59 protein-coding genes (2 of these 59 running past the window's edge) are annotated in these 55170 nt (G+C 63.0%); 28 read left to right on the forward strand and 31 right to left on the reverse strand.

Annotated elements, in window-relative coordinates; genetic code table 11:
- The 11 genes from JAB6_RS16025 to JAB6_RS16075 all read left to right on the forward strand — a co-directional run.
- Window positions 1–58: the final stretch of a pseudouridine synthase gene (locus tag JAB6_RS16025; protein ID WP_034754110.1), read on the forward strand. It extends 653 nt beyond the left edge of the window; the window shows 58 of its 711 coding nt (coding positions 654–711); its start codon lies beyond the left edge, outside the window; the stop codon is at window positions 56–58.
- An 88-nt stretch (window positions 59–146) separates the two neighbouring features.
- Window positions 147–1145: a fumarylacetoacetate hydrolase family protein gene (locus JAB6_RS16030; protein WP_070303616.1), complete on the forward strand. Its 999-nt coding sequence runs from the start codon at window positions 147–149 to the stop codon at window positions 1143–1145.
- Between the two features lie 139 nt (window positions 1146–1284).
- A complete protein-coding gene (gene flhB / locus JAB6_RS16035) occupies window positions 1285–2478 on the forward strand; it encodes a flagellar biosynthesis protein FlhB (protein WP_034754106.1) in 1194 nt (397 codons plus the stop codon).
- A complete protein-coding gene (flhA, locus tag JAB6_RS16040; RefSeq protein ID WP_070303618.1) occupies window positions 2475–4571 on the forward strand; it encodes a flagellar biosynthesis protein FlhA in 2097 nt (698 codons plus the stop codon). The genes flhB and flhA overlap by 4 nt, the downstream gene beginning before the upstream one ends.
- A 266-nt stretch (window positions 4572–4837) precedes the next feature.
- On the forward strand, window positions 4838–6166 hold the full coding sequence (gene flhF, locus JAB6_RS16045) for a flagellar biosynthesis protein FlhF (protein ID WP_034754102.1): 1329 nt from the start codon (window positions 4838–4840) through the stop codon (window positions 6164–6166).
- A complete protein-coding gene (locus JAB6_RS16050; protein ID WP_034754231.1) occupies window positions 6159–7022 on the forward strand; it encodes an antiactivator of flagellar biosynthesis FleN protein in 864 nt (287 codons plus the stop codon). Before flhF ends, JAB6_RS16050 begins: the two co-directional genes overlap by 8 nt.
- A gap of 45 nt (window positions 7023–7067) precedes the next feature.
- A complete protein-coding gene (locus JAB6_RS16055; protein ID WP_010400804.1) occupies window positions 7068–7799 on the forward strand; it encodes an RNA polymerase sigma factor FliA in 732 nt (243 codons plus the stop codon).
- A complete protein-coding gene (locus tag JAB6_RS16060; RefSeq protein ID WP_034754098.1) occupies window positions 7781–8527 on the forward strand; it encodes a flagellar motor protein in 747 nt (248 codons plus the stop codon). Before JAB6_RS16055 ends, JAB6_RS16060 begins: the two co-directional genes overlap by 19 nt.
- 5 nt (window positions 8528–8532) lie before the next feature.
- Window positions 8533–9327 (forward strand): flagellar motor protein MotD, encoded by a 795-nt coding sequence (gene motD, locus JAB6_RS16065; protein ID WP_034754229.1) that lies wholly within the window; start codon window positions 8533–8535, stop codon window positions 9325–9327.
- Window positions 9328–9391: 64 nt separating this feature from the next.
- Window positions 9392–9754: a translation initiation factor Sui1 gene (locus JAB6_RS16070; protein WP_034754096.1), complete on the forward strand. Its 363-nt coding sequence runs from the start codon at window positions 9392–9394 to the stop codon at window positions 9752–9754.
- A gap of 82 nt (window positions 9755–9836) precedes the next feature.
- Window positions 9837–10694: a hypothetical protein gene (locus tag JAB6_RS16075; RefSeq protein ID WP_034754094.1), complete on the forward strand. Its 858-nt coding sequence runs from the start codon at window positions 9837–9839 to the stop codon at window positions 10692–10694.
- A gap of 118 nt (window positions 10695–10812) precedes the next feature.
- Here the strand turns inward: JAB6_RS16075 and JAB6_RS16080 are convergent, their stop codons facing one another.
- The 4 genes from JAB6_RS16080 to flgA all read right to left on the reverse strand — a co-directional run bounded on the left by JAB6_RS16080 (window position 10813) and on the right by flgA (window position 13367).
- Entirely contained in the window at window positions 10813–11376 is a 564-nt protein-coding gene (locus JAB6_RS16080) for an FxDxF family PEP-CTERM protein (RefSeq protein WP_051991490.1), read from the reverse strand.
- A gap of 399 nt (window positions 11377–11775) precedes the next feature.
- Window positions 11776–12243, reverse strand: a complete 468-nt coding sequence (locus tag JAB6_RS16085) for a flagella synthesis protein FlgN (protein ID WP_070303619.1) — start codon at window positions 12241–12243, stop codon at window positions 11776–11778.
- Window positions 12244–12251: 8 nt separating this feature from the next.
- Entirely contained in the window at window positions 12252–12560 is a 309-nt protein-coding gene (gene flgM / locus JAB6_RS16090; RefSeq protein ID WP_034787161.1) for a flagellar biosynthesis anti-sigma factor FlgM, read from the reverse strand.
- 111 nt (window positions 12561–12671) lie between these two features.
- Window positions 12672–13367, reverse strand: a complete 696-nt coding sequence (flgA, locus tag JAB6_RS16095; protein WP_034754087.1) for a flagellar basal body P-ring formation chaperone FlgA — start codon at window positions 13365–13367, stop codon at window positions 12672–12674.
- A 191-nt stretch (window positions 13368–13558) separates the two neighbouring features.
- Between flgA and flgB the strand changes: the two genes are divergently transcribed.
- From flgB to JAB6_RS16160, 13 genes are all read left to right on the forward strand, one after another.
- The gene (gene flgB, locus JAB6_RS16100; protein ID WP_070303620.1) at window positions 13559–14011 is read left to right on the forward strand and encodes a flagellar basal body rod protein FlgB; all 453 of its coding nucleotides are present in this window, start codon (window positions 13559–13561) and stop codon (window positions 14009–14011) included.
- A gap of 2 nt (window positions 14012–14013) precedes the next feature.
- Window positions 14014–14415, forward strand: a complete 402-nt coding sequence (flgC, locus tag JAB6_RS16105; RefSeq protein ID WP_034754081.1) for a flagellar basal body rod protein FlgC — start codon at window positions 14014–14016, stop codon at window positions 14413–14415.
- A 15-nt stretch (window positions 14416–14430) separates the two neighbouring features.
- Window positions 14431–15129 carry a flagellar hook assembly protein FlgD gene (locus tag JAB6_RS16110; RefSeq protein WP_070303621.1) on the forward strand — a complete coding sequence of 233 codons (699 nt, stop codon included), beginning with the start codon at window positions 14431–14433 and terminating at the stop codon, window positions 15127–15129.
- Between the two features lie 58 nt (window positions 15130–15187).
- Entirely contained in the window at window positions 15188–16735 is a 1548-nt protein-coding gene (locus JAB6_RS16115; RefSeq protein ID WP_034754076.1) for a flagellar hook protein FlgE, read from the forward strand.
- A 58-nt stretch (window positions 16736–16793) separates the two neighbouring features.
- Window positions 16794–17537: a flagellar basal body rod protein FlgF gene (locus JAB6_RS16120; RefSeq protein WP_034787153.1), complete on the forward strand. Its 744-nt coding sequence runs from the start codon at window positions 16794–16796 to the stop codon at window positions 17535–17537.
- 72 nt (window positions 17538–17609) lie between these two features.
- Window positions 17610–18392, forward strand: coding sequence for a flagellar basal-body rod protein FlgG (gene flgG, locus JAB6_RS16125; protein WP_034754070.1), 783 nt, complete (start codon window positions 17610–17612; stop codon window positions 18390–18392).
- 50 nt (window positions 18393–18442) lie between these two features.
- On the forward strand, window positions 18443–19093 hold the full coding sequence (locus JAB6_RS16130) for a flagellar basal body L-ring protein FlgH (RefSeq protein WP_070303622.1): 651 nt from the start codon (window positions 18443–18445) through the stop codon (window positions 19091–19093).
- A 2-nt stretch (window positions 19094–19095) separates the two neighbouring features.
- Complete coding sequence (locus JAB6_RS16135) at window positions 19096–20211, forward strand: flagellar basal body P-ring protein FlgI (RefSeq protein WP_034754065.1); 1116 nt, start codon at window positions 19096–19098, stop codon at window positions 20209–20211.
- Between the two features lie 10 nt (window positions 20212–20221).
- Window positions 20222–21148 carry a flagellar assembly peptidoglycan hydrolase FlgJ gene (gene flgJ / locus JAB6_RS16140; RefSeq protein WP_070303623.1) on the forward strand — a complete coding sequence of 309 codons (927 nt, stop codon included), beginning with the start codon at window positions 20222–20224 and terminating at the stop codon, window positions 21146–21148.
- Window positions 21149–21236: 88 nt separating this feature from the next.
- Window positions 21237–23204 carry a flagellar hook-associated protein FlgK gene (gene flgK, locus JAB6_RS16145; RefSeq protein WP_070303624.1) on the forward strand — a complete coding sequence of 656 codons (1968 nt, stop codon included), beginning with the start codon at window positions 21237–21239 and terminating at the stop codon, window positions 23202–23204.
- Window positions 23205–23255: 51 nt separating this feature from the next.
- On the forward strand, window positions 23256–24497 hold the full coding sequence (flgL, locus tag JAB6_RS16150; protein ID WP_034754058.1) for a flagellar hook-associated protein FlgL: 1242 nt from the start codon (window positions 23256–23258) through the stop codon (window positions 24495–24497).
- Window positions 24498–24662: 165 nt separating this feature from the next.
- Complete coding sequence (locus JAB6_RS16155; protein WP_070303625.1) at window positions 24663–25106, forward strand: MarR family winged helix-turn-helix transcriptional regulator; 444 nt, start codon at window positions 24663–24665, stop codon at window positions 25104–25106.
- 45 nt (window positions 25107–25151) lie between these two features.
- Complete coding sequence (locus tag JAB6_RS16160; RefSeq protein ID WP_070303626.1) at window positions 25152–26411, forward strand: MFS transporter; 1260 nt, start codon at window positions 25152–25154, stop codon at window positions 26409–26411.
- Window positions 26412–26420: 9 nt separating this feature from the next.
- Here JAB6_RS16160 and JAB6_RS16165 read toward each other — a convergent pair whose 3' ends face one another.
- On the reverse strand, window positions 26421–27317 hold the full coding sequence (locus JAB6_RS16165; RefSeq protein WP_070303627.1) for a LysR family transcriptional regulator ArgP: 897 nt from the start codon (window positions 27315–27317) through the stop codon (window positions 26421–26423).
- Between the two features lie 73 nt (window positions 27318–27390).
- Between JAB6_RS16165 and JAB6_RS16170 the strand changes: the two genes are divergently transcribed.
- Window positions 27391–28035 (forward strand): LysE/ArgO family amino acid transporter, encoded by a 645-nt coding sequence (locus JAB6_RS16170; protein ID WP_070303628.1) that lies wholly within the window; start codon window positions 27391–27393, stop codon window positions 28033–28035.
- 9 nt (window positions 28036–28044) lie between these two features.
- Here the strand turns inward: JAB6_RS16170 and fliR are convergent, their stop codons facing one another.
- The 13 genes from fliR to fliF form a co-directional block, all read right to left on the reverse strand.
- Complete coding sequence (gene fliR / locus JAB6_RS16175; RefSeq protein WP_070303629.1) at window positions 28045–28911, reverse strand: flagellar biosynthetic protein FliR; 867 nt, start codon at window positions 28909–28911, stop codon at window positions 28045–28047.
- A gap of 16 nt (window positions 28912–28927) precedes the next feature.
- Window positions 28928–29197: a flagellar biosynthesis protein FliQ gene (fliQ, locus tag JAB6_RS16180; RefSeq protein ID WP_034754044.1), complete on the reverse strand. Its 270-nt coding sequence runs from the start codon at window positions 29195–29197 to the stop codon at window positions 28928–28930.
- A 9-nt stretch (window positions 29198–29206) separates the two neighbouring features.
- The gene (gene fliP, locus JAB6_RS16185; RefSeq protein WP_223279098.1) at window positions 29207–29890 is read right to left on the reverse strand and encodes a flagellar type III secretion system pore protein FliP; all 684 of its coding nucleotides are present in this window, start codon (window positions 29888–29890) and stop codon (window positions 29207–29209) included.
- An 82-nt stretch (window positions 29891–29972) separates the two neighbouring features.
- Window positions 29973–30551, reverse strand: a complete 579-nt coding sequence (gene fliO / locus JAB6_RS16190) for a flagellar biosynthetic protein FliO (RefSeq protein ID WP_070303630.1) — start codon at window positions 30549–30551, stop codon at window positions 29973–29975.
- Window positions 30548–30982 (reverse strand): flagellar motor switch protein FliN, encoded by a 435-nt coding sequence (gene fliN / locus JAB6_RS16195; protein WP_034754038.1) that lies wholly within the window; start codon window positions 30980–30982, stop codon window positions 30548–30550. Before fliN ends, fliO begins: the two co-directional genes overlap by 4 nt.
- A gap of 176 nt (window positions 30983–31158) precedes the next feature.
- The gene (fliM, locus tag JAB6_RS16200) at window positions 31159–32145 is read right to left on the reverse strand and encodes a flagellar motor switch protein FliM (protein ID WP_034754035.1); all 987 of its coding nucleotides are present in this window, start codon (window positions 32143–32145) and stop codon (window positions 31159–31161) included.
- 6 nt (window positions 32146–32151) lie between these two features.
- The gene (gene fliL, locus JAB6_RS16205; RefSeq protein ID WP_034754032.1) at window positions 32152–32664 is read right to left on the reverse strand and encodes a flagellar basal body-associated protein FliL; all 513 of its coding nucleotides are present in this window, start codon (window positions 32662–32664) and stop codon (window positions 32152–32154) included.
- 186 nt (window positions 32665–32850) lie between these two features.
- On the reverse strand, window positions 32851–34101 hold the full coding sequence (locus tag JAB6_RS16210; RefSeq protein ID WP_070303631.1) for a flagellar hook-length control protein FliK: 1251 nt from the start codon (window positions 34099–34101) through the stop codon (window positions 32851–32853).
- 19 nt (window positions 34102–34120) lie between these two features.
- Complete coding sequence (fliJ, locus tag JAB6_RS16215; protein ID WP_070303632.1) at window positions 34121–34561, reverse strand: flagellar export protein FliJ; 441 nt, start codon at window positions 34559–34561, stop codon at window positions 34121–34123.
- Between the two features lie 32 nt (window positions 34562–34593).
- Window positions 34594–35910 carry a flagellar protein export ATPase FliI gene (fliI, locus tag JAB6_RS16220; protein WP_235194273.1) on the reverse strand — a complete coding sequence of 439 codons (1317 nt, stop codon included), beginning with the start codon at window positions 35908–35910 and terminating at the stop codon, window positions 34594–34596.
- An 89-nt stretch (window positions 35911–35999) separates the two neighbouring features.
- Window positions 36000–36752 carry a flagellar assembly protein FliH gene (gene fliH, locus JAB6_RS16225; protein WP_302622674.1) on the reverse strand — a complete coding sequence of 251 codons (753 nt, stop codon included), beginning with the start codon at window positions 36750–36752 and terminating at the stop codon, window positions 36000–36002.
- A complete protein-coding gene (gene fliG / locus JAB6_RS16230; RefSeq protein WP_034754023.1) occupies window positions 36745–37743 on the reverse strand; it encodes a flagellar motor switch protein FliG in 999 nt (332 codons plus the stop codon). Before fliG ends, fliH begins: the two co-directional genes overlap by 8 nt.
- Window positions 37736–39451 (reverse strand): flagellar basal-body MS-ring/collar protein FliF, encoded by a 1716-nt coding sequence (gene fliF, locus JAB6_RS16235; RefSeq protein ID WP_070303633.1) that lies wholly within the window; start codon window positions 39449–39451, stop codon window positions 37736–37738. The genes fliG and fliF overlap by 8 nt, the downstream gene beginning before the upstream one ends.
- Window positions 39452–39779: 328 nt before the next feature.
- Between fliF and fliE the strand changes: the two genes are divergently transcribed.
- Window positions 39780–40082: a flagellar hook-basal body complex protein FliE gene (fliE, locus tag JAB6_RS16240; RefSeq protein ID WP_230517249.1), complete on the forward strand. Its 303-nt coding sequence runs from the start codon at window positions 39780–39782 to the stop codon at window positions 40080–40082.
- A 71-nt stretch (window positions 40083–40153) separates the two neighbouring features.
- Here the strand turns inward: fliE and JAB6_RS16245 are convergent, their stop codons facing one another.
- The 13 genes from JAB6_RS16245 to JAB6_RS16300 form a co-directional block, all read right to left on the reverse strand.
- Window positions 40154–40900 carry a flagellar brake protein gene (locus JAB6_RS16245; RefSeq protein WP_083292750.1) on the reverse strand — a complete coding sequence of 249 codons (747 nt, stop codon included), beginning with the start codon at window positions 40898–40900 and terminating at the stop codon, window positions 40154–40156.
- Between the two features lie 25 nt (window positions 40901–40925).
- A complete protein-coding gene (locus JAB6_RS16250) occupies window positions 40926–41252 on the reverse strand; it encodes an EscU/YscU/HrcU family type III secretion system export apparatus switch protein (RefSeq protein WP_034754014.1) in 327 nt (108 codons plus the stop codon).
- The gene (locus JAB6_RS16255) at window positions 41245–42426 is read right to left on the reverse strand and encodes a flagellar hook-length control protein FliK (protein WP_070303635.1); all 1182 of its coding nucleotides are present in this window, start codon (window positions 42424–42426) and stop codon (window positions 41245–41247) included. Before JAB6_RS16255 ends, JAB6_RS16250 begins: the two co-directional genes overlap by 8 nt.
- 26 nt (window positions 42427–42452) lie before the next feature.
- Window positions 42453–42779, reverse strand: a complete 327-nt coding sequence (locus JAB6_RS16260) for a flagellar protein FliT (RefSeq protein ID WP_070303636.1) — start codon at window positions 42777–42779, stop codon at window positions 42453–42455.
- A gap of 3 nt (window positions 42780–42782) precedes the next feature.
- Window positions 42783–43229 carry a flagellar export chaperone FliS gene (gene fliS, locus JAB6_RS16265; protein ID WP_034754008.1) on the reverse strand — a complete coding sequence of 149 codons (447 nt, stop codon included), beginning with the start codon at window positions 43227–43229 and terminating at the stop codon, window positions 42783–42785.
- Between the two features lie 22 nt (window positions 43230–43251).
- Complete coding sequence (gene fliD / locus JAB6_RS16270; protein WP_252867337.1) at window positions 43252–45930, reverse strand: flagellar filament capping protein FliD; 2679 nt, start codon at window positions 45928–45930, stop codon at window positions 43252–43254.
- Window positions 45931–46163: 233 nt separating this feature from the next.
- Window positions 46164–46529, reverse strand: a complete 366-nt coding sequence (locus tag JAB6_RS16275) for a flagellar protein FlaG (protein ID WP_070303638.1) — start codon at window positions 46527–46529, stop codon at window positions 46164–46166.
- A gap of 84 nt (window positions 46530–46613) precedes the next feature.
- The gene (locus tag JAB6_RS16280; RefSeq protein WP_070303639.1) at window positions 46614–48098 is read right to left on the reverse strand and encodes a flagellin; all 1485 of its coding nucleotides are present in this window, start codon (window positions 48096–48098) and stop codon (window positions 46614–46616) included.
- Between the two features lie 482 nt (window positions 48099–48580).
- Window positions 48581–49174, reverse strand: coding sequence for a PEP-CTERM sorting domain-containing protein (locus JAB6_RS29370; protein ID WP_083292751.1), 594 nt, complete (start codon window positions 49172–49174; stop codon window positions 48581–48583).
- 285 nt (window positions 49175–49459) lie between these two features.
- A complete protein-coding gene (locus JAB6_RS16285) occupies window positions 49460–51031 on the reverse strand; it encodes a diguanylate cyclase (RefSeq protein ID WP_070303640.1) in 1572 nt (523 codons plus the stop codon).
- Between the two features lie 198 nt (window positions 51032–51229).
- Window positions 51230–51877, reverse strand: coding sequence for a response regulator transcription factor (locus JAB6_RS16290; protein ID WP_034753998.1), 648 nt, complete (start codon window positions 51875–51877; stop codon window positions 51230–51232).
- A 30-nt stretch (window positions 51878–51907) separates the two neighbouring features.
- Entirely contained in the window at window positions 51908–53410 is a 1503-nt protein-coding gene (locus tag JAB6_RS16295; protein WP_254671649.1) for a histidine kinase, read from the reverse strand.
- Window positions 53411–53427: 17 nt separating this feature from the next.
- Window positions 53428–54015: a membrane protein gene (locus JAB6_RS16300; protein WP_034753995.1), complete on the reverse strand. Its 588-nt coding sequence runs from the start codon at window positions 54013–54015 to the stop codon at window positions 53428–53430.
- A gap of 115 nt (window positions 54016–54130) precedes the next feature.
- Between JAB6_RS16300 and greB the strand changes: the two genes are divergently transcribed.
- The gene (gene greB / locus JAB6_RS16305) at window positions 54131–54697 is read left to right on the forward strand and encodes a transcription elongation factor GreB (protein WP_034753993.1); all 567 of its coding nucleotides are present in this window, start codon (window positions 54131–54133) and stop codon (window positions 54695–54697) included.
- 71 nt (window positions 54698–54768) lie between these two features.
- On the forward strand, window positions 54769–55170 hold the 5' portion of the coding sequence (locus tag JAB6_RS28510) for a transposase (protein ID WP_083292752.1). It continues 255 nt past the right edge of the window; 402 of the gene's 657 nt are visible here — the first part of the coding sequence; it begins with the start codon at window positions 54769–54771; its stop codon lies off the right edge, out of view.

Here is a 55170-nt window from a genome sequence, read left to right on the forward strand (position 1 = left end):
CATTGCTGAAGGCGAGTGGTGCTATCTCACGCCTGAGCAAATAGCGCTGCTGGCGTAATTTCTTCCTGATCGCCAAAGCCGGGGATGTCCCGGCTTTTTGGCGTCTTTAGCCCCCTATTGCCTGCATTTGACGAAATTTCCCGCACATGAAATTAGCTACCCTGAACGATGGCACGCGCGATGGCCAGCTCGCTGTCGTCTCGCGCGACCTGAAAACGGCCCACCTGGCCGATGGCATCGCCTCGACCATGCAAGCGGCGCTCGACGACTGGAGTTTCATCGCGCCCCAGCTCGACTTGCTGTACCAGACCATCAATAGCGGCCGCGGCCATCGCGCCTTCGAGTTCGACCCGGCCAACTGCATGGCGCCCTTGCCGCGCAGCAGCCTGCGCGTGGCGGGCGCGTCCTACCTGCAGCAGATCGAGCGCGCCTGCAAGGCGGCGGGAATTGAGGCACCCGCCAATCTGCGCGATGCGCCAAGGATGTACCAGGGCGCCAGCGACGATTTCCTCGGCGCCCACGATGCCATCACCCTGGCGCACGAGCAGTGGGGCATCGATTACGAGGCCGGCATCGCCGCCATCACGGACGACGTGGCCATGGGCTCGACGCCGGACCAGGCCCACCTGAACATCAAGCTGTTGATGCTGGTCAACGACATCACCCTGCGCAATCTGGCACCCGACGAACAGGCCAGCGGCTACGGCTTCCTGCAGGCGAAGCCGGCCATGGCTTGCTCGCCTGTCGCCATCACGCCCGACGAACTCGGTGACGCCTGGCGCGGCGGCAAGGTGCATTACGCCCTGCGCTGCAGCCTGAACGGCAAGTTGACGGGCCAGCCCCACGCGGGTGCCGACATGGCGTTCAATTACCCGCAATTGCTGGCCCATCTGTGCCAGACGCGCAATGCGCGCGCCGGCAGCGTGGTCAGTGCGGGCGGCGTCGCCAACAAGGAAGTCAAGAAGGGATTTTCCAGTATCGTTGAGCGACGTAACCAGGAGATGATCGCCGATGGCGTCGCCAGCACGCCGTATCTGCTGTTTGGTGATATTGTTCGCCTGGAAATGCTGGGTGACGACGGCAAGTCCCTGTTTGGCGCGATCGAACAGACCGTGAAGCAGGCGGAAGCCAGGAAGTCCCGCTAAGGTTTCTGAAGAGCAAAGGAAATGCAGGGGATTTGCCCCCCTGTTCCTCCGATGGCAACAAGGTACTTGACTCGATAATGCTCCATGCCCAGTCCGTATTGCGCCTAGCCAGGCCGCAGGACTTCACCGGAGTTGATTGATGTCGGAAGACAGCGACGCAGAAAAGACCGAAGCCGCGTCACCGAAGCGCCTCGAGCAGGCGCGTGAGGAAGGCGACGTTCCGCGATCGCGTGAAGTGGCCACGTTTACGGTGTTGATGGCGTCCGGCTGCTGCCTGTGGTTTGCCGGCGACGCCATCGTGCGGCGGCTGACGGCTGTCATGGTTTCCGGGCTGACGCTGGACCGGGAGCAGATACTCAATCCCGACGCGATGATGTTGCGCATCGGCTATGACGTGGGCTCGGTCTTGCTGACCTGCCTGCCGTACGCCGCGGCCATCATGCTCGTCGCCCTGGCCTCGCCCGTGCTGGTGGGCGGCTGGCTGTTCAGCTCCAAGGCGTTCACCCCCAATTTTGGCAAGCTCAACCCGATTCGTGGCCTGGGCAATATGTTTTCGAAGAATGCGCTGGTGGAGCTGCTCAAGGCCATTGCCAAGACCCTCGTCGTCGGCGTCGTCGCCTGGATGGTGATGCAGCATCAAAAGGATGCCGTGCTGGGCCTGTCGGTGGAATCCTTGCGCGCCGGTTCGGCCCATTTGATCAGCCTGCTGATCACGGCCTTTTTGCTGATCGTCGGCGCCCTGGGCCTGATCGCCGCCATCGACGGTCCGTACCAGATGTGGCACTACGCCAACAAGATGAAAATGACCTTGCAGGAAGTCAAGCAAGAGTCGAAGGAGTCGGACGGCAATCCGCAGATCAAGGCGAAGATACGCCAGATGCAACATGAAATGTCGCGCCGCCGCATGATGGCCGACGTGCCGACGGCCGACGTGGTGGTAACCAATCCTACGCACTACGCCGTGGCCTTGAAGTATGGCGAGAATTCGCGCGGCGCACCGCAGGTGGTGGCCAAGGGCATCGACGAAGTGGCGGCGAAGATCCGCGAACTGGCCGGCGAACACAAGGTCGCCATCCTCGAAGCGCCGGCCCTGGCGCGCGCGCTGTACAAGCACACGGACATCGGCGACGAGATTCCCGAGGCGCTGTACGGCGCCGTGGCCGAAGTGCTGGCCTACGTGTTCCAGCTGCGCAGCTACGGCAGCGGCCACGGCGAGCGCCCCGACAAGCCGAAAAAACTCGATGTCCCGCCCGAGCTCGACCCGCTCGACCCCGCATCGCAGACCAAACCCGCAGCAGACGCGGCAGACAAGAATAAAGGAAGCACACCATGAACGGCCTGACCATGCCAGCCTGGCTCAGCGGATTGAAAGGCAACGCCAGCAAGGGCCTCGCCGCGCCGATCATCATCATCATGCTGCTGGCGATGATGGTGCTGCCGCTGCCCGCCTTCATCCTCGACATCTTCTTCAGCTTCAATATCGCACTGTCCATCATCGTGCTGCTGACGGCGCTGTACACGGTCAAGCCGCTCGACTTCATGGCGTTCCCGACCATTTTGCTCGTGTCGACCATGCTGCGCCTGTCGCTGAACGTGGCGTCCACGCGCGTGGTGCTGACGGAAGGCCATACGGGTGCCGACGCGGCCGGTAAAGTGATTGAAGCGTTCGGTCACTTCCTGATCGGCGGCAACTTCACGGTCGGTATCGTGGTCTTCATTATTTTGACGATCATTAACTTTACTGTCGTGACCAAGGGTGCGGGCCGTATCGCCGAGGTGGGCGCCCGCTTCGCGCTGGACGCCATGCCTGGTAAACAGATGGCCATCGATGCTGACCTGAACGCCGGCCTGATCGGCGAAGACGAAGCGCGCCGCCGCCGCACGGAAGTGGCGCAGGAAGCGGAATTCTATGGCGCCATGGACGGTGCCAGCAAATACGTGCGCGGCGACGCCATCGCCGGCATCATGGTGACCGTCATCAATATCGTCGGCGGCTTGCTGGTGGGCTTGCTGCAGCATGACATGGGCTTTGCCGACGCACTCAAGAACTACACCTTGCTGGCCATCGGTGACGGCCTGGTGGCGCAGATTCCTTCGCTGATCATTTCCACGGCGGCCGGTATCGTTGTCTCACGCGTGGCCAGCGAACAGGACATCGGCACCCAGCTGGTGGGCCAGCTGTTTGCGAAACCGCAAGTGCTGTATATTACCGCCGGCATCATCGGCGGCATGGGCTTGATCCCCGGCATGCCGAACATGGTCTTCATCCTGCTGGCCTCGCTGCTGGCCGGCTCCGCCTATTTGATCAGCAAGAAGCGCACGCAGGAAAAAGAAGCGGCCGAGAAACCGGCCGAAGCGCCGCAGGCGACCGTGGCGCCCGAGCAGGAAGAAGCTAGCTGGCAAGACATCATGCCCGTCGACACCCTGGGCCTGGAAGTCGGCTACCGCTTGATTCCCCTGGTCGACAAGACGCAGGGCGGCGAATTGCTCAAGCGTATCAAGGGCATCCGCAAGAAATTCGCCCAGGAAGTGGGCTTCCTGGCGCCGCCCGTGCATATCCGCGACAACCTGGAATTGAAGCCGTCCGCCTACCGCATCACCTTGAAAGGCGTGGAAGTGGGCGTGGGCGAAGCGTTCAACGGCCAGTTCCTGGCGATTAACCCCGGCATGGCCAGCGGCACCTTGCCGGGCCTGGCCACGAGCGACCCCGCTTTCGGCTTGCCGGCTACCTGGATCGACGCCAGCCTGCGCGACCAGGCCCAATCGATGGGCTACACGGTCGTCGATGCGGGCACCGTGGTGGCCACGCACTTGAACCATTTGATCACCTCGCATGCGTCCGAGTTGCTGGGCCGCGCGGAAGTACAGTCGCTGCTCGACCACCTGGGCAAGGACGCGCCGCGCCTGGTGGAAGATCTGGTGCCGAAGATGCTGTCGCTGTCGGCTCTGCAAAAAGTGCTGCAGAACCTGCTGGCCGAAGGCGTGCACATCCGCGACATGCGCACCATCATCGAAACCCTGGCCGAGTACACGGTCAGCACGCAAGACCCGAACGAGCTGACGGCGCTGGTGCGCGTGTCCCTGGGCCGCGCCATTGTGCAGCAACTGTTCCCCGGTGCGGCCGAGCTGTCCGTGATGACGCTCGACAGCCGCTTGGAACGCCTGCTGATGCAAGCGATGGGCAATGGCGGCGACGGCGCCGGCATCGAGCCCGGCCTGGCCGACACCATCGCCCACCAGGCGGGCCTGGCTGCCCAGCAGCAGGAAGCGCTGGGCCTGACACCGGTGCTGCTGGTGCCGGCGCCGCTGCGCGCCCTGCTGTCGCGCTTCCTGCGCCGCGCCTTGCCTCAACTCAAAGTGCTGTCGCATGCGGAAGTGCCGGAAACCAAGACGATCCGCGTCACGGCGCTGGTGGGTGCGCAGTAGTTGACAGAGTTAATGCCGGGGTCAGACCCGCCGGGTCTGACCCCAGCCTTCGTTTGGGTCAAAAAAACATCAATTTCCTCCCGGCAAACTGAATAACGGGTACTTTCCCGTCCTGTTCCTTCGATCGTTTCCTGCAAGCATCGCTAATAATGGAAACTGTCCGAGTGATCTGTGTCCATGTGGAAGACAGCACTCAAGCAACAGGAGTCGATGATGGTCACACAGTTCAGCCAATATTGCGCCACCCCCGCCTTGGGAGGCCGGTCATGAATGTGAAGAAATTTACGGGCGCCTCGTCGCGCGATGCGCTGCGCAAGGTGCGCGAAGCGCTGGGCCCCGATGCCGTGATCCTGTCGAACCGCCAGGCCGATGGCGTGGTGGAAATCCTCGCGCTGGCCAATGACGATGCCGCTTCGCTCGCTTCGCCGCCGGCCGCGTCCGAAATGGCCCAGCCCCGTCCCCAGTTGCAGACCCAGTTCGCCACGCCGCAGCGTCCGGCCGCCCCGGCCCAGCGCCCGGCTGCGCCCCGTCCTGCCGCACCGCGCCAGGCTGCCTCCGAGCCAGTGGACATGGCCCGCATGCAGCAGATGATGGCCAGCGCGCTGGCGCACGTCAAAGAGAACGCCGCCGCCGAGATGAGCGGCATGATGAATGAAATCCGCGCCATGCGCGGCATGATGGAAACCCAGCTGGCGGAAATTTCGTGGGGTTCGACGCAGCAGCGCGAGCCGCAAAAAGCCGTCGTGCTGCGCGAAATGCTGGCCGCCGGCTTTTCCGCCAGCCTGGCGCGCTACCTGATCGACAAGCTGCCCGCCGGCCTCGACGGTGCGCAAAGCATGCGCTGGATCAAGACCGTCCTCAGCCGCAACCTGAACACGGTGGCCAATGAAGACGCCATGCTGGAGCAGGGCGGCGTATTTGCCCTGGTGGGCCCGACCGGTGTCGGCAAGACCACCAGCACGGCCAAGCTGGCGGCCCGCTGCGTGATGCGCCACGGCCCGGAAAAGCTGGCCCTGATCACCACCGATGCCTATCGTATCGGCGCGCATGAGCAGCTGCGCATCTACGGCAAGATCCTCGGCGTGATGGTGCATTCCGTGAAAGATGAAGCGGACTTGCGCATCGCCTTGAAAGAATTGAAGAACAAGCACACGGTGCTGATCGATACGGTGGGCGTGAGCCAGCGCGACCAGATGGTGACGGAACAGGTGGCCATGCTGTCGGGCGCCGGCGCCGACGTGAAGCGTTTGCTGTGCCTGAACTCCACGGCGACCCAGGAAACCCTCAACGAAGTGGTGCGCGCCTATCAGGGCAGCGGCCTGGCTGGCTGCATCATGACCAAGCTCGATGAAGCGGCGTCGATCGGCAACGTGCTCGACGTGGTGATCCGCCAGAAGCTGAACCTGTTCTATGTGTCGAACGGCCAGCGCGTGCCGGAAGACCTGTACCTGGCCGACCGTGGCTACCTGATCGACCGTGCCTTCAAGCTCAAGCGCGACTCGGCGGCCACGCAGTTTTCCGATGCCGAACTGCCGCTCCTGATGGCGCAGGCGGCCGCCCGCAACAATGAAGCGCGCGGGGTGCATCTTGGCTAATTTTGATTTCGACCAGGCTGAAGGCTTGCGCCGCATGCTGGCCGGCCCGCAGCCGCGCGTCATGACGTTCCTCTCGGCCACGCCGCAGGACGACAAGGGCGCCATGCTGGTTAACCTGGGTGCTTCGCTCGTCTATGGCGGCAATGACGTGCTGCTGCTCGACGCCAGCGGCGGCAGCGATGGTGTGGCCGCGCGCCTGGGACTGGCGCACGGCGCCAGCCTGCGCGACGTGGCGCGCCAGCAGTGCGGCTTGAACCAGGTCATCCACCAGGTGCCGCAAGGCTTTGGCGTGGCCAGCCTGGGCGCGCGCAACCACCTGATGGACAGCATGGACTATGCGGGCGAGGAGGAGCTGCGCCGCCTGGGCAAGACTTTCGACGTGCTGGCGCGCCGGAGCGGCATCGTGCTGGTCGACGGCGTCGTGGCAGACGAGGGCGCCTGTTTCCCCGTGCCCTTGATGGCGTCGTCCGATATCGTCGTGCAAGTGTCGACCAGCGCCACCTCGATCAAGGCGGCGTACTGCCTGATCAAGCGCCTGAGCCAGGAACTGGGACGCCGTCCGTTCGGTATTCTCGTCACCGGCGCTTCCGAATCCGAAGCAAAAGTGGTATACGATAATATGGCACAGGCGGCGAGCCGTTACCTGGCCGTGAAGCTGACGTCGATGGGTTCGGTGCCTGCCGATGAGTATCTGCACCGCGCGGCGCGCCTGGGCCGCAGCGTGGTCGATGCGTTTCCGCTGGCCGGCGCCTCGGTGGCGTTTCGCGGACTGGCCGAGCGGCTGGCCCGTTCGGCGGCGCCCGTGCTCGGCGGCACCTTGTACCAGACGGGGAGCCCGCACCAGTTCAGCGCCTGAAGCCAACCGTAGCACCAGATAAGATGAGAAAACAATAAGCAGCCTATGTACACGGTCAAAGGGAAATCGAACAAGGACTATTTGCTGACGGAGCACATTCCGCTGGTGAAGCGTCTGGCGCACCATATGAAGGCGAAATTGCCGCCTTCGGTCGAGGTCGATGACCTGATCCAGGCCGGCATGATCGGCCTGCTCGATGCCATCAGCCGCTATGAAGAGACGCATGGCGCGCAGTTCGAGACGTATGCCGTGCTGCGCATCCGCGGCGCCATGCTCGACGAATTGCGCACCAGCGACTGGTTGCCGCGCAGCATGCGCCAGAACATGCGCAAGATCGAAGAGGCGATGAGCACCTTGCAGCAGCGCCTCGGCCATCCACCGACAGAGTCGGAAGTGGCGAAACTGCTCAAGATGTCGCTGGCCGACTACCAGGAAATGCTGGGCGACGGCGGCGGCCACCAGCTCGTGTACTACGAAGACTTTCATGACCCGGACGGCAATGACAGCTTCCTCGACCGCCATTGCGTGGACGAGGACAGCGACCCCTTGCGTTCCCTGCTCGATACCGATTTCCGGCAATCCGTGATCGATGCCATCGACGCGCTGCCACCACGCGAGAAAATACTCATGGGCCTGTATTACGAAGAAGAGCTGAACCTGAAGGAGATCGGCGCGGTGATGGGCGTATCCGAATCGCGCGTCTCGCAACTGCATACCCAGGCCGTCGCGCGCCTGCGCGCAACCTTGAGGGAGCAGGCGTGGACTGGTCCAGCGTAATCGGGCTGGCGCTGGCGCTGGCGGGCCTCTTGGTCGGCCAGGCACTGGAAGGCGGCAAGATGGCCTCCCTGCTGCAGCCGGCCGCCTTTGCCATCGTGGTCATCGGCACTTTCGGCGCCGTGCTGCTGCAAACGCGGCTGCGCACTTTCGTGCGCGGCCTGGAAATGCTGCGCTGGGTCTTCCTGCCGCCAGCCGACACGCGTGCCGCGCTGGCGCGCGATATCGGGCAATGGAGCTTGACGGCGCGCCGCGATGGCCCGCTGGCGCTCGAGCGCCTGATGGAAAACACGGCCGACCGCTTCAACGCCAAGGGCTTGCGGATGATCGTCGACGGCATCGCGCCGGACAAGCTGCGCCAGCTGCTCGACGTGGAAATCTCCGCCTACGAAATGGCGGAGCGCCAGGCCGTCAAGGTGTGGGAGTCGGCGGCCGGCTATTCGCCCACCATCGGTATTCTGGGCGCCGTGCTGGGCCTGATCCACGTGATGGAAAACCTCACCGACCCAAGTAAATTAGGCAGCGGCATCGCCGTGGCGTTTGTCTCCACCATCTATGGCGTCGGCCTGGCCAACCTGCTGTTCCTGCCGGTGGCGAATAAACTCAAGGCCATCGTTTCGCGCCGCGTGCTGCAGTACGAAATCACGGCCGCCGTGCTGTACGACATCGCCACGGGCGACCACACGCGCATCATCGAAGAGCGCGTTTCCAGCCTGCTGCACGAGCACTGACCATGATGCGGCGCGCGCGCAGGAAGTATGACGAGGAACCGGACAACCAGGACCGCTGGCTGATCTCGTACGCCGACTTCATCACCCTGCTGTTCGCGTTCTTTGTCGTCATGTACGCCATTTCGCAAGTCAACGAAGGCAAGTACCGCGTCTTCCAGAACGCCATCGGCCAGGCCTTCAGCCTGGAAAAGGGCGCGCCGCCCATCATCATGGAAGCGCCGCAAGCGATCCCGCTGCCGAATCCCGCCCTGAAACGCCGCACGGAAGCCATCCGCCGCGAGCGTGAACACATGACGCGCCTGGCGCAGGACTTGACGTCGACCCTGGCGCCGCTGGTCAAGGAAGGCAAGGTGCGGGTCACGCAGACGAGCCGCGGCGTGAGCGTGGAAATCAATGCCAGCGTGCTGTTCGACCCGGGCGCGGCGCGCCTGACGGCTGAGTCGGACCAGGCCCTGCGCGCCGTCGCCGTGCTGCTCAAGGACGATACGCATGACGTGCAGGTGGAAGGGCATACGGACGTGCAGCCGATCAGCAATTCCAACTTTGCCTCGAACTGGGAATTGTCGGCCGCGCGCGCCAGCGCCGTGGTGCGCCTGTTCATTGCCAGCGGCGTCAAGGCGTCGCGCCTGACGGCCGTCGGTCACGCCGACAATATCCCCGTGGCGCCCAATGAAACGGCGGAAGGGCGCGCGCGCAACCGCCGGGTCGCCGTGACGATCCTCTCGGGCATCCCGGAAACGGTGATGGAAGTGCCGACAGCGCCCGTGGCGCCGGCACCGGCACCTGCTCCGGCCAACTGACGGTCGTCAACTGCGGGCCGCCGCTTGGTACAATCGCGGCCTTCTTTCTTTTTATTTCTCCATCATGAAAAGCAGCTCCCAGGGCGGTCTCGTCTACTCCACCGAAACGGGCCGCATGTGTCCGGCCTGCCGCCAGCCGCTGGCGCAATGCGCGTGCAAGGCGCAAGCGAAGGCGGCGCCGGCGGGCGACGGCGTGGTGCGCGTGTCGCGCCAGACCAAGGGCCGCGGTGGCAAGAGCGTCACCGTGGTCAAGGGCTTGCCGCTGGACGCCATCGCGCTGGCCCTGCTGGGCAAGCAGCTGCGCACGCAGTGCGGCTCGGGCGGCACGGTCAAGGATGGCGTGATCGAAGTGCAGGGCGACCATGTCGACACCATTCTTGCCGCGCTGACCAGGCTGGGCCACCAGCCGAAAAAGGCGGGCGGCTAGCCGGGGCGCGTGCGTGCGGAGGCGTGCGGCCCGCTGCCGTGCGCCTGTGGTAACGTGCATTTCCTTTTATGCGCCACCTCATATGAATAACAAACTGACCGGTATCGCCATCGCCGCTGCCATCGCGGCAGTGCTGGCGGTCGTGTATTGGCCCGCGCCCGATGGCGGCGCACCGGACGCTGCCGCCACTGCTGCCGCCAGCGGGCCGCCGGGGCGCAGCCTGGCATCGTATTTGAATATCGATGCCACCCCGGCCGCCGATGCCGCGCCTGTTGTCGTGCCCCTGGCGCAGCGGCTCGAGCGCCTGGCCTCCAGCGGCAAGCCGGAAGACGCGTATGCGGCCTATAACCTGATCGACGACTGCATCGTTTTCCAGCGCGAAAGCCGCTTGCCGGGGATGGAATTCGAGCTGGGACGCGAGATGACGGCGGAAGAAAAAGCAGTCCAGCAGCAGTTGTGCGCGGGCATGACGCAGCGCCAGCGCGAGGATCGCCTTGGCTACCTGGCCACTGCCGCGCAAGGCGGCGTGCCGGGCGCGGCCACCCTGTTCCTGTCGGAAGGTCCGTTCGGCGACCGCAGCGCGCTGCGCAACCGTCCCGACGATCCGCTGGTGCAGGCCTGGAAGCGGCAAGCGATCGCCCAGCTGACAACACAGGCGGACGCGGCGGAACTGAGCAGCGTGTCGACCCTGATGATGGCCTATCTGCGCGATGGCGACGTGGTGCAGAAGGACGCGCCGCAAGCGTATGGCTACCTGCTGGCCCTGCGCATGGTCTACAACGACATCCTCACGCCAGGCACGACGAACCCTTACCAGGATGAATACTGGCACTGGCTGCAAAACGAGCTGACGCCGGAACAGCAGGCCGCCGCCCTCACCAAGGCGAATGGCATCGCCGCGAAATTCCGCCAGCATACGGGCCGGCCCGCGCACGGTTGAGTGCGTAGGCCAGCCCCTGCCTGGGCTGGCCCGTGCAGAGGCCAGCCCGTGCGTGGAACCGCCGCGCCTGCCCCGTGTCTGCCAGCTACGGCAGTGCTTGCAGGCGCCCCGATGCCGGTCAGGCAGCCGTTTTGCGGCGCCGTATGCTATACCCGATCAGGCCCAGTCCCGCCAGCAGCATGCCATAGGTTTCCGGTTCCGGTACGGCCGTGGTGATGGAAATGTCCAGCACGGAATCACGCACGCCGATGCCGCTTGCCACCAAGGTGTAGGTGCCAGGTCCCAGCAGGCCGTCGAAGGTCGAATGGGCAAACGCACCCAGCACGCCGGTGAAGGTATCCGATTGCACCAGGTTATTACTGGAGTCGAACAGGTCAATGTTGACGCCAGTCAGGCGGGGACCGAAGTCGTTGGCGCCCGTGACCAGCCAGGCCGCGTTGCCCGTGAACGACTGCACGCCGGCGCCGACCGTAAACGTGGTCGTTTGCAGCAGCGAGCCGCGCTCCGTCGTGAAGGTGTCGACGAACAAGGTGTCTTGCGCCAGCAGCGGCGTGGCCACCACGGCGGTCGATACGAGGTGGTTATAGAACACGGCTTGCGTTTCGGCCTGCGCGACCGGCGCCAGCAGGGTGCAGCCGAGCAGCAGCGCCGCGCCAGCCTTGCTTACTGAGAGAGAGTTCATATCATGCTCCTGTGTACTTGCGATTGAGGTGGTGTGCGTCGTGGCGCAGCGCAAAAGCGCAGGCTGGGGCGTGAAATGGATCAGCTATGCCTGCGGGAACGATGTTCGTGTCGGCGAGGAAAGTCCCACCTGGAGATGTACGGCGTACGCCAAGGATTAGCATATAGTCATCACCTGTCTCAAGTTTGAGCATGCTCAAACGTGCGGCGTCAAAAAGGGCTTGTGTTGTTTCTGCGTGCGGTGTTGTGGGGGGATGCGGACGCGCTGGCACCGCCGCAGTCTCCCTGGAGGGAGCGACACGGCGATGATGTTCTCGATGGCAGCCGTATGGGTGCTGCTGCTGGGGACGGCGTCAGGCGTGCAGCAATGGCTTCTTGCTGGGGTGAAACGGGAAGACGCTTAGCCGATAACGACGCGCCGGCTGGCCGGGTTCGACATCGGTTGGCCGCTGGGGCCGTAGAAATTGCCGCTTTGGGCCGTGGGGCGCATGGCGTTCAGGGCGCCTTGCGTGTGCAGCATGTGCTTGTTGACCAGCAGGCTGTTCAGCCGGTTCTGTTCCTTCGCTTCGCGCGTCGTCTCGAGCAGTGCTTTCCACAGGGGAGCCGCCTCGGCTTCGCTGGCGCTGACCAGCCAGTCTTCCATGCCCGCTTCGGCGGCGGTAAAGCCTGCTGCCGCCAGCGCCTGGTGGCGTTGCGCCGCCAATTGGCTCAATTGTCCTACGAGTGCCGTCTTGCGCACCGTGAGCTCCGTGATTGCATCGATGTCAGCGGCAACCAGATGCCGCTGTTCTTCTTTCATCAATGCCAGCAATGTGGTCATGAGCTGTTGCTCGTCGCGCAGGCTGGAAAATGGAGTCACTGATTGCATGAGGGAACCTATCTATTTCGTGAGTGCAGCAAGTCCTTGACTGTGTCGAGGAGACCGTCCGCCACTTTTTCAGAGTTGACCTGGAACTGGCCGTCGGCGATCGCCAGCTTGATGCGTTCGACTTTTTTCGTGTCGAACACGGCGCCGCTGCCGGCAGTTGCACTGGCCGCTAATGCCTGTCCTTGCGGCGACAGGCGTACATTGTCCGACGTCGTCGGTGTTGCCTGGGCTTTCTCGGCATTCCGGGCGCCGGAGGTGCTCGCGGGCGCCACCGGCAGGCCGGGATTGCTTTTAATGGTGTTATCGGTAATTTTCACAGCGTGATCCTCGTCTGGTCGAAGTCAAAAAACTCCGGGATATGTGTCATTATCGGCACCTTCTTCCGAAACTTTAGTGCGCCAGACCACAATATCGCTGTCCATCCGGGTTTAAAAGGCGACCTCCACCAAGCCGCCCGCGCGCGCCACGCCGCTGATCTGCTGCCCGCTCTGCGTGCGCACCTGCACCGTCTGGCCATCGCCTGCGCTGCCGATGGCGCGTCCTTCTGATGCCACCTGGAAACCGTTGCCACTGGAAACTACACGCACCAGCTGGCCCTGCATCACCACCGGCTTGCGGCGCAGGGTGTCGAGGCGCATCGGCGTGCCTGGTGGCAAGGAAATATTCGTGCTCGCCCCTACTACCTGGGCCATGTCCGTGGCGATACCTGCCGGCAATGCGGCCAGGTCGCCCTGCATCGTCACCAGCTGGCTGGCGTCGATGGCTTGTCCTTGCGCCAGCGGCACGGCGCTGGCCACGTAGTCGCCCACGACGGCCACGTTCGCCTGCAAATAGATAGTCCAGCTGGAGGGCGCCGTGCAGCGTACGCCGACGGTGGTCTTGCCCCAGGCGCGCGCGCCCGGTGCCATGAACGCTTGCGGCGCGGGGCAGGCTGCCAGGTTCAGGCGCGGATCGACGGCGCCGACGGTGATGGTCACCTTGCCCGGCAAGCCATTGCTTTGCACTTGCAGGAATTGTTCCACGCTGTTGCGCAGCGCTTCCGGCGTTTGCCGGCCGGCGTTTTGCGCCTGGGCCAGCAGTGGCAGGGCGGCAAGAGCGAAGAGGAAAGCAAGCGGTGTTTTCATGGTGATAGGCCTCTGGAATACTGCCATGATAGTGGGCGAGGCCCTGTTCGAAGCGCCGATTAAGGGGTAAAAGTACGGTCTGATCCGGCGATGGTCTTGCTGATGGGCACCGTACTATGTTTCCTGTCATCACTATACCGCCATCCTTCCGCCATCTCGGGCGCCAGTGGCAGATCTTTCCGGAGCCTGACATGATAGGGAAACTCGACGATTACATGCGCTTCAACGAGACGGCGCTGAGCTTGCGCTCGACGCGCCAGGAATTGCTCGCCTCGAATATCGCCAATGCCGACACGCCCAACTACAAGGCGCGCGATGTCGATTTCGCCGCCGCCCTGAAGGGCGCGATGGCGCGCAAGGATGGCGTGCCGCCGGCCCTGAGGGGCACGGCGCCACAGCATATGCCGGGCAAGGGCGTGGCTGCCGCAGCGGGCGCGGCCGGCGGCGGCAAGGTCGAGACCCTGGCCGACGGCACGCCGCTGCTGTACCGCGCGCCTGCCCAGGGCGCCGTCGATGGCAACACGGTCGACATGGACCTCGAGCGCAATGCCTTTGCCGACAACGCCATCCGCTACGAGGCGGCCGTGACGTTCCTCAACTCGCAGATCAAGGGCATGCTGACGGCCATCCAGGGAGGACAATAATCATGTCGCTATTTAATATCTTCAATGTTTCCGGTTCAGCCATGAGCGCCCAGGCGCAGCGCCTGAACACGGTGGCCAGCAACCTGGCCAATGCCGACAGTGCCACCAGTGCCACGGGCGAAGCCTACCGCGCCAAGCAGGTGGTGTTCGAGGCCGTGCCCATGGCCAACGGCGCCACGGCCGTCAAGGTGCAGAAGGTGATCGAAGACCCGTCGCCGATGAAGCTGGTCTACGACCCGAAGAACCCGCTGGCTGACGAAAAGGGCTACGTCACCATGCCCAACGTGAATACGGTCGACGAGATGGTCAACATGCTGTCGGCTTCGCGTTCGTACCAGACCAACGTGGAAACCATGAACGCGGCCAAGTCGCTGCTCCTGAAAACCCTCACCATCGGCCAATAAGGCTGACTGACCATTATGGCAACCATCGATACCAGCACCGCCACCGTCACCGACCTGATGGCGACGATGAATCCGAAGAAGAACACGGCCGCGAAAGGCAGTGTCGAGGAAGAAACGAACAAATTCCTGACCCTGCTGGTGACCCAGCTGCAAAACCAGGACCCGATGAACCCGTTGGACAATGCGCAGCTGACGAGCCAGCTGGCCCAGTTGTCCACGGTGACGGGCGTCAACAAGCTCAATACCACCCTGGAAACGCTCAAGACCAGCTACCAGCAGGCCGAATCCATGCAGGCGGCCAATATCATCGGCCACGGCGTGTTGACGGCAGGCAAGAACATCACCTTGACCAAGAGCGCGGCTCTGCTGGGCGTGGACCTGGCGACGCCGGCCGACAAGGTCAAGGTCATCATCTACAACAGTACGGGCAAGGAAGTCCATTCCATCGACCTGGGCCCGCAGGACGCGGGTACCTTGCCGCTGGGCTGGAACGGCTCCACGGCCGAGCTCGACAAGGATGGCAAGAACATCGTGCTGCCTGACGGCGCCTACACCTTCTCGGTGGAAGCCACGCGCGGCGGCGCCAAGCTGACCGATGCGGCGGCGTTGATGTTCGGCTCGGTTGCCAGCGTGTCGACGGGCGCGGGTGGCGTGAAATTGAACGTGCCAGGCGTGGGCAGCATCACCATGGCCGATGTGAAACAGATTTTGTAAGCAAGCCGCTCATTTGTAGCGTAGACCCTCTACCCCTAATTTCTACCAGGAGAACACAATGTCTTTCCAACAAGGCCTGAGCGGCTTGAACGGCGCCGCCAAATCGCTGGACGTCATCGGCAACAATATCGCCAACTCGGCCACCGTGGGTTTCAAGCAATCGCAGGCGCAGTTCGCCGACATCTATGCCAACTCGCTGTATGGCGTGGGCGGCAACCAGCCCGGTATCGGCGTATCCGTGTCGCAAGTGGCGCAGCTGTTCAACCAGGGTAACCTGGAGAGCTCGTCCAATCCGCTCGACATCGCCATCAATGGCGGCGGTTTCTTTCGCACCAGCGTGAACGGCGCCATCCAGTATTCGCGCAACGGCCAGTTCCAGGTCGACAAGAGCGGCTTCATCATCAATGCGCAGAAAGCCCAGCTGACCGGCTATCCGGCCGATGCGAACGGCAAGATCCTGGCCGGCGCCACCGTGCCGCTGCAGATCGACCCGTCCGACATGGCGCCGCAGGCGACCACCAAGGTCGATACCCAGGTCAACCTCGATTCCAACTCGGCCATGCCGACCGTGGTGCCGTTCAGCGTGGGCGAGCAAAAATCGTGGACCAAGCAATTCCCCGTGCCCGTCTTCGATTCACTGGGCAATGCGCACACCATGTCCAATTTCTACGTCAAGACGGGCACCAATACGTGGGATGTCTACACGGCCACTGACGGCAAGGAAATCACCAGCGCGAAAGTAGCGTCCGCGGCGCAGACCGATGCCGCCTCGCTGGCTGCGCGCGCCGCCTACCAGGCCGCCGTCACGGCCGTGCCGCTGGTACCGGCCAATATCACGGCCGCCGCCGTCGCCTACGGCAATGCGGCCGGCGCCGCCGTGCGCACCGCCGCCGCCGCGGCCGGCGCCAGCCCCGCCCAGCTGGCCGCCATCAGCGCCACCTTTGGCAGCGCCGTGCCCAATGGCGTCAATTCCAGCCTGACGCCAGATCAGATCGACACCAATATTTCCTCGGTGACGGAGGTGCCCGCCGTGAAGTCGGCTTCGCTGGTGTTCAACAGCGTCGGCAGCCTGGACAAGGCCGCCATGCTGGGCCTGACGCCGCCGCAAACCTTGCCGGTAACGGTGAACCTGCCCGTCTTCCCCGCCACGGGCGCGAACGCGAACCTGGCGATCAAGGTCGACTTCACCAATTCCACCCAGCTCAGCTCGTCCACCAGCGAAAAGCGCACCGTGGCCGATGGCTATGCGGCCGGCCAGCTGAGCCGTTTCGTCGTGGGTTCCGATGGCGTGATCCAGGGCCAGTACAACAATGGCAAGACGCGCGATCTGGGCCAGGTGGTGCTGACCAACTTTTCCAATCCGAATGGCCTCGAACCGCTGGGTAACAATGCCTGGGCGGAAAGTTCGACCTCGGGCAGCCCCATGACGGGCGAGCCGAGCTCGGGCAACTTGGGCGACTTGCGCGCCTCGGCCGTGGAAGTGTCGAACGTGGACTTGACGGCGGAACTGGTCAACATGATCACGGCCCAGCGCGCCTACCAGGCGAATGCGCAGACCATCAAGACGCAGGATTCCGTTTTACAGACCCTCGTCAACCTGCGTTAAGAGTAAGGGGAGCCGTCCTCGGACGGCTCCCCGCTTTCGTTTTGCACGGAGAAAACACATGGACCGTCTCATCTACACCGCCGGCTCGGGCGCCAAGCACATCCTGGACAAGCAGGCGACTACGGCGAACAACCTGGCGAACGCCACCAGCACGGGTTTCCGTGCCCAGCTCGACTCGTTCCGCGCCGTGCCCGTGGTGGCCGACGGCATGATGCCGACGCGCGCCTTTGTCGTCGATTCGACGGTCGGTTCCGATTTCACGCAAGGGCCGATGCAGCACACGGGCCGCGCGCTCGACGTGGCCGTGGAAAACGGCGGCTGGATCGCGGTGCAGTCGGCCGACGGTTCCGAAGCCTACACGCGCAACGGCGCCTTGAAGCTCAATGAAAACGGCATGCTGCAAACGCAGTCGGGCCTGATGGTGCAGGGCGATACGGGCCCCATGGCCATTCCGCCCGGCGTGACGGTGGCCATCGCCAGCGACGGCACGGTGGGCACGATTTCCACGGACGTGCCGCCAGGCCCGTCGACAGTGCTGGGACGCATCAAGCTGGTCAACCCGCCCGAGCAGCAGCTGGTGCGCGGCGACGACGGCCTGTTCCGCCTCAAGGATGGCACGGTGGCGCAGGCCGACCAGGCCGTCAAGCTGACCACCGGTGCGCTCGAGGGCAGCAATGTCAGCCCCGTCGACTCCATGGTCAGCATGATTGCCCTGGCGCGCCAGTTCGAAACGCAAATGAGCTTGTTGAAGAATGCCGAGAATAACGCGGCGAAAGCCACCCAGATCCTCGCTTTGAATTGATGGGGGCCACCGCATAATGGTCACATAGAAATAGTCTACAGAGCTGACTAGCGCTGTTATTGGAGAAAAATCATGATTCGTTCCCTTTGGATTGCCAAAACCGGCCTGGAAGCGCAGCAGACGCAGATGGACGTGATCGCCAATAACCTGGCCAACGTCAGCACCACGGGCTTCAAGAAGTCGCGCGCCGTGTTTGAAGACTTGCTGTATCAAAATGTGCGCCAGCCGGGCGCGCAATCGTCGCAGCAAACCCAGCTGCCATCGGGCTTGCAGATCGGCACGGGCGTACGCACCGTGGCCACCGAACGCATCCATACGCAGGGCAATCCCCAGGCATCGGGCAATTCGCGCGACGTGATGGTCAACGGCACGGGTTTCTTCCAGGTGCTGATGCCGGACGGCGCTACGGCCTACACGCGCGACGGCTCGTTCCAGACGGACGCCAACGGCCAGCTGGTGACCTCGGAAGGTTTCGTCATCCAGCCCGCCATCACCGTGCCGACCAATGCGCTGAGCCTGACCGTGGCGCGCGACGGCACCGTGTCCGTCACCTTGCCCGACACCGTGGCGCCATCGCAGATCGGCTCGCTGCAGCTGACCACCTTCGTTAATCCGGCCGGCCTGGAATCGAAGGGCGAAAACCTGTACATGGAAACGGGCGCCTCGGGCGTGGCGCAAACCAACACCCCGGGCACCAATGGCGCCGGCGTGCTGATGCAGGGCTATATCGAGACGTCGAACGTCAACGTGGCCGAGGAAATGGTCAACATGATCCAGACGCAGCGCGCCTACGAGATCAACAGCAAGGCCATCACCACATCCGATCAAATGCTGCAGAAATTGTCGCAACTTTAATTTTCATAGTCGTCATGCCATCCGCCGCCGGATGGCAGCGGAGGTTCGCCATGCAATACCCCATCATCGCTTTGTTCTCTGCAGTCCTGCTGTCCGGCTGCGCCATCACGCCTACGTCCATCGTGCAATATCCGACCACCACGCGCGCGCCGATGCCGGAACCCGTGGTCGCCAACAATGGCTCCATCTACCAGCCGTCGACCTACCGCCCCGCCTTCGAAGACCGCCGCGCGCGCCACGTGGGCGACACCATGACGATCGCCATCACCGAGCGCACGAATGCCGTCAAGGCGGGCGCCAGTTCCGGCAACAAGTCGGGCAGCGTGGGCTTCAGCACGCCGGGCATGCTGCAGGGCCGCCTGGGCGGCACCGTCTCGGCGAGTGGCGCGACGAAATTTGCCGATGGCGACAACCAGTCCGCCAGTAACACGTTTTCCGGTGTGATCGGCGTGACGGTGATTGAAGTGCTGCCGAACGGCAATCTGATCGTCGCTGGCGAAAAACAGATCGCCATGAACAAGGGCACGGAATTCATCCGCTTCTCGGGCATGGTCAATCCGGACACCATCGGCACGGGCAACGTCGTGCCGTCGACCCAGGTGGCCGACGCGCGCGTCGAATACCGCACCAACAGCCAGATCGACCGCGCTGAAATGGCCTCGATGGCGTCGCGCTTCTTCCTCAGCCTGCTGCCGTTCTGATCATGGCAACGATTACTTTCCCCCGCTTTTTAGTCATCTGCGGCCTGGCTGCTTCCCTGCTGGCGCCCGTGGCGCAGGCCGAGCGTATCAAGGACCTGGCCAGCATCGCCGGCGTGCGCCAGAATCAGCTGATGGGCTATGGCCTCGTCGTCGGCCTCGACGGCAGCGGCGACCAGACCACGCAAACCCCATTTACCATCCAGAGCGTGGCGGCCATGCTGCAGCAGCAAGGCATCAACTTGCCGCAAGGCACCAGTTTGCAGTTGAAAAACGTGGCCGCCGTGATGGTGACGACGGCCTTGCCCGCGTTTGCCCAGCCGGGCCAGCTGCTCGACGTGACGGTGTCGTCGATGGGCAATGCGAAAAGCTTGCGCGGCGGCACCTTGCTGATGACCCCGTTGAAGGGCGCCGACGGCCAGGTGTACGGCATGGCGCAGGGCAATGTGCTGGTGGGCGGCGTGGGCGCGCAGGCGGCCGGCAGCTCCGTTGTCATCAATCACCTGAGCGTGGGACGCATCTCGGGCGGCGCCACCGTCGAGCGCACCGTGCCTTCGGCGCTGGGCGCCAACAATACGATCCGCCTGGAATTGAACGCCACCGATTTCGCCACCGCCAGCCGCGTGGTCGACGCCATCAACAGCCGCTACGGCGCCGGCACGGCCGCCGCGCTCGATGGCCGCGTGATCCAGGTGCAGTCGCCGGGCGGCAGCGACCAGCGCGTGTCCTTCCTGGGCCAGCTGGAAAGCATCGAAGTCAATCCGGCCCGCCTGGCGGCCAAGGTCATCATGAATGCGCGCACCGGTTCCGTCGTGATGAACCAGTCCGTGACCCTGGAAACGTGCGCCATTTCGCACGGCAACCTGTCCGTCACCATCAATGTCGAGCCGCAAGTGAGCCAGCCGGCCCCCTTGTCGGGCGGACGCACGGTGGTCACGCAGACGGCGCAGATCGATATCAAGAAGGAACCGGGCAAGGTCATGCTGGTCAAGGGCGGCGCCTCGCTATCCGAGGTGGTGAAAGCCCTGAACGCCATCGGCGCCTCGCCGCAAGACTTGCTGGCCATCCTGCAGGCGATGAAGGCGGCCGGTTCGCTGCGCGCCGAACTTGAAATCATTTGATGGATACGCCATGATCAGCCAAACCGACCTCAGCAATACCGCCGCCTATGACGTCAAGGGCATGGATGGCTTGCGCCAGTCCGCCAAGGCGAAGGACCCCGCCGCCCTGAAAGAGGCGGCCACGCAATTCGAAGCCATGTTCATCAACATGATGATGAAAAGCATGCGCGAAGCGACGCCGCAGGACGGCATCATGGATAGCCAGCAAAGCAAGATGTACACCTCGATGCTGGATCAGCAGACGAGCCAGAACCTGGCCAAGCGCGGCACGGGCCTGGCGGACGTGCTGATCCGCCAGTTGTCGTCGTCGAACCAAGCACTGGCCGCCGATGGCGCCGAAGCGCCGTCGCCCCGTTCGTCGAGCATGGCGCAGGCGCTGGCCGCCTTCCGCCAGCAGCAGGGCGCCCTCACCGAGGGCGCGACCGGCGCCACCGGCACCGGCAAGACCCTGAGCGACAAGGCCAACGCCACGCAGGCGCCCCACGTGCGCGCCTTCCAGGAAAAGCTGGGCGTGCATGCGGAAGAGGCGAGCCGCGCCACCGGCATTCCGGCCAAGTTCATGCTGGGCCAGGCGGCGCTGGAAACGGGTTGGGGCAAACGCGAAATCATCGCCCGCGACGGCAGCAGCAGCCACAACCTGTTCGGCATCAAGGCGTCGAGCGACTGGAAGGGCAAGGTCACGGAAGCCGTCACCACGGAATATGTAAATGGCAAGGCGCAGCGCAAGGTGGAGAAATTCCGCGCCTACGACAGCTATGCGGACAGCTTCAAGGATTATGCGCAGTTGATTACCAACAATAAGCGCTACGAAAAAGTACTGGCCAGCGCGGGCGACGCCAGTACGTTCGCCCACGGCTTGCAAAAGGCCGGCTACGCGACGGACCCGAATTACGCTGCCAAATTGACAAAAATTATCAAGAATTCGCTGGTCGGCTAGCAACCCGCCGTGCTCCCGTGCAGGCCGCGCGCTTCAAGTTTTCGCCGCGGCTGCCGTAAATACATTTGACGGTAACCAATAAGACACCATGACTTCGAATCTACTCAGCATCGGTAAGAGCGGTTTGCTTGCAGCGCAGGTGGGCCTGTCGACGACCGGGCATAACATCACCAATGCCAACGTGGCCGGCTACAACCGCCAGGTGGTGCTGCAGCAGACTTCGCAGTCCAACTATGCTGGCTATGGCTTCGTTGGCACGGGCACGGAAGTGTCGCAGATCAAGCGCCAGTACGACAGCTTCATGGCCACCCAGGTCAATGCCGCGCAAAGCGCGACCAGCTCACTCGACGCCTATTACACGCAGATCAGCCAGATCGATAACTTGCTGGCCGATCCCACGGCGGGCCTGTCGCCCGCCATGCAGGATTTCTTCAAGGGCGTGCAGGATTTCAGCGCCAATCCTTCGTCGGTGGCGTCGCGCCAGGCGCTGCTGTCGAGCGCCGGCTCGCTCGCTTCGCGTTTCCAGGGGCTGAGCGCGCGCCTGACGGAGATCGGCGACGGCGTCAATTCGCAGATCACGTCGAATGTGACGGTCATCAATACCTACGCCAAGCAGCTCGCCGAGTTGAACAAGTCGATTTCCCAGTTGTCGGTCGACGCCAGCAACCAGCCCAACGATCTGCTCGACCAGCGCGACCAGCTGATCACGGAATTGAACAAATACGTGAAGGCGACGGTGCAGCCCGCTGCCAACAATACCGTCACCATTTCCATCGGCGCTGGGCAGCCCCTGGTGGTGGCCGACCGCAGCTTCGAGCTGGCGGCCACGCCTTCGCGCACGGACCCGAACCGCATCGAGGTGGGCTATGTCACGGGCAATACCGTGACCGTGCTGCCGGACAACTCCCTGACCGGCGGCTCGCTGGGCGGCTTGCTGGAATTTCGTAGCGGCACCCTGGATAATGTCCAGAACTCGCTGGGCAAGGTCGCCATCGCGCTGGCCAGCACCTTCAACGACCAGCACAAGCTGGGCCAGGACTTGAATGGCGCCATGGGCGGCGATTTTTTCAAGATTCCCGATCCCGTGATCGGCGCGGACCGCGGCAACAACACCAGCAGCACCACCGTGCTGTCGGCCAAGGTCAGCGACCCGACCAAGCTGACGGCCAGCGATTACAGCCTGAAATACGATGGCAGCAACTATGTGGTGACACGCGAGTCCGACGGCGCACACACCATCATCAATCCGTATCCGCAAACGGGGCCGCAAACCATCGACGGCGTCGATTTCTCGATCTCGGGCACGGCCGCCCAGGGCGACAACTACGTCATCCGGCCGACGGCGAATGGCGCGGCCGGTCTGAACGTGCTGATCACCGACCGCAACAAGATCGCCGCCGCCGCGCCGATCGCCACGTCGGCGCCCGTGGCCAATACGGGTTCGGGCAAGCTCAGCGCCGGCTCCGTCGACAAGGCCTACCTGGCCCCGGGCAATGCCCTGACGGGTCCCGTGACCTTGACGTATGACAAGGCGACCACCTCGCTGACGGGTTTCCCGGCGGGCCAGGCGGTGACGGTCAAGGGTTTGAACGGCGCCACCACGACGTATCCGGCCGGCACGGCGAACATCCCGTATACGGAAGGCGACAACTTCAGCTTTGGCGGCATCAATGTCAGCATGACGGGCGCGCCGGCGCAGGGCGACACCTTTACCATCAAGCCCAATACGGGCGGCGTGGGCGACAACCGTAACGCCGCGCTGCTGGCGGGCTTGCAGACGAAGAACATCCTCGATGGCGGCAATGCCACGTTCCAGGGTTCGTATGCGCAAACCGTCAGCTTCGTGGGCAACAAGACGCGCGAAGTGCAGGTCAGCGGCCTGGCCAGTCTGGCCTTGCTGCAGCAGGTTAGCACCCAGCAGCAGGCTGTCTCCGGCGTCAACCTCGACGAAGAGGCGGCCAACCTGCTGCGTTATCAGCAGTCCTACCAGGCGTGCGGCAAGGTCATGCAGATTGCCAGCACCCTGTTCGACGTGGTGATCGGCCTGGGACGTTAATCAATTTTTGCCGCGACGTAGCGCGCGGCGGCTTTCTGGAAGGGCAGCATCATGCGCATCAGCACACGAATGATTTATGACCAGGGCAGCTCGCAGCTGAACAATCTGCAGGGCGCCTTGAACCGTACGCAGATGCAGCTGTCGTCGAACCGCCGCAATCTGACGCCGGCCGACGATCCGATCGCCTCGGCGCGCGCGCTGGAAGTGACGCAGTCGCAATCGATCAATACCCAGTTCGTGACGAACCGTTCGAACGCGAAGAACTTCCTGTCGCAGGAAGAGCTGGCGCTGGGCAGCACCACCTCGCTGATCGCCGACGTGAAGGACCTGGTCCTGAAAGCCGGTAATCCGGCCCTGAAGGACGTCGACCGCGATACCCTGGCCAGGGAACTGGAAGGCCGGCTGACCGACTTGCTGGGCATCGCGAATACGGCCGATGGCGCGGGCGGCTACCTGTTCTCCGGCTATAAATCCACGACCCAGCCATTCAGCCAGACGCCGACGGGCGCCAGCTACGTGGGCGACCAGGGCCAGCGCGAACTGCAGGTGGGTTCGGCGCGCTACCTGGCCACCAGCGATTCCGGCGCCACCGTGTTTGAAAACAACCTGACGGGCAACGGCAAGTTCACCACGGCCGCCGCCGCCGCCAACTTCACGCGCGGCGGCTCGGGCGTGGTCTCGGGCGGCACGGTGACCGATCCGTCGGCATTGACGGGGCATAAATATTCGATCGACTTCAAGGTCACGGGCACGGGGACGGACGCCGTCACCACCTATACCGTCACCGACGCCACCCTGGGCCAGACGGTGCCCAATCCTGCCGTGCCCATCCCCTACAAGGCGGGCGACGCCATCACCTTCGACGGCCAGCAAGTGAACATCACGGGCAAGCCTGCCGACCAGGACAGCTTTACCCTGGAGCCGAGCGCCAAGGAGTCGTTGTTTACCACCGTGAAAAACCTGATCGGCGTACTGCGCCAGACGGGCAGTGGCGATGCTGCCCAGGCGCGCCTGACGAACGGCTTGAACGCCGCGCATAATATTCTCGATACGGCCTACGACAACGTGCTGTCCGTGCGCGCCGACGTCGGTTCCCGCATGAAGGAGCTCGATTACCTCGACAGCGCCGGTGACGACCTCGACATCCAGTACGCCACCACCCTGTCGGATCTGCAGGACCTGGACATGGTGAAAGCCATTTCCACCTTCAGCCAGCAACAGGTAACCCTGCAGGCGGCGCAAAAAACGTTCACTTCGATCTCGGGCTTGTCGCTGTTTAACTACATCAGCTAAGAACGGGCATCGGCTGGATGACCGGCAAGCCGGGGCAGGGAGGATATCTCCCGCCCCGGCTTTTTTGCGTCCGCATTCTGGTCATTTGGGCAAGATACACAGGTAAACTGTGCAGTCTACCTGTGTATCTGTTATAGTAGGGGCCGTTGATCCACTTCCGCTCCCATGCATACGACACAAGAAGACCACGAACAAGTCCTGCAACTGGCCAGCGAATTGCGCATCCTGATCGGCAAGTTGCGCCGCCGCCTGCGCGAAGAGGCGCACCTGGGGGATGTCAGCATGTCGCAGGCCTCCGTCCTGAGCCGTCTCGAGCGCGACGGTCCCGCCACGGCCAGCAGCCTGGCCCGCGCCGAAGGCATGCGGCCCCAGTCGATGGCCGCCACCGTGCAAGCCTTGACGGAAGCGCGGATGGTGACGGGTTCGCCCGATCCGGCTGACGGACGGCAAACGATCCTGACCCTGACGGACAGCTGCCGCGCCTGGATCGCGGCCAGCCGCGCCGCGCGCGAAGACTGGCTGGCGCGCACCATCGAAACCCGGCTCACGCCGGACGAAGTCACCGAATTGAACCATGCGGTGGCATTACTCAAACGCTTGGCGGAATGATCCGCTGCTAGACCTTAACACCCGGCAAGGAGCCCGCACGCCCAGATGAACAACACATTCCGTTCGCTACGCATTCCCAATTACCGTATCTGGGCCGGCGGCGCCCTCGTGTCGAATATCGGCACATGGATGCAGCGCACGGCGCAGGATTGGCTGGTGCTCAGCGAATTGACGCAGCACAATGCCAGCGCCGTCGGCATCGTCATGGCCTTGCAATTCGGCCCGCAGCTGCTGTTGCTGCCCCTGACGGGCATGGCGGCCGACTTGCTGGACCGGCGCAAGCTGCTGTTGTGCACGCAGGCGGCCATGGGATTGCTGGCGCTGGGCCTGGGTTTGCTGTGCATCAGCGGCCTCGTGCAACTGTGGCATGTGTATGTGTTTGCTTTCCTGCTCGGCTGCGTGACGGCCTTCGATTCGCCCGTGCGCCAGACCTTCGTTGCCGAAATCGTCGGCGAGGAAGACTTGACCAATGCCGTGGCGCTCAATTCCACGTCGTTCAATGCGGCGCGCATGCTGGGCCCGGCCGTGGCCGGCTTGCTCATCAGCAGCGTCGGCAGCGGCTGGGTCTTCATCATCAACGCCGTCTCGTTTGCCGCCGTGATCGGTTCGCTGTTGCTGCTGCGCGTGGAATTGCTGCGCCGCGCGCCGCGCCTGAAGGCCACGCGCGCCAGCCTGGGCGAGGGTTTCCGCTACGTGCGCCAGCGGCCCGACCTGATGGCCATCCTGCTGATGCTGTTCCTGATCGGCACCTTCGGCCTGAATTTTCCGATTTTCCTGTCGACCATGTCCGTCACGGCCTTCCATGCGGGTGCGGGCCAGTATGGCGTGCTCAGTTCGATTATGGCTTGCGGCTCCGTGGCCGGCGCCTTGCTGGCGGCGGGGCGCGGCCAGCCCACGCTGGCCTTGCTGCTGGGCGCGGCCGCACTGTTCGGCCTGGCGTGCGCGCTGGCCGCCGTGATGCCCAATTACTGGCTGTTCGGCATGATGCTGGTGGTCATCGGCATTGCCGCGCAAACCTTTACCACCAGCGTCAACAGCAGCGTGCAACTGTCGACGGCGCCCGCCATGCGGGGCCGCGTGATGGCCATCGTGCTGGCCATTTCGGCGGGCGGCACGCCACTGGGCGCACCCATCGTGGGCTGGGTGGCCGACACCTTCGGCCCGCGCTGGGCGCTGGGCATCGGCGCTTTGTCCGGTCTGGCGGCGGCCCTCGTCGGCGTGCGCTATCTGGTCAAGCATCACCAGTTGCGCTTGAACGTCGACCTGCGGCGCTGGCGCTTCGCACTCAGCAGCGACCAGCGCTGACGCTGGCAATCAGGGCGGCAGCAGGCCCGTGCGGGCGGCGGCCAGGATGGCGGCGCTCAAGCCATCGAGCAGGCTCGACGCGGCGCGCGCCGTATGCCAGTGCAGGGGCACGTCCAATGGCGCAGCGGGCAGCAGTTCGACCAGGCTGCCATTATCGAGATGGGACTGGATCAGCGCCTGCGGATGCAAGCCCCAGCCCATGCCGGCCAGGGCGGCCGTGACGAAGGCGTGCGACGAGGGCAGGGTGTGGCGCGGCAACTCCACGTGCCGGTGGCACAGGCGCCGCACCCAGCGCGCCTGCAGCTCATCCTTGGCATTGAACACGAGGCTGGGCGCCAGCGCCAGGCTGGCGGCGCCGACGCCATGGGGAAAATACCGCCGCAGGAAGGCGGGACTGGCGGCCGCCAGGTAGCGCATGGCGCCCAGCGGACGGCTGTTGCAGCCGGAAGCTGGCCGGGCCGTGGCGCTGACGGCGGCCAGCACGGCGCCGCTGCGCAGCCATTCGGCCGTATGGTCCTGATCGTCGACGGCCACTTGCAGCAGCACCGGATGCGCCGCCCCGAAGGCGGCGATGGCGGGCGCCAGCCAGGTGGCCAGGCTGTCGGCGTTCACGGCGATGGGCACGCTGGCGCGCGACATGCCCTGGGCGGCCAGCGCCGGCAAGGTGCCCTGCAAATCCTGCTCCAGCAATTGCACCTGGTCCACATGCTGGCACAAGCGCCGGCCCGTTTCCGTGGCGCGGCAGGGCTGGTCGCGTATCACCAGCGCGCAGCCGACGCGCTCTTCCAGCAGGCGGATGCGCTGCGAAATGGCCGATGGCGTCACATGCAAGGCGCGCGCCGCGCGCTCGAAACTGCCTTCGCGGATGACGGAAGCCAGCGCGGCGAGGGCGGCATAATCGAGCATGAATGAAGTTTTCCTTAACTTACTGTAGAAAAGGTAGTTTGCCTTCATTTCGTTCGGCTGGCAAGATCGCCGCATGACACTCTCGACCGCCACCACACCACTCGTTTTTTCCGTCTTCCTCCAGGGCTTGACCCTGGGCCTGGGACTCATCGTTGCCATCGGCTCGCAAAATGCCTTTGTCTTGCGGCAAGGCTTGCGCCGCGAACACGTGGGCGCCATCGTGCTGTTTTGCGCGCTGGCCGACGCGGCGCTGATTGCCGCTGGCGTTCTGGGCATGTCCCGGGCGCTGGGGCAGCGTCCCATGCTGGCCAGTGCGCTGGCGCTGGGCGGCGCCATCTTTCTGGCCGTCTACGGTTGGCAAGCCCTGCGGCGCGCCCGCCGTCCCCAGCAGTTGCGTACGGCCGAGGGCGGGGCCGGCCTCGGCCTGGCTGCCATCCTGGCGCAGGCGGCCGCCTTTACCTTGCTCAACCCCCATGTCTATCTGGATACGGTATTGCTGGTGGGAAGTATCGGCGCCCAGCAGCCGGGCGCGCTGCGCGCCTGCTTCATTGCCGGCGCCAGCGCGGCCAGCCTGCTGTGGTTTGCCTCGCTCGGCTATGGCGCGCGCTGGCTGGCGCCGTGGTTTGCGCGGCCGCGGGCCTGGCAAGTGCTCGATGGTTTGATCGGCGTGACCATGTTCGTACTGTCGGCGCTGCTGCTGCGCCACGCGCTGGGCTGATAGGTCTGATCAGCGCGCGGGCGGCAGCGGCGCCGGCGCAGGCAGTGCGGGACGCAAGGGGTTCGGCGGCGCCGGCGGTGGTGGCCGGTCGCGCATGGCAAAGCCGCGCGGCAGCAAACGCGCCGTTTCTATGCCGCGCAGGAACATGTTCTGGAAGGGCGTGGCCAGGTAAGGCAGGACCATGCCGATCACCAGCAAGCCCACGCCCAGGGTGACGGGAAAACCGATACCGAAAATGTTCAGCTGCGGCGCGGCGCGCGTCAAGATGCCCAGGGCCACGTTGGTCAGCAGCAGGGCGGCGATGATGGGCAGCGAAATTTGCAGGCCGGAACGGAAGATTTCCCCGCCCCAGGCAGCCAATTGCTGGAAACCGCCGCCGCTGATGGGGCTAGCCGAAATGGGCAGGCTGACAAAGCTTTCCGCCAGCGCCGCAAGCAAGACCAGGTGGCCATTGACGGTCAAAAACATCAAGGTGGCCAGCATGACGAGGAACTGGCTGATGGCGGACGACCTGCCCTTGGTTTGCGGATCAAAGAACGAGGCAAAGCCCAGGCCCATGGTGAGACTGCTGAGTTCGCCGGCCATTTCGATGGCGGAAAACACGATGCGGATGGAAAAGCCCATGGCCAGGCCCACCAGCATTTCCTGCGTGAGGATCAGCAAACCGGGCAGGGACATCGGGTTGACGGCCGGCAAGGCCGGCACGGTGGGGGCGATGATCATGGCCAGCAGCGCGCCCAGGGTCACCTTGACGGTGGCCGGCAGGGCCGCATTGCCGAACAGGGGGGCGGCCGCGATCAGGCCGAGGATACGGCTAAGCGGCCACAGCAATGCTGCGATCCACGTATTGAGTTCGATGCTGGACAGGGTCAGCATGGCAACAGTGGCTGCACTAACCCACCAGGTTCGGGATGCCCGTAAACACCTGGCGCATGTAGTCGAGCATGACGGACAGCATCCACGGACCGGCCACGACGATGGCGACAAAGATGCCGACCAGCTTGGGGATGAAGGAGAGGGTCGCCTCGTTGATCTGCGTGGCCGCCTGGAAGATACTGACGATCAGGCCGATGATGAGGGCGACGAGCAGCATGGGCGCGGCCACCATCAGCGTGATTTCCATCGCATGGCGGCCCAGGGTCATGACGCTTTCGGGTGTCATCTGCTTCCCCTAGTAAAAACTCTGAGACAACGAGCCCAGCAGCAACTGCCAGCCATCGACGAGCACGAACAGCATCAGCTTGAACGGCAGCGAGATCGTGGCGGGCGACATCATCATCATACCCATCGACATCAGCACGCTGGCGACCACCATGTCGATGATCAAAAACGGGATGAAGATGGCAAAGCCGATCTGGAACGCCGTCTTCAGTTCACTGGTGACGAAGGCGGGCACGAGGATGCGCAGCGGCACGTCTTCCGGACCTTGCAGGGCCGGTGAGCGCGACATTTTGGCAAACAGGGCCAGGTCGGCCTGGCGCGTCTGCTTGAGCATGAAGGTTTTCAGGGGATCGACGCCCTTGTCCATCGCCTGCTGCATGGTGATCTTGTTTTCCTGGTAGGGCTGGTAGGCATCCGTATAGATCTTGTCGAACACGGGCCCCATGACGAACAGGGTCAGGAACAGGGCCAGGCCCACCAGCACCTGGTTCGGCGGTGCCGATTGCGTGCCGATGGCCTGGCGCAGCAAGGACAGCACGATGATGATGCGCGTAAAGCAGGTCATCATCAACAGGGCCGCCGGCAAAAAGGTGAGCGACGTCATCAGGATGAGCGTCTGCACCGGCAGCGAGTAATTCTGGCCGCCGCCCGGCGCCGGCGTGCTGTTGAAGGCCGGGATGCCAGGCTGGGCCATCGCCCACAGCGGCAAGGCCAGGGCAACGGCCGCCAGCAGCCAGGTCAGGGGAGTCTTCAAGGTGGACCACGCCATCTGCTGCTTATTTCCCATTGCGTTTTTCGATGGTCTGTTTCAGCCACTCGGAAAAATTGGCGGCCGCAGGGCCGTTTTGCGCCGTGGCCAGTTGCGGCAGATCGCCTTCCTGGCGCGGCATGGTGGCCAGCGCGTTGATCCGGCCTGGCGAGGCGCCGACGACGATCCACTGGTCGGCCACTTCGACGAGGACGATGCGTTCGCGTCCGCCCAGGTTCAGCGAGCTGACGACGCGCATCTTGTTGTTGCCGCCCATGACCTTGGGGCCATAGCGTTTCATGAACCAGGCCAGGCCGATCAAGAGGGCCAGCACGAACATCAGCGCGAAGATGGTTTGCAGCAAGCTGCCGGCCGAGCTTGCCGGCGCCATCGTCGCCGGTGCGCCAGGCGGCATGGCGGCGGCAGGCGAGGCAGCCGGAGAAGCTGCTGGCGCCGCTACGGCGGCAGGCGGTGTCTCGCTTGCCACGGCGACGGAAGCGCTGGCGGCGCTGGCCGCTGGTGCGGACGCGGCTGGCGCTTCAGCCAGCGCAATGCTGCATGCCGCCATCAGCGGCAGCATGGTGGAAATCAACAGGCCAGGCTTCATTTATTCAATTTTCGGATGCGTTCGGAAGGCGTGATGATGTCGGTCAGGCGGATGCCGAACTTGTCATTGACCACCACCACTTCGCCCTGGGCGATCAGGCAGCCGTTGACCAGCACGTCCATCGGTTCGCCGGCCAGGCCGTCGAGCTCGACCACGGAGCCCTGCGCCAGTTGCAGCAGGTTCTTGATGGCGATCTTGGTGCGGCCCAGTTCGACCGTCAGCTGCACGGGGATATCGAGGATGAAATCGATATCGTTGTGCGTTTCCGACTTCGACGCCTGCTTGGAAAAGTCCTTGAACACGGCGGCGCTGGCGGCGCTGGCCGTATTGGCGGCCTGGTTCTGCAGCGCTTCGGCTTCCGCCTTGGCCTGCTCGGCAATGGCCGCGCCCCAATCGTCTTCCGCGCTTTGGTCGTCTTGGTTGTCAGACATGTGTTTCTCCTGTTGTACAGAGTTGGCCGCCAAGCGGCCAGTGTATATATTAATTGTAACGCCTGGCAAAATCGTAGCGAGCGGCAGTGATTTGTGGCTAAGAAGCGCAACCGTGCTGGAACACGGTGAGCATCGCAGGCCGCAAAGCGCGACGCGCAGTAGGTTTGGTCAGGTGTTTAGTGGTTGTTCATGTTATCGGCATTGGCGAGGAGTTTCTCCACCTTCAATGCATATTGTCCGTTCAACACGCCATACGTGCAATCCATCACGGGCACGCCATCGACGGTGGCGGCGATCAGTTCGGGAATATTCAGGGGGATAATGTCGCCCACCTTCATGTTCAGGATTTCATCGAACGACACGCGCGCCGTGCCCAGCGAGGCCACCAGCTCGACTTCGGCGATCTGGATCTGCTGCGTCATCAGGCGGATCCAGCGCTTGTCCACTTCCAGCGCCTCGCCCTGCAGGCTTGAGGTCAGTGAATCGCGGATCGGCTCGATCATCGAATACGGCATGCAGAAGTGAATTTGTCCGGAAACGGAGCCCAGTTCCACCGTAAACGTGGAAGCCACCACCACCTCGTTCGGCGTGGCGATATTGGCGAACTGCGTGTTCATTTCCGAACGGATATATTCGAACTCGACGGGGAAGACCGGCTCCCACGACTTGGTATACGCTTCGAAGACGATGTCGAGGATGCGCAGGATGATGCGCTGTTCCGTCTGCGTAAAGTCGCGTCCTTCGACGCGCGTATGGAAGCGTCCGTCGCCGCCGAACAGGTTGTCGACCAGCAGGAAGACGAGGCCCGGATCGAACACCATCAGGGCCGTGCCGCGCAGCGGTTTCATGTGCACCAGGTTCAGATTGGTCGGCACCACCAGGTTGCGGATGAACTCGCTGTATTTCGACACGCGCACGGAACCGACCGACACTTCGGCGCTGCGGCGCAGGAAGTTGAACAGGCCCACGCGCAGCAGCCGGGCGAAACGCTCGTTGATAATTTCCAACGTTGGCATCCGGCCGCGCACGATGCGCTCCTGGGTTGCCAGGTTGTAGGTACGAACTCCCGTGACATCTTCCGGCGCCTGCGCGTCGTCCTGGTCTCCGTTGACGCCCTTCAGAAGGGCATCGACTTCTTCCTGGGAGAGGAAATTATCGGCCATGGCTGCTTATTGAATGATGAATGCGGTAAATAATACGTCCGTCACGTCCTGCTCCGGCCCTTTGTCCTCGAACGGCTGGTTCACCTGATTGATGATTTCGGCCGCCAGCTGCTGCTTGCCTTCCACGGTATTGAGTTCGGACGCCTTCTTGCCCGACAGCAGCAACAGCAAGCGGCTGCGCACTTTCGGCATGTTCAGCTTGATGGAATCCATTTCTTCCGGGCTGCCCACCTGCAGGGTAAACGCGATCTGCAGGTATTGCTCGCCATTTTCCGGCTGCAAGTTGACGGTGAACGCATCGACGGGCACGAATACGGGTGGACCTGCCTTGGAAGCGGCATGTTTTTTCTTGCTCGGTGCCGATTCTTCTTTATCGGCCTTGCCATGCAGGAAGTACCAGGCGGCACCGCCACCGATGCCGCCGGCCACCAGCACCGAGGCCAGCACAATGATCAGAAGCTTCTTTTTCGAGGCGCCGGCGGGAGCCAGGCCTGCATCTGCTTTCGGATCTGCTTTCATTTTTGGATTTGCTTTCAATGGTACTCGGGTGCATGGAAGTGGATCACGACGCCATTATGTCATTATCGGCAAATTCTGCGCAGAAGGATGCAGTGAAAAGAGGGCGGAAGCGCCCTCAACTCGCTGTTTTTATACGAAAAGTTATGCCGTGGGGCGCGCCTGTGGCCTGCGGACGACGAATTGTCCTCAGGCAAAGGTATCCACGGCACTCAGGCTGGCCCGGCTGCGTCCGCCCGTCGCCGGGGCGATGGCGATCTCGCCTCCGGAAGTGCCGCCGCCCTGGCCATTGCCACGGCGTTCGCCCGAGGCGGCGCGTTCGCCATTGTTTTGCTGTTCCGGCGTGCCGGCCGAGACGGTGGCGCTGCCGAAGGCGATGCCCGCTTCGCTCATCATTTCGCGCAGGCGCGGCATGGCCGCTTCCAGCGCCTGGCGTACTTCCGGCTGGGCCGACATGAAGGCGGCGTCGGCCTGGTCATTGGTCACCGTCAAGACCACTTGCACGGGACCCAGGTCGGGCGGATTCAGGGTCAGGGTGGCGCTCTGGTCGCCACCGGCCGCCATCCACACGACTTTCTGCCCCAGTTGCTGGTCCCAGGCTGGCGAGCCGACCCGGCCCGTCAGCTTGTCGGCCGGCACGGCCAAGGCGGCGGCAGCCTGCTGCAGCGCGCCTGGCTGCAACTGGGCCGCCAGGCGGCTCAGGTCGGCTGGTGTTTCCTTGAGGATCGGTTCGGCCACGGCGGCACCCGCCTTGGCGGTGGCTGCCAGCTGGGCGTCGATGGCCAGCTTGCCCGGTTCGGCCTTGCCTGCCGGCACGCCGGTGCCTGGTGTGGCGGCCGCCTTGCCCTGGGCCTGGCCCAGGCTGTCGGCAAAGTCGCCGCTGTCCGCTTGCGCGATGACGGCGGCCTTGCCGCTGCCCTGGCCGGCTGCCAGCAATGGTCCAGTTGCCAGGCCCTTGCCGTCGGCCTTGACGCTGGAACGCGCGGGCAGTTCCGGCATGGCTTTGGCCGCTGGCGGCTGGATGGCCAGCTGGATGTTGCCCACGAGGGCCAGCATCGCGGCGGCCGGATCGGCTGGCGGCGCTGTTTCGGCGGGAACGTTGGCCTCGGCGACGGTGCTGTCGGTGGCGGGGGGGGCCGCCGCTTCGGTGGACTGTGCTGGCGGTTGTTCGCTGCTGGCGGCCTGTTCTGTGCCCGCTTGCGCCGGCTTCGCTTCATTGGCGGGCGCTGGCGTGGCGGCGGGGCTGGCAGGACGCGCCGCCGGTGCTGCCGCTTGCGTTTGCGCCATATTTCGGCTGGCCTGGCGTTGCTCGATCTGGCGGTTCAGGGTGCGCTGGAAGTCGCCCGCCGTGCCGCTGGTGGACGGCTGGCTGCGGTTGGCTGCGCCCGGCGTGGCGTTCGGCGAGATAATCTGGGAAATCGGGGTTGGCTGGGTTTGCATGATGCTGCCTTAGTGTTGCTTAGCGTTTGTAATAGGCTTGTCGCGCCGCGTGCTCATCCATTGCTTTCTGGTCGCGCTTGTTTTCCAGCTTCAGCGCCTGTTCCTGCGCCCGGTTGTTCAGGGTGGTGTACGACATGCGCTTGCGTTCGGCCAGCTGCCAGCGCATCTTTTCATTGTCGCTGCGCGCTTGCGCATGCTCGACCACTTGCTGCTGGCCCATGATGGCGCTGTCGAGCTTGCCCATGAAAGCCTGGAAATTGCGGTAAGCCATCGGCGTGATGCCGCTGCTCATGCTCGCCTCGAAGCGCTTGGCATAGTCGTCGCGGTAGCCGGACAGCATGTCGAGCTTCTGGCGGCAATCGTCGAGCGCCTTCAGGGCCGCGCCCAGGCGCTTGGCGCAGTCGTCCGTTTCGCGCTGGGCAAGGTCGATCAGGGTTGCAAGTTGGGAAGGAGAAGCCATGGCTGATTATATTCCCGCTATGCAAGTCCTAATCAGTCGAATAGAGCGGTAAGTTGCCCCAAGCTCTCGTCCATGCTGACCCGCTCCGTGATTTGCTGTTGCAAAAACGCCTCGATCTTTTCATGCAGGGCGATGGCCTGGTCCAGCACGGGGTCGGTGCCGGCGCTGTAGGCGCCCACGCTGATCAGGTCGCGGCTGCGCTCATAGCGCGAATACAGCTGTTTCAGCTTGCGCGCCTGCTGCTGGTGCTCGTGCGTGGTGATCGAGTGGGCCGCGCGCGAAATCGATTGCTCGATGTCGATGGCCGGATAATGGCCCGCCTCGGCCAGGCGCCGGTTCAGCACGATATGGCCGTCCAGGATGGCGCGCGCCGAGTCGGCGATCGGGTCCTGCTGGTCGTCGCCTTCGGTCAGCACGGTGTAGAAGGCCGTGATCGAGCCGCCGCCTTCCTCGCCATTGCCGGCCCGCTCCACCAGCACGGGCAGCTTGGCGAAGACGGACGGCGGATAGCCCTTGGTGGCGGGCGGTTCGCCGATGGCCAGGGCGATTTCGCGCTGTGCCATGGCGTAGCGGGTCAGCGAATCCATGATCAACAGCACGTTCTGCCCCTGGTCGCGGAAATACTCGGCAATGGCCGTCGCATATGCGGCCCCTTGCAGGCGCATCAGCGGTGGCGTGTCGGCCGGCGCGGCCACGACGACGGAACGGGCCAGGCCTTCGGCGCCCAGGATTTGCTCGATGAATTCCTTCACCTCGCGGCCCCGTTCGCCGATCAGGCCGACGACGATCACGTCCGCTTCCGTGTAGCGGGCCATCATGCCAAGCAGCACGCTTTTACCGACGCCGGAACCGGCGAACAGGCCCATGCGCTGGCCACGGCCTACGGTCAGCATGGCGTTGATCGAGCGTACGCCCACGTCCAAGGTATCGACGATGGGCGCGCGGCCCAGCGGATTGGCGGGACGTACATTGATGGGGGCGCTGTCGACCGTGTGCAGGGGACCGAGCTGGTCGAGCGGGCGGCCAGCGCCATCGAGCACGCGGCCCAGCAGTTGCGGCCCCACGGGCAAGTGGCGCGCGCGGTCGCTGGGGCGGCGGCGCGGGTGCGCCACGCTGCCGGGGCGGGGGATGGCCGGTTCGACGGAAAACACGCGCGTGCCGGGCACGATGCCCTCGACGTCGCTTTGCGGCATCAGAAACAGGCGCTCGCCTTCAAAGCCCACCACTTCCGCCTCGACCCGGCCGCCATTTGGCAGCGGCACGGTACAGGCGGCGCCGACGGCCAGGCGCAAGCCCACGGCTTCCATCACGAGACCGGCCACGCGCGTGACCCGGCCTGAAATTTGCATCGGTTCGACAAAGCCGACGACGGCCGAACAGTCGCTCAGGTAGGCGCGCCAGCGCGCCGCATGGGCCGTGGGGCCTTTGACGGGCTCGCTCACGGCGCCAGCCAGTCCAGGTCTTTGCCCAGCGCATGCGTCAGGCGCTGCCAGCGGGTGGATGTCTGCGCGTCGATCTGGTTGCTGGCCGTGTCGATCTTGCAACCGCCGCGTTCCACGCTGGGGTCTTCGATGACACGCCAGCCGCCCTTGTCGAGCTCATCGCCGATGCCGTCGCGCACCACTTGCGCATCTTCCGGATTGAGCATCAGCAAGGCCGGTTGTTGCAGCACGGGCAAGTATTCGATGGCTTCGCGCACCACGGGCAGCATCAGTTCGGGGCGCACGGGCAAGGCAGTTTTCAGCATGCCCTTGGCCAGCTGCAGGGCCAGTTCCATCACGTCGTTGGCGATCAGTTCGTCTGCCTGGTGCACGGCCGTGCCGAAGTCGACGGCGATGGTTTGCAGGTGCGCCAGTTCCACGGCGGAGGCCGCCTTGCCTTGCGCATACGATTCGGCATGGCCATCGGCATGTCCGGCCGCATGGCCTTCCGCATAGCCGGCCGCGCGGCCTTCCTCGAAGGCCGTGGCGCGCGCTTCCTCGCGGATGGCGTCGAGCTCTTCCTGCGTCGGGTATTCGAGCGGCGGGGCCAGCTCTTCCTCGTGCAGTTCGGCAAACGGGTCTAGCTCGGGCTCGGGGTCCGGTTCCAGCAGCTTGCGCGCCGCCACCACGCTGGGACGCTCGTCGCCAAACGAGGTCATTTCCCAGCGCTGGTAGGCGGTTTGCTGCTCTTTGGGAATCAAATTAGACAAACGAATCCTCGCCTTTTCCGCCTAGGACAATCTGCCCTTCGTCCGCCAGGCGGCGCACGATCTGCAGGATCTGTTTCTGCTGCGATTCCACTTCCGATAGGCGCACGGGGCCTTTCGACTCGAGGTCTTCGCGCATCATCTCGCCGGCGCGCTGCGACATGTTCTTGAAGATCTTGTCGCGCAGCTCTTGCGAGGCGCCTTTCAGGGCGATGATCAGCATTTCCGACTGCACTTCGCGCAGCAGCAACTGGATGCCGCGATCGTCGATATCGATCACGTTGTCGAACACGAACATTTCGTCCATGATCTTTTGCGCCATGTCGTTGTCGTAGTTCTTGATGTTGTCCATGACGGAGCCTTCTTGCTCGCCGCTCATGAAGTTCAGGATCTCGGCTGCCGCGCGCACGCCGCCCAGCGACGATTTCTTGATGTTTTCGTTACCCGACAGCAGTTTCGTCAGCACGTCGTTAAGTTCGCGCAAGGCGGCCGGCTGCACGCCGTCCAGGGTGGCGATGCGCAAGACCACGTCGTTGCGCAAACGGTCCGTGAAATGGCCGAGGATTTCGCAAGCCTGGTCGCGCTCCAGGTGGACGAGGATGGTGGCGATGATCTGCGGGTGTTCGTTGCGGATCAGCTCGGACACGGATTGCGAATCCATCCATTTCAGCGATTCGATGCCGGACGCGTCCTTGCCGCCCAGGATGCGTGACAGCAGCACGGACGCCTTGTCGTCGCCCAGCGCCTTGGTCAGCACCTGGCGGATGTACTCGTCCGAATCGAGGCCGACCGTGGAATTGAGTTCCGTCTGCGCGCGGAAGTCGCCGAGCACCTCGACCACCTGCTCGTGCGCGATACCCTTCATGGTGGCCATGGCGGCGCCCAGTTTCAGCACTTCGCGCGGGCCGAGGAATTTCATCACTTCGGCCGCTTCGCTCTCGCCCAGTGCCAGCATCAGGATCGATGCTTTTTGCAGTCCCGTTGTCTCAGTCATTATTGCCTATCCATGCTTTGATCACGTTGGCCACCACGCGCGGGTCTTCCTGCGCCAGTTTTCTGGCCATCGCCAGGTTTTCGCGATAACCGCGGGCAGTGTCTTCTTCCAGTTCTTCCAGTTCCGCTTCGCTGAGCAGGACTTCGTTTTCTTCGTCCGTCTTCTCCAGTTCCGGCTCGATGACGGGCGGCGGTGCGCCGAAATCGTCGATCTTGCGCATCACGGGGCGCAACATCGGGCGCACGATCTTGATGAAGATATACAGCAGGATCAGGGCCGTGATGAGGAATTTCGCCAATTCCTTGGCCAGCGGCAAGTTGGCCGGGTCGCGCCACCACTCGAGCTTGCCTTCCGGCGCACGGTCGATGCCGTCGAACGGCGAGTTGGCCACGCTGAAGCTGTCGCCGCGTTCCTTGTTATAGCCCATCGCTTCCTTGACCAGATTATTGATCTGGACCATTTCGGCAGGGGAAATCGGCTTGACCGTGACCTTGCCATCCTTGTCGAAAGTACGGCGATAGTTGACGACGACGGCCACCGACAGGCGGCGCAAGCCGCCCATGGACTTCTGCTCGTAACGCACGGTCTTGTCGACTTCATAATTCGTCGTCGATTCCTTCTGTGTCGGCGCCGTCGGTGCGCCGCCCGGGGCGCCTGGCGCCTCGGCCGTCAATGGCGCCGTCGCCACGCCAGGCGGCTGGTTCGACAGCGCACCCGGCACGCCGGATGGGTTGGCATTGCCGGCGGCCGTCGACTCGCTCGTTTGCTGGCTGCGGATGGTGGACGCTTCCGGCGGCGAATTCGGCTTGTAGGTTTCGGCCGCCTGCTCGCTTTGCGAGAAATCGACATCGGCCGTCGCTTCGGCGCGCACATTGCCTTCGCCGACGATGGGCAGCAAGATCGATTCGACCTGCTTGATCACGCTTTGCTGCAACTGCTGCACGTACTTCAGCTGGTTCGGGTCCAGGCTCTTGATGCCGTTGGCGCGGTCCTTGTCCTTTTCCTGGTTCGACAGCAAGGTGCCGGCCTGGTCGACCACGGTGACATTGATCGGCAGCAATTCCGGTACGCTCGACGCCACCAGGTGGACGATGGCGCTCACCTGCAGCTGATCGAGGCCGCGGCCCGGATGCAGGTTCAGCAGCACGGAAGCCGTCGGTTTTTGCTGTTCGCGCACGAAGACGGACGGTTTCGGCAGGGCCAGGTGGACACGCGCCGTATCGACGGCGGAGACGGATTCGATCGATTTGGCCAGTTCGCCTTCCAGTGCGCGCTGGAAATTGACCTGTTCCAGGAATTGCGACACGCCCAGCTTCTGGTTTTCCATCAGTTCGAAGCCCACGTTGCCGCCCTTCGGCAAGCCTTGCGCGGCCAGTTTCAGGCGCGCGTCGTGGACTTGCTCGGATGGCACGAGAATGGCGCCGCCGCCTTCGGAAAACTTGTGCTTGATGCCCAGCTGGTCCAGCGAAGCGGTGATGGCGCCGCCGTCGCGGTCCGTGTAATTGGAGAACAGGACTTTGTATTCAGGCGGCTGGTTCCACATGTACAGGGCCACGCCGATGGCGATCAGTGCCGCCACGCCCAGGCCGCGCAAGAAATTCTTGCCCATCGGCGTCTTGGCGAACGCTTGCACGGACTCCACGGGCGAGCGGGCAGGCGCCGGTTCCGGCGGTATGCGGTTCACATCGATTTCTTCGGCTACAGCCATGATTGCCTTCCGGGGCGCGTATGTTTGCTAATGAGTGGGGGCCGCTTCCACTGGAGGAGGGGGCGATATGCAGAATTATCCGCCACTGTCACGCGCTTCAATCGTCCAAATAGAAGGCGCTTTTGCCGCCTGCTCGGCCGAGCGGCTGGCGTTGGCGCTGGTATTGTGGAACCCTGGCAACATGTGACGGAAGTTATTGTACCCGTCGTTGCCTTGCAAGCCAGGGTTTTGTTCTCTGGGTGCAACAGGCATGGAACAGATATGAAGCAGACCAGAATCGGGAGGCAAAGTGAAAACAGGCGGTATCGATAGCAGCAGGATCGAGGCGATGATCGCGCAACTGAAGTCGGCGGCCACGCGGCCGGAGGCGAAAATACCGGCGATCCAGACCGAGATGCCGGCGGCGAAGGTGAATTTTGCCGATGCCTTCAAGAGCGCGCTCGACTCCGTGAGCGGCGCGCAAAAGGCTTCGTCGGCGCTGGGCCAGCGCTTTACCATGGGCGACGAAAAGGTCAGCCTGTCGGACGTGATGGTAGCGATGCAAAAGTCGAGCATCGAATTCCAGGCGACAGTGCAGGTGCGCAATAAGTTAGTTGCTGCGTATCATGAGATCATGAATATGCAGGTTTAAAGTGAATTTACCCCAAAGGCAAATTCCGGGGTCAGACCCGGCGGGTCTGACCCCAGCTTTCGGCTGGGTTATCAGCTGAGTCCAGCCATGCGAGCATTGCGCTCCCGCTCCAGCCGCGTGATATAGCGCTGCACGTGCGCCAGCATGCTGCGCGGCAGGTCGACGAACTGGCAGCCGAGGCGGCGGTTCAGTTTGTTGTTCAGCAGGGTCATGTCCAGCGAGTTGCGAATTTGCAAAGTCGCGGTGACGATGCCGACGTCGGGCAAGTCGATGCGGCAGCCTGGATAGTCCCTGCCGATGGTTTCGCCCAGCATCAGTTTATTGTCGAGGATGGCGATGCCGCCGCAGCTGATGTCGGCCAGCGGGAACAGGGTATCGGCGCCGCCCAGCGAGGGTGGCAGGGGAATCGAGACGCGCACGGGATTGCTCACGGGCGTCGTCATGCGGTAGTACTCGCGCCGCTGCAAACGGATCAGTGTTTCTGGAATGGCAATTTTCAAGGCGGGCGTGCCGCCGTAATTACACTCTTCCACCTGGGCGCTGGCAAACAGGATGCGGATCTTGTCGAGCGAGGTTTCAAACGAAATGCCCGTGGCGGCCAGCATGCGCCGGTTCTGGTCGGCGTTCACGGAACGGTCGAGGATGACGGTGTTATGGTCGGCATCGACTTCCAGGATGGACGTGACGCACACATCGGATTCACCGTGGATCAGCATGCGGATCAGCTGGTTTTTTTCGCTGATGCCGCGCAGCAAGGCGATGATTTCCCGCCGCGATTCCACTTCAAAATCATGCCAGTTTTCGAGACCGGAATCCATAATATGTGCTTGCATTGATGCCTGTCTATGTATCGGTGAGGTTGACGCTGGTGTCGGGCGGCGGCGGGATCGGCCCGCCATTCGCAGATTCAATATGATATAACCAGGCCAGCAGTTCCGCAATCGCCCGATACAGGCCGGGCGGAATCTGGCGGTCCAGGTCGACATCCATCAGCAGCGCCACCAATTCCTTCGATTCATGCACGAACACGCCGTGTTCGCGCGCCGTGCTGATGATCTGGTCCGCGATCAGGCCGCTGCCCTTGGCTACCACCTTGGGCGCCGGCGTGCCGCTCTGGTAGGCCAGCGCGACGGCCGTCTGCGGCACCTTGCGTCTGCTGTCGTCAAGCATCGTCTTCTCCAGCCGCCGCCTCCGGCTTGCCGGCGATCATCAGCGACGACAATGGCCAGCCAGCCGCGTCGAGCGACGCTTCCAGCCGCGCCGCATGCTGGCGCAAGGTGTCGGCGCTGCCTTCGCTGCCCGCCTGCAACTGGATGGATACGCGGCCGCCCTGCAGGACCACATGCGCGGCCAGGTCGCCCAGAAGGGGGAACTGGAAGCGCACATTGCTGCGCCAGGCCGTCGCTTCCTCGTCGCCATCGCGTCCTTCGTGCTGCTGTCCTTCCGGCGCATCCTTGCTGATATCCCACTGCATCTTCTGGCCGGGCCAGGCTTCGCCCTGCCACTGCACGCGCGCCTGTTCGTGCGTATGCAGCTGCAAATTGATCAGTTGCGCCGAAGCGAGGTCGGTGCCCGTTCTGGCCATGTCGCCCTGTGCCGCCTTCTGCATTTGCGGCTCCAGCAGCAGCGAGGCCAGCGGCCGCTTGCCTTCGGCCCATTCGGCCACGTGCGATTCATAGAACAGGCCGCTGCTGCCGACCGCATCGCGCAGGTTCTGGGCCACCTGGGCCGGAGCGGCGCCCGGCGTGGCCATCAGCGGCGTCTTGCCGACCAGCGACAGGGGTGCGCCGGGCACGCTTTCGGCCTGGCTGAGCACCGTGCTGATGGCGCGCGCGGTGGTGCTCAGCTCTGGCGCGGGCGTGTCGCCGGCCAGGGCGGGCAGCAGATTGGCGGGTGTCAGGGGTGCACGGCTGAGCAGGGTGGCGGCCGTGCTGCTGGCGCGCGTGCCCGCCTGGGCGGCACCGGCCTGGGGGCCGCGCAGGTCGGCTGCCTCGGGCTCGGCTTCCGCGTCCGCATATGTCAGCAGGGCGCTGGCGGGCTGGTCGCGGTTATTGCCGATTTGAAAAGAGGGGCGGGGATTGATGCCGATCAGGGTCAGCGGGATTTCCGTGCCCGGCTGGGCGCCGGCGGGCAGCTGCATGCGGGCCGGCGTGCCGGCCACGCGCACGAGGAAGCTGCCGTCGCCCATGCGGGCCAGCACCTGTCCCTGCATGGATTTGCCGATCAGTCCCTGCAGCGAGCGCTGGAATTCGGCCTGGCGTGGGTCGGCGACACTGTCGGCCGCCCGCGTGCCCTTGACCGGGGTCAGGGGCGTCATGCCGATCGCATCCATCTTCGGCAACATGATAGCTGACCTTGCCCCGTGGGCGTTTAGACGCCGTAGGCGTTGGCCAGGCGCCGCTCGGTGCCGGTGCTGTTGATCAGCTTGGACAAGTGGGCCATCCACGGCATGGTCAAATCGCGGATCTTGCGGTCGTCTTCGAGGATCTGTTTGATCAGGGCGACCTTGCGCTGGCGGCCGGCGCTTTCCAGCACGACTTTTTCTTCATTCGCCTTCAGCGCAGCCACATGCGCGCTCACTTGCTGTTCCAGCGCTTCGAGCTCGTCCCAGTCGGCATTGCTGGCGGCGGTCACCATCCGGCCCGTCAGGGTCTGCATGGCTTCGTAGGTGGTCAATACTTCTTGATTGGTCATCATGGGTCAGGCGCTCGCAAGGCTGGGCATACGTTTCAAATCGGCGCCGGGAATGGCGGCCGGCGTGGCGCCGATGGCGTTCCAGGTTTCGCGCAAGTCGGTCAGCAGGCGCTGCACTTCTTCCAACAGGCTGATGTCGTTTTTCAGGTTGGCCATCAGCAGGCGCGCGCTCATGTATTCGTACAGGGCGTCGAGGCCTTCGGCGATCTGGCCGCCAGCGTCCTTGTCCAGGCTGGCGCGCAAGCCATTGTCGATGATCTGGATGGCTTTCGAGATGGACTTGCCTTTTTCCGGCACATTGCCCGATTTCATGTGCATCTGTGCGCTGAGCACTGCCACCAGGGCGCCGTCGTACAGCATCACGATCAGCTTGTGCGGCGAGGCCGAGACGATGCCCGTCTCCAGGCCGACCTTGGCATAGGCGTTGACGCCGCGTTGTTGGGTTCCAAACATGTAATTCTCCTGATGATAGCGCTTAACGGTTGGCGGCGATGGCGGCCAGCTGCTGGGTCAGATAGGTCTGCGTAGTCTGCATGGCACTCAGCGACACGTCGAGGCGCGAGAACTGGGCGCGATAGCGCGCTTCGATGGCGGTCAGTTTTTCGCTGAACTTGTCGCGCTGCGCCGCCACCGATTTCAGGGTTTCGTTGATGCCATTCGTGCGGCCGGTGATCATGCCGTCCGTCCCCAGGAAGGAGGTGGCCAGATTGTTCAGCTGGTAGGCATAGCCTTGCGAGAAGCTGACGGTGCCGCGCGGGCCGATCGTGCCGCCAGTTACCTCGATTTTCAAGCCTTCCGACGACGAACCGGGCGCGCCCGTCAGCGTCTGACCGGAGCCGATGACCGGTTGTCCGCCCAAGGTGCCAGCCACGTCGGCGCCCTTGACGGGCTTGGCCGTGCCAAACAAGGTTTCAATGGTGGTTCCCGTGCCGTTGCTCAGGGCCAGGTTCGACACGGAACCATAGCGGCTCGAGGCCAGCACCAGCTTGCCCGTGCCATCGATCGAGGCGGACACGGTGGCGCCATTGTCCGAGAAGGCTTTCACGCCATTGATCGACGATTGCACCAGCGCCGCCAGCTGGGCCGGTGTGTAGGTGCCGGCCGGTATCGTCACCTGGGCCGTGTTCTTGGCGGATGAAGGATCCGTATCGTTCAGGGTCACGTTCCAGGTGGTATCGCTGGCGATGGTCGTGCTGGCGCCCAGCACGCCGGTCGAGGTGAGCGAACCCTGGCTGGCCATGGTGGTGATGCTCAGTTCATACGTGCCGGGCTTGGTTGCCGCCGTCGAGCTGGTAAAGGAGACGTTGCTGTCGCTGGTCTTGCCGATGGCCGAGAACAGGCCAGCGATATCGCTGAAATTGGCACTGATGGCCTTGTCGAGTTTGCTGGAATCCAGCGCCAGGCTGCCGTCTTTCTGGAAAGAAATACCCACCTGGCTGAGGGTACTCATAGTGCTGTTCAAGCCGGTGATCGGCGCGCCCAGCTGTCGGCGCAGCTGGCTCTGGATCGATTGCACGGTCGAGTCGCCCAGCAGCACGCCGCCAGTCTTGGTGTCAGGATTGTACGCCGTCATTTTACCGATCGCCGTGTTCAGTTCGTTGTATGCCTTGACGAAGGAGTTGATGCTGGTCTTGACGGTGGTGGTGTCTTTGGCAACGGACAGGCTGCTGCTGCCGACCTTCGCGATGTTCAGGGTAATGCCTTCGATTGCCGTATCGACGCTGTTCGAGCTGCTGGTGATGGGAATGCCGTTAACACTGAACATGGTGTTCTGTGCCGCGCTGTTCTGCTTCAGATTCTGCGCGCCGCCAACGTCGTAGGCCAGCAAGGATTCCAGGGCGCTGTCCGCGGGCTGGCCGTCACTGCCGCTCAGCGAGATTTTCATGGCCGAATTGGCGCCCGTCTTGCTTGAGCTGAGCACCAGGTGGAACGGTTTATCCGTGCCGTCGGAAACGATGCTGGCCGTGACGCCCAGACCGGCGTTGTTGATGGCGTCGCGTATGCCTTGCAAGGTATTGTTTGTCGAATCAATGACGACCGACCCCGTTGCCTGCGTCGCATCCTGGGTAAAACCGGCACCCATGTAGCTGCCGACGGTGCCCGCCGTCAGGCCGGCGGCGGCCGGATTGCTGCCAGCGATGATGATGGGGCTGGCATTGCCCGATGTCAGGGTGATGGCGCTGGCAATCGTCACATTCGAGCCATCGTTGCTTGCGCCCGCTGCCTTGCCGATGCCACCGCTGACGCCACCCGTGACGACCTCTTCAATATTGATGTTGGAGCCATCGGCGCGCGTAAATTGCAAGGTACCATCGGCAGCCTTGCCCGTGACCGTGATATTGGCCGCGGCCAGCGCATTCGAGACGGCATTCGGCCCTTCCAGCTTCGCATCGAGGCTGGCGGCGGTGATGCCGGCGCCGGCGGCCACGTTCTCGCCTTGCGAGACGATTTCAATGCCGCCAACGGACAGGGAATAGCTGCTGCCCGCGCCGCTGGTGGCGACATTGCCATACGTGCCGAACATGGCGGCATCACTGCTTGCTGGCTGGGCTGTCGCCGTGACGCCCGTGGTGCTGCTCTTGGCATTGATGGCATCGGCCAGCGCGCGTGCGCTTTTCGTGCTGGCGTCCGTCGGGATGGCCGTGCCGTTGAGGCTCAGCGAACCGTTGCTTACGCCGTTCAGCAGTGTGCTGCCGCTCAGGGCCGTGCCTTTGGTGCCAAAGGTGCCGCCGCTGGCCGAGCCGAGCTGGAAGGAAATCGTCGTCTTGGCGCCCAGGCCGATGGTCGACAGCTTGCTGGCCATGCCACCTGACGTCAGGGTCTGCGCCTGCGCCAGCTGCGAGACATTGATATTGTAAGTGCCGGCCACGGCCTTGGCGCCAGCGCTGGCGGACAGCACCAGCGGATCCGATGGCGTGGCGCTGACGGCGCGGAAATTGTTCGAGTTGGTCAGTGACGACAGCGAGCTCTGGAAGGTGCTGATCGAACCGCCCAGTGTACCCAGGGCGCTGAGCTTGGCCTGGTAGGAGGCCGTTTTCTTGTCGTAGAGATTCAGCGGCGCCGACTCAGCCGTCATCAGCTTCTCGATGATGGCATTGACGTCCAGCATGCTATTGCCGATGCCCGGAGAGGATAAGGTTGGTGTGATGGCCACTGCATGCTCCTAGGAAAACACTAATATAAGCTGTTATCGGCAGAATCAATCAGGACTTGAGAGGGGGATTTACCGCGCTGTTTTCATTTCGGGGAAAAAAGCGGCCTGGTGTGCGTAAAGGGTTGCTCTTGTGGTAATAAGAATACGGGGGCCGGCAGGCTGGCTGGCGGACCCCGGTGTCGTGCTGATGCATGGCGAAACATGGCAGCGCGGACGGTTTTGCATGGCATCCGTCAGGCGCTTTGGCTGATGAGCGCGCCTTTGGCTGACTCGAAGGCCTTGGCCAGCGCCAGGGCTTCCTTGGTCGGGATCTGCCGCAAGACTTCCTTGGTTTCCTGGTCGATCACCATGACGACCGTGCGCTGGCTGTCCTCATCGACGGAAAATTCCAGGCCCTGGGTCTTGATTTGTGATGACTGGTTCAGTTCCGATACCGCCTGGTCCAATTGGGCGCGGCTGGGTTCCTGCTCATTTTGCTGCGTTGTCACGGCGTCAGTGGTGCTGCGAGATGCCGCGGCACGCGCCGGCGCGATGTCTGCCGGAGTGTAACTCTTCTCGATCCGGCTGGCCGAGGCGGCTGATATCGTGTCTATAGTCATGGTGCTCTCCTAGTGAAAATTCCCCTGCCGAAAAAATCCGGCAGGGGAACCTGGGTCTGGCGATGTGACGAGACTAATCGAAGATTAGCCGCGCAGCAGGCTCAGCACGCCGTTAGGCAGCGAGTTTGCTTGCGCCAGCATGGCGGTACCAGCTTGTTGCAGGATCTGGCCGCGGGTCAGGCTGGCCGTTTCTGCTGCGAAGTCGGTATCGACGATGCGGCTGCGCGATGCGGACAGGTTTTCCGTCGTCGATTGCAGGTTCGAAATCGCCGAGGAGAAGCGCGATTGCAAAGCACCGTACTGAGCGCGTTGGCTGTTGACCGTCGACAGTGCCGCATCGGTGATCTTCAGGGCCAATTGCGCGCCCGCAAACGTCGTGACGTCCAGCGATGCAACCGATTTCAGCTGCGAACCAGCATTCGTGGTTCCAGCGGCCGCCGCACCCAGGCCCAGGCCGGAACCCGCATCGGTCACGGAGAAGCTGCTGTCCGAATCGAACGTCACGCTGCCGTTGGCGATACCAACTGCAGCTGCACCTTTGGTATCAGCAGCCGCCGACAACGTGTTATCCAAGTTGTAGGTTTTGACGTCCAGCTTGACAGCAGCCGTGGCGCCATTCGTCACCTGGATGTCGGCACCATTGGCATTACTCAGCTTGATGCCAGGATTTTTGGCGTCAAAACTTGCCGTGATGCCCGTTTTGGCGGTTTGTGCATTGATCGCGTTGATGCCGGCGGCAAAGTCGGCAGCCTGATTGGCGGCGCCGGTGACGGTGAACGAAACAGTCACGGCATCAGCAGGTGCAGAATTATCGCCGTTCAATTTGAACGAGTACGATTCCGCGCCCAAACCCAGGTTGGCTTCGGTTTTTGCCGTGGCGGTGACGCCGGTGCTTGCCGTTTTGGCATTCAATGCGGCAGCGATCGACTTGGCGGTGTCGCCTGCAACAGTGGTGTACTTGTCGGTACCCAGCTTGCCGTTGACGGTGACATCTTTGGCTGCAACGACGTTGGTCGTGGTTTGTTTGGCCGCTGTAGCGTTGTTTTCAACGCGGTTGTTGCCATATGTGTTGGTCAGGAAGTTCGCGCCGTTGGCGGAAATCAGCTGATTCGCATCGGCGCCGACCTGGAAGTTGGCCGTACCCATGGTGCCATCGAGCAGTGCCTGGCCGTTGAACGAGGTGGTCGTGGCGATACGGTTCAGTTCCGAGTTCAGCTGCGTCACCTCGGTTTGCAGCGCCTGGCGGTCGCTCGACGAGTTGGTCGAGTTCGACGACTGTACGGCCAGTTCGCGGATACGTTGCAGGATGTCGCCCGAGCTCGACAGTGCACCTTCGGCCGTTTGGGCCAGCGAGACGCCGTCGTTTGCATTGCGGGTTGCTTGGGTCATGCCGCGGATTTGCGACGTCATACGGTCGGAAATCGCCAGACCAGCAGCATCATCCTTGGCGCTGTTGATGCGCAAGCCAGAGGACAAGCGTTGCAGCGAGGTGCTCAGGGATGCTTGCGAGGAGCCCAGGTTGCGTTGCGAGTTCAGGGAAGCGATGTTGGTGTTAATTACTGCAGCCATGTTAATTCTCCAGACAGGTACTACATTGCGCTATGTGCTAGTCACTTTGGCCTGCCCCGCTGTTCCGGGACAATCAAGCCGCTGTTGTTTAGGGTAACGGTTGCTCTGCGGGAAAATTTATGGCGAAAAGTGCTTTAAATTTTAATTTTTAGCCCTTCAGTTTGTCGCATGCCGCGCGCTAGACGACATGCTTTTTGGAAACTTTAGGGTGAAAATAATTTTATTTTTATATGGTGCGCATGCTGGCGGCGTGCTGGAGGCAGGGGGGTGTTATTGGTTTTGCCATGAAGTTGCCGTCCAGCTGGGCAGCGGGACGGCATGGCGTAGGCCGGACGGACTCAGGCGGCCAGCATCCTCGCCCTCGTTGGTAGGAGCCAGGATAGGCGAGGAAAAAGTGGATCAGGACTTTTTGGTGAGGTCATATGGCGGACGGATCGTTCGTGCCCGACAAGCGATAGCATATTATTCGCCAGTTGTTGTGTTCACGATTTCCGTTTACGTCGAACGATGAAACCCATCAAGCCTAAACCTGTGAGTAACATGGCATAAGTTTCGGGTTCGGGAACTGCGGAGGTAAATGTCAGGGACAATGTTTGAGCGCCAGATGGAAAACCGGTGAAGTCAGTCCAGTTTTGTCCTTCTATAGAGGATTTCATCATGAATCCCACAGGCGTACCATTTTTATAAGCCTTGTTCAGATATTCTGTCAGGTCGATGGGTTTTTTTTGGCTTATATTGGTTGCTGTCTTTGCTACCAATCCCCCGATGGGATTCGGAGCGGTATAGTAATTAAAGGATACCCAGTTTCCATCGGTAAGATAAACCTCCATGCTACGGGCAGTTATCGGTGTCCATAAAAGCCCCGATGTCAGCGTGACGGAGGGATCATAGGCTGGCAAGATGAACTTTTCATACAGGCGGCTATAGCCTTCGCCAAAAATAGCCCCTACTTCACCTCTATCTAAGGTGTTTGTGTTGCCGTTGCGGGTATTGTAAAAAGTTGATAGGTGCTGGCTGCTTGTGATGGAAATTTCTTTGACAGCCGCCTGGGAGACCGCAGGCATGATTGCAGCCATGAAGATTGCGAGCGCGAATAAGGTATTTGAGGATATATTTTTAATGCACTTAAGTGGACTTCTTTTCATATGGCATGCCCTGAAAGGTTGATTTAATAAAATTATTGGCATAACTGGTGTGTGTAGCCTTTTCTTAAAAAAAAGCACACAACCATGTTACATTGCCAATTAAGTCATTAAAACGATCCAGGTTAATTTTTTAGTAATTCGCCGAGTCATTTTTTTTCGGTAATGCCCCGAGGCAAAGTGATTGAGGTGCTGTGTGTTGCTTCGTACCACATGGGTTCACTCCGCCACCACCACCCGGTTCTTGCCCGTCTGCTTGGCCTGGTACATGGCGCGGTCGGCGCGCTTGACCAGCTCGGCCTGGTCTTCGTTGGGCAGGCGCAGGGCCACGCCGGCGGAAAAGGTGATCAAGACTTTTTCGTTGTCGTGCAAGAAGAAATGCCGGGTCAGCTCGCGCTGCAGGCGCGTCATCGTCGACGAGGCCGCCTCGACCGTCGTTTCCGGCAGCAGGATGAGGAATTCCTCACCGCCGAAGCGGGCGATGACGTCCATCGAGCGCAGGGTTTCCTTGACGATTTTTACCAGGTGTTTCAAGGCGGCATCGCCGGCCAGGTGGCCGTAGGTATCGTTCAGGCGCTTGAAGTCGTCGAGGTCCAGCATGGCGATGCACAGCGGCGTGCCGCGGCGGTCGGAACGGGCCGTCTCGCGCTCGAACACGTCGTCCAGGCCACGGCGGTTCAGGCTGCCCGTCAATTGGTCTTCCCGCACCAGTTCGCTCATATGCTGGAGTTTCGCTTCCAGGGTGTGGATGCGCTGTTCCGCATCCTGCACTTCCTGGCGCGCCAGCACCATCTTGTCACGTGCGCGCAAGGCCTCGTTCTGCACCATGCGCGTTTCGCGCAGGACTTCGTCGAGAACGCTGTTCAGTTCGCTGATATTTTCCGCCTGGCTGATCTTTTCCGAATAGCCGCCGATCTTTTCATGGAAGTCGCCCGTACTGGCCGCCACTTGGCCCAGGCGGTCGATGAAGGTCATCATCATGTTCTTGACCGTCAGCTTGACGTCGGACAGGCTGTGCTTGAGCTGGCTTTGCTTGTAGATGACTTCCTTCAGGCTGCGCGTGGCGTCTTCCAGCGCGCGCTGGTCGAGCGGGCCAGCGATCAGGTTTTGCACGGCATCGACCTGGCCGCGCAGCCAGCTGTCGTCGTCGAGCAACTGGCTGACGTTGTCGAGCAGCAGCTTGAACAGGCGCAGCAGCAATTCCTGCTGCTCGGCCGTGTCGCCGCTTTTCAATTCGATCTGGTAGCACAGCTGTTTCAGGCGCAGGGCCGCTTCGTTCAGCGCTTCTTCCGTATGGGCTTGCTTGATGGCCGCGCCCAGCGATTCGGCCTCTTCCACCAGCGCGGGCGTGCCCGTCAGCAAGGTGGCGACGGCAAAGCCCAAGGTACGGCTGAGCAATTCACGCAGGGTGCGCGTCTGTTCGCCGTCCGGCAGGGGCGGCAATTCGATGCCGCCGCCTTTCTTGACCTGTTTCTCCGCCAGCTGCGCCAGGGTGCGCGCATAGCTGTCCCAGTCGCGCGCTTTCAGTGCGCGCTGGAAACGCTTGCCAAAGTCGCCCAGTTCGCCCGCGGATTCGCTCATCTTGGCGGCAAATTGCGTCAGGACGTTTTCCGCGCCGCTCTCCGTGGGTGCGCTGGCGGCCAGCACGGCACCAGGCGCCGCAGGGCTGTCCGCCGGTTCGCTGATGCCGGCGATTTCATTGTAGATATCGCGGTAGGCGCTCGGCGTGGGGGCGATGCGGCGCGTGGCCAGGCGGCGAAACGCTTCGCGGGCGATATCGGCCGGGTTCATCGCCGCGGCGGCGGTATTCGTGGCGCCAGCGGGAGCGCTTGCTGGTGAAGATGGCAATTTACTGGACATGTAGGCACAGCCTTTTCAGATATTTCTCATTATCCCCATGATATGCGAGTTGGCAAAGAACTTATTGTGCGAGAAGCAAGGAGAAGTCCTGTCAATTCGCCCGATGCCAGCGGGCATGCCGCTTTGCCGTCAATCCACCAGCTGGTTGCGGATCGCGTAGTGCGTCAGTTCCGCGCTATTCTTGAGTTTCATCTTGACCAGCAAGCGGGCGCGGTATTCGCTGACGGTTTTCACGGACAATTTCAGCTCTTCGGCGATGGCGCCCACGGCCTTGCCCGAGGCAATCATCACCAGGGTCTGGTATTCGCGGTCCGACAAGGTGTCGTGCAAGGCCGTTTCGTGGTCTTCACCCACCGTGTTGGCCAGTTCCTGCGCCAGCGAGGCGCTGATGTATTTCAAGCCCTGCGCCACCTGGCGGATGGCCGTGACCAGCTCGCGCGGCGCGCTCTGTTTCGTCAGGTAGCCTGCCGCGCCCGCCTTGAGCGAACGGATGGCGTACTGGTCCTCGCGGTGCATGGACAGCATCAGCACGGCCAGTTCCGGCTTTTCCTTCTTGATCTGCTTGAGTACCTCGATGCCGCTGCGGTCGGGCAGGGATATGTCGAGCAGCAACACCTGGCATTTGGAGCCACGGAACAGCTTGATGGCGTCGTGGCCATTTTCGGCTTCGCCGGCCACGATGATGTCCTTGGTATCGGCGAGGATTTGCTTCAAGCCTTCGCGCACGATCGCATGATCGTCGGCGATGAATACCCGGATGGTGGCTTTTTCTTTCATGACTGCGTTGTTTCCTATCTAATTCACCCACTAGGCCGCGTCTGGCGGCGGCCCGCTGTGCGCTGGCGCACTGGCTGCAGCCGCTATTATCGCCTCTCGCGCCGTGGTCAGCCGGATTTTTATGCTCAGGATGGTGCCGCCATCCGGCCCATCCATCAGGCTCAAGGTGCCGCCCAGCGCGCTGGCCCGTTCGGCCATGCCGCGGATGCCGAACGACTGCGGCTTGGCGCGGTCGGACAGGCGCATGCCGACGCCATTGTCGGCGATCGACAGGCTGATATGCTGGCGCTGCCGGGCCAGGCGCACGCTGACCTTGCTCGCCTGCGCATGCTTGGCGATATTCGTCAGCGCCTCCTGGGCGATGCGGAACAGGCTCGTCGCCTGGTCCAGCTCGAGGTCGATGTGCTGGCGGTTCGAAATGAACTGGCATTCGATGCCTGCCTGGCGCGCGAATTCCTTGACTTGCCAGTCCAGCGCGGCGACCAGGCCCAGGTCCAGCATGGACGGGCGCAAGTCCAGCGAAATGCGGTGCACGGCGTCGATGCTGCGGTCGACCAGGGCGTCGACATAGTCGGCCTTTTCCTGCAATTGCGGGTCGTCCGGCGGCAGGCGGCGCGCCAGCATGGCCAAGGCCATCTTGATGGCCGTCAAGTTGCCGCCCAGGTCATCGTGCAGTTCGCGCGCCAGGCGCGTGCGTTCGTGTTCCTTGACCTTGTCGATATGCGCAGTCAGCTCGGCCAGACGGGCGCGCGACTGGCGCACTTCAATCTGTTCGAGCCGGCTTTCCGTGATGTTCGTCATGATGCCTTCCCACTGCACCGTGCCGTCGGCCAGCGCGCGCGGCGTGGAGCGCAGGTTGATCCATTTGACGTCCTTCCAGGCGTCGATCCAGATGCGGCCTTCCCAGTTCCAGCTCCACAAGGCGTTTTTTGAGGCCTGCATCGATTCCAGATACGAGGCGCGGTCGTCGGCGAGGATCAACTGGTAAAACAGTTCCGGGCGCGCGTGCAGCAGTGCCGGGCTTAGGCCCAGCAGGGCTTGGCAGCCGTCGCTCAGGTAGGCAAAGGACGCCCGTCCATCCGGATGCAGGCAGAACTGGTACACGAGGCCCGGCGTATTCGAGACGATGGCGTTGAAGCGCGACTGCACCTGCGCCAGGGCGGCGGCCGTCGCCTGCGGCGTGCGCAAGTCTTCGCCTTCGGCCAGCAGCAGTGCGCGGCCGTGGCGGTGGGCGCGCGACAACTGCAGGCTGAGCGAATACAGGCTGCCGTCGCGGCGGCGCTGCTGCACGTGCAGCCGGGCTTGCGCGCCGATGCTGTCGTCCAGGGTGGCCAGCACGGCGGCCAGTTGCTGCGCGTCGAGCTGCGGCGCCAGCGTGAAGGGCGTCATCGCCAGCAATTCCTTGCGTGCGTACTGCAAGTTGTCGCAGGCGGCATCGTTGGCGTCCAGCAATTGCAAGCTGGCCGCGTCGTACAGGTAGATTTCCGGCGCCGCCGCGCGCATGGCGGGGGCCAGCCGGGGAGTGTCGTGCATGGAGTTGGCTTTCTTCATCAGCGGCGGGCGCGCCAGAAGGCGGCGAAGCGGCGCAGGACCCTGGCAGGGCGCGAATTATGGCGCCCTGGCGTGCCCTTGCGCAAGCGCTGCCACCAGGCACGGCGGGCGCGGCCCAGCGCGGCCGACAGGCGACTGACCCGCCGCCATGGCCGCGTGGCGCGCAGGCGGGCGATCCAGCGGTCCTTGGTTTCCATGAACAATCCATGCCAGCGCGCAAACCATGGCAAACTCAACAGGGTAGGGCGCGTCAGGCTGTACAGGCGCGCCACGGCGGCCGCGCCGCCCAGCTTGGCGATGACAATCACGCCGATGCCGGAAAACGCATGGCCGCGCGCGATCGCCAGCAGGGCCAGCAGCTTGACGGGAAACAGCAGCACGGCCGGCAGCACGAAGATGGCCAGTGCCCAGTACGGCGGCAGGCGCTTGATCCACGCTTCGAGTGCATGCAGGGGCGGAAATTGCGCGATCACCTGCATGATGCGGGCCCCGGTCGCCCACAGCCATTCCTCGATCAGCAGGAAGATGGCGGCCAGGTAGACCAGCGGCGCGAACAGCCAGCGCCTGACTCTGTAGAATTTTTTCATCCGTCTCCGTGTGCGGCGCAGGTTTGCCGCGATTGCCACGATGATACGTCAAAAAAGCCCGCTTGCCCCCGTATCCCGTGTGCCCGCGGCTCCCTGGCGGGGCTACAATAGACAGATGAATAAAGCCTTTGTAAAAGAATCCGACAACGACGACGATGAAGAAGCGGCCGCGCTGGCGCTGGCCATTCCCGCCGGCGCCAAGAACTACATCACGCCGGCCGGTTACCAGCGCATCAAGGAAGAGCTGCTGCAGCTGATCGACGTCGACCGTCCGGAAGTGGTGCGCATCGTCCATTGGGCGGCGTCGAATGGCGACCGTTCGGAAAATGGCGACTATATCTACGGCAAGCGGCGACTGCGCGAAATCGACCGCCGCATCCGCTTCCTCACCAAGCGCATGGACCTGGCCGCCATCGTCGACCCCAGCGTGCACCATGGCAACGACCAGGTGTTCTTTGGCGCCACCGTCAAATATCGCACGGAAGATGGCGAAACGCACACCATCACCATCGTCGGCATCGACGAGTTCGATCCCCTGAACGGCAAGATCAGCTGGGTCTCGCCCATGGCCCGCACCATCACCAAGGCGCGCGAAGGCGACGTGATCACTCTCACCACGCCGCTGGGCGAGCAGGAACTGGAATTGCTGGAAGTGACGTATCCGGCGCCGGGGGAGGGGTAGTTTGCGGTGACGCAGGGTGGCAAGCGGCGTGTTCCGCCAAAATGAAAGCTCCTTTTTTGTGAGGAGCTGCCATGGCTCGCACCGCGCGCTTGTTTTTGCCTGGAATGCCCTTGCATGTGGTGCAGCGAGGGGCGGACAGGCAAGCATGTTTCCTTGATGCCGATGATTACCTGCGATATTTGTCTTATTTGAGCCAGGCGTTGCAAGCGAATCCATGCAGAATCCATGCTTATGTACTCATGACAAATCATGTGCATTTGCTGTTGTCAGCAGACACTTCCACTATTCCCTCTGGTTTAATGAAATCGCTTGCGCAGCGGTATGCGCAATACTTCAATTGGCGTTACGGAAGGACTGGAAGCATATGGGATGGCCGTTATAAGTCTTGCCTGGTGCAAGATGAGTTATACCTACTGGTTTGTCAGCGTTATATCGAACTCAATCCGGTTCGTGCTGGGATGGTTGACTTGCCA

The sequence above is a fragment of the Janthinobacterium sp. HH104 genome, assembly GCF_001758715.1.
Classification (GTDB): Bacteria; Pseudomonadota; Gammaproteobacteria; order Burkholderiales; family Burkholderiaceae_D; genus Janthinobacterium; species Janthinobacterium aestuarii.

Excerpts from the sequence above, each read along its gene's own strand:
- JAB6_RS16030 (WP_070303616.1), top strand. The coding sequence starts at position 147 with ATGAAATTAGCTACCCTGAACGATGGCACGCGCGATGGCCAGCTCGCT.
- flhB (WP_034754106.1), top strand. The coding sequence starts at position 1,285 with ATGTCGGAAGACAGCGACGCAGAAAAGACCGAAGCCGCGTCACCGAAG.
- flhA (WP_070303618.1), top strand. The coding sequence starts at position 2,475 with ATGAACGGCCTGACCATGCCAGCCTGGCTCAGCGGATTGAAAGGCAAC.
- flhF (WP_034754102.1), top strand. The coding sequence starts at position 4,838 with ATGAATGTGAAGAAATTTACGGGCGCCTCGTCGCGCGATGCGCTGCGC.
- JAB6_RS16055 (WP_010400804.1), top strand. The coding sequence starts at position 7,068 with ATGTACACGGTCAAAGGGAAATCGAACAAGGACTATTTGCTGACGGAG.
- motD (WP_034754229.1), top strand. The coding sequence starts at position 8,533 with ATGCGGCGCGCGCGCAGGAAGTATGACGAGGAACCGGACAACCAGGAC.
- JAB6_RS16070 (WP_034754096.1), top strand. The coding sequence starts at position 9,392 with ATGAAAAGCAGCTCCCAGGGCGGTCTCGTCTACTCCACCGAAACGGGC.
- JAB6_RS16075 (WP_034754094.1), top strand. The coding sequence starts at position 9,837 with ATGAATAACAAACTGACCGGTATCGCCATCGCCGCTGCCATCGCGGCA.
- JAB6_RS16080 (WP_051991490.1), bottom strand. The coding sequence starts at position 11,376 with ATGAACTCTCTCTCAGTAAGCAAGGCTGGCGCGGCGCTGCTGCTCGGC.
- JAB6_RS16085 (WP_070303619.1), bottom strand. The coding sequence starts at position 12,243 with ATGCAATCAGTGACTCCATTTTCCAGCCTGCGCGACGAGCAACAGCTC.
- flgA (WP_034754087.1), bottom strand. The coding sequence starts at position 13,367 with ATGAAAACACCGCTTGCTTTCCTCTTCGCTCTTGCCGCCCTGCCACTG.
- flgB (WP_070303620.1), top strand. The coding sequence starts at position 13,559 with ATGATAGGGAAACTCGACGATTACATGCGCTTCAACGAGACGGCGCTG.
- flgC (WP_034754081.1), top strand. The coding sequence starts at position 14,014 with ATGTCGCTATTTAATATCTTCAATGTTTCCGGTTCAGCCATGAGCGCC.
- JAB6_RS16110 (WP_070303621.1), top strand. The coding sequence starts at position 14,431 with ATGGCAACCATCGATACCAGCACCGCCACCGTCACCGACCTGATGGCG.
- JAB6_RS16115 (WP_034754076.1), top strand. The coding sequence starts at position 15,188 with ATGTCTTTCCAACAAGGCCTGAGCGGCTTGAACGGCGCCGCCAAATCG.
- JAB6_RS16120 (WP_034787153.1), top strand. The coding sequence starts at position 16,794 with ATGGACCGTCTCATCTACACCGCCGGCTCGGGCGCCAAGCACATCCTG.
- flgG (WP_034754070.1), top strand. The coding sequence starts at position 17,610 with ATGATTCGTTCCCTTTGGATTGCCAAAACCGGCCTGGAAGCGCAGCAG.
- JAB6_RS16130 (WP_070303622.1), top strand. The coding sequence starts at position 18,443 with ATGCAATACCCCATCATCGCTTTGTTCTCTGCAGTCCTGCTGTCCGGC.
- JAB6_RS16135 (WP_034754065.1), top strand. The coding sequence starts at position 19,096 with ATGGCAACGATTACTTTCCCCCGCTTTTTAGTCATCTGCGGCCTGGCT.
- flgJ (WP_070303623.1), top strand. The coding sequence starts at position 20,222 with ATGATCAGCCAAACCGACCTCAGCAATACCGCCGCCTATGACGTCAAG.
- flgK (WP_070303624.1), top strand. The coding sequence starts at position 21,237 with ATGACTTCGAATCTACTCAGCATCGGTAAGAGCGGTTTGCTTGCAGCG.
- flgL (WP_034754058.1), top strand. The coding sequence starts at position 23,256 with ATGCGCATCAGCACACGAATGATTTATGACCAGGGCAGCTCGCAGCTG.
- JAB6_RS16155 (WP_070303625.1), top strand. The coding sequence starts at position 24,663 with ATGCATACGACACAAGAAGACCACGAACAAGTCCTGCAACTGGCCAGC.
- JAB6_RS16160 (WP_070303626.1), top strand. The coding sequence starts at position 25,152 with ATGAACAACACATTCCGTTCGCTACGCATTCCCAATTACCGTATCTGG.
- JAB6_RS16165 (WP_070303627.1), bottom strand. The coding sequence starts at position 27,317 with ATGCTCGATTATGCCGCCCTCGCCGCGCTGGCTTCCGTCATCCGCGAA.
- JAB6_RS16170 (WP_070303628.1), top strand. The coding sequence starts at position 27,391 with ATGACACTCTCGACCGCCACCACACCACTCGTTTTTTCCGTCTTCCTC.
- fliR (WP_070303629.1), bottom strand. The coding sequence starts at position 28,911 with ATGCTGACCCTGTCCAGCATCGAACTCAATACGTGGATCGCAGCATTG.
- fliQ (WP_034754044.1), bottom strand. The coding sequence starts at position 29,197 with ATGACACCCGAAAGCGTCATGACCCTGGGCCGCCATGCGATGGAAATC.
- fliP (WP_223279098.1), bottom strand. The coding sequence starts at position 29,890 with ATGGCCCAGCCTGGCATCCCGGCCTTCAACAGCACGCCGGCGCCGGGC.
- fliO (WP_070303630.1), bottom strand. The coding sequence starts at position 30,551 with ATGAAGCCTGGCCTGTTGATTTCCACCATGCTGCCGCTGATGGCGGCA.
- fliN (WP_034754038.1), bottom strand. The coding sequence starts at position 30,982 with ATGTCTGACAACCAAGACGACCAAAGCGCGGAAGACGATTGGGGCGCG.
- fliM (WP_034754035.1), bottom strand. The coding sequence starts at position 32,145 with ATGGCCGATAATTTCCTCTCCCAGGAAGAAGTCGATGCCCTTCTGAAG.
- fliL (WP_034754032.1), bottom strand. The coding sequence starts at position 32,664 with ATGAAAGCAGATCCGAAAGCAGATGCAGGCCTGGCTCCCGCCGGCGCC.
- JAB6_RS16210 (WP_070303631.1), bottom strand. The coding sequence starts at position 34,101 with ATGCAAACCCAGCCAACCCCGATTTCCCAGATTATCTCGCCGAACGCC.
- fliJ (WP_070303632.1), bottom strand. The coding sequence starts at position 34,561 with ATGGCTTCTCCTTCCCAACTTGCAACCCTGATCGACCTTGCCCAGCGC.
- fliI (WP_235194273.1), bottom strand. The coding sequence starts at position 35,910 with ATGCAAATTTCAGGCCGGGTCACGCGCGTGGCCGGTCTCGTGATGGAA.
- fliG (WP_034754023.1), bottom strand. The coding sequence starts at position 37,743 with ATGACTGAGACAACGGGACTGCAAAAAGCATCGATCCTGATGCTGGCA.
- fliF (WP_070303633.1), bottom strand. The coding sequence starts at position 39,451 with ATGGCTGTAGCCGAAGAAATCGATGTGAACCGCATACCGCCGGAACCG.
- fliE (WP_230517249.1), top strand. The coding sequence starts at position 39,780 with ATGATCGCGCAACTGAAGTCGGCGGCCACGCGGCCGGAGGCGAAAATA.
- JAB6_RS16245 (WP_083292750.1), bottom strand. The coding sequence starts at position 40,900 with ATGGATTCCGGTCTCGAAAACTGGCATGATTTTGAAGTGGAATCGCGG.
- JAB6_RS16250 (WP_034754014.1), bottom strand. The coding sequence starts at position 41,252 with ATGCTTGACGACAGCAGACGCAAGGTGCCGCAGACGGCCGTCGCGCTG.
- JAB6_RS16255 (WP_070303635.1), bottom strand. The coding sequence starts at position 42,426 with ATGTTGCCGAAGATGGATGCGATCGGCATGACGCCCCTGACCCCGGTC.
- JAB6_RS16260 (WP_070303636.1), bottom strand. The coding sequence starts at position 42,779 with ATGATGACCAATCAAGAAGTATTGACCACCTACGAAGCCATGCAGACC.
- fliS (WP_034754008.1), bottom strand. The coding sequence starts at position 43,229 with ATGTTTGGAACCCAACAACGCGGCGTCAACGCCTATGCCAAGGTCGGC.
- JAB6_RS16275 (WP_070303638.1), bottom strand. The coding sequence starts at position 46,529 with ATGACTATAGACACGATATCAGCCGCCTCGGCCAGCCGGATCGAGAAG.
- JAB6_RS16280 (WP_070303639.1), bottom strand. The coding sequence starts at position 48,098 with ATGGCTGCAGTAATTAACACCAACATCGCTTCCCTGAACTCGCAACGC.
- JAB6_RS29370 (WP_083292751.1), bottom strand. The coding sequence starts at position 49,174 with ATGGCTGCAATCATGCCTGCGGTCTCCCAGGCGGCTGTCAAAGAAATT.
- JAB6_RS16285 (WP_070303640.1), bottom strand. The coding sequence starts at position 51,031 with ATGAACCCGGCCGATATCGCCCGCGAAGCGTTTCGCCGCCTGGCCACG.
- JAB6_RS16290 (WP_034753998.1), bottom strand. The coding sequence starts at position 51,877 with ATGAAAGAAAAAGCCACCATCCGGGTATTCATCGCCGACGATCATGCG.
- JAB6_RS16295 (WP_254671649.1), bottom strand. The coding sequence starts at position 53,410 with ATGCACGACACTCCCCGGCTGGCCCCCGCCATGCGCGCGGCGGCGCCG.
- JAB6_RS16300 (WP_034753995.1), bottom strand. The coding sequence starts at position 54,015 with ATGAAAAAATTCTACAGAGTCAGGCGCTGGCTGTTCGCGCCGCTGGTC.
- greB (WP_034753993.1), top strand. The coding sequence starts at position 54,131 with ATGAATAAAGCCTTTGTAAAAGAATCCGACAACGACGACGATGAAGAA.